At 70.9% G+C, this 56,591-nt stretch carries 53 protein-coding genes and 2 pseudogenes (1 of these 55 running past the window's edge); 33 read left to right on the top strand and 22 right to left on the bottom strand.

Annotated features, from left to right (window positions below; all coding sequences use genetic code 11):
* The 3 genes in view from ACFVYS_RS30515 to ACFVYS_RS30505 are tightly spaced (at most 37 nt apart) and all read right to left on the bottom strand, a layout consistent with a single transcriptional unit that may run on beyond the window.
* Window positions 1-557 carry the 5' portion of a hypothetical protein gene (locus ACFVYS_RS30515; RefSeq protein ID WP_389507226.1) on the bottom strand. The gene continues 925 nt to the left of window position 1, outside the view, so only the first 557 of its 1,482 coding nucleotides appear in the window; it begins with the start codon at window positions 555-557; the stop codon falls past the left edge of the window.
* 1 nt (window position 558) lies between these two features.
* Complete coding sequence (locus tag ACFVYS_RS30510) at window positions 559-813, bottom strand: MoaD/ThiS family protein (protein ID WP_020130366.1); 255 nt, start codon at window positions 811-813, stop codon at window positions 559-561.
* 37 nt (window positions 814-850) lie between these two features.
* Window positions 851-1,690: an alpha/beta hydrolase family protein gene (locus ACFVYS_RS30505; RefSeq protein ID WP_389507224.1), complete on the bottom strand. Its 840-nt coding sequence runs from the start codon at window positions 1,688-1,690 to the stop codon at window positions 851-853.
* 203 nt (window positions 1,691-1,893) lie between these two features.
* On the opposite strand from ACFVYS_RS30505, the gene ACFVYS_RS30500 reads away from it, so the two are divergent.
* The 8 genes and pseudogenes from ACFVYS_RS30500 to ACFVYS_RS30465 all read left to right on the top strand — a co-directional run bounded on the left by ACFVYS_RS30500 (window position 1,894) and on the right by ACFVYS_RS30465 (window position 10,551).
* Entirely contained in the window at window positions 1,894-2,682 is a 789-nt protein-coding gene (locus ACFVYS_RS30500) for a winged-helix domain-containing protein (RefSeq protein WP_389507222.1), read from the top strand.
* A gap of 105 nt (window positions 2,683-2,787) precedes the next feature.
* On the top strand, window positions 2,788-3,810 hold the full coding sequence (locus ACFVYS_RS30495; protein WP_389507220.1) for a LacI family DNA-binding transcriptional regulator: 1,023 nt from the start codon (window positions 2,788-2,790) through the stop codon (window positions 3,808-3,810).
* A 165-nt stretch (window positions 3,811-3,975) separates the two neighbouring features.
* Complete coding sequence (locus ACFVYS_RS30490; protein ID WP_389507218.1) at window positions 3,976-5,211, top strand: S1C family serine protease; 1,236 nt, start codon at window positions 3,976-3,978, stop codon at window positions 5,209-5,211.
* A 29-nt stretch (window positions 5,212-5,240) separates the two neighbouring features.
* Window positions 5,241-5,450 (top strand): hypothetical protein, encoded by a 210-nt coding sequence (locus ACFVYS_RS30485; RefSeq protein ID WP_351766760.1) that lies wholly within the window; start codon window positions 5,241-5,243, stop codon window positions 5,448-5,450.
* Window positions 5,451-5,567: 117 nt separating this feature from the next.
* Window positions 5,568-6,305, top strand: a complete 738-nt coding sequence (locus ACFVYS_RS30480; RefSeq protein WP_054243830.1) for a response regulator transcription factor — start codon at window positions 5,568-5,570, stop codon at window positions 6,303-6,305.
* On the top strand, window positions 6,302-7,765 hold the full coding sequence (locus ACFVYS_RS30475) for an ATP-binding protein (protein ID WP_389507215.1): 1,464 nt from the start codon (window positions 6,302-6,304) through the stop codon (window positions 7,763-7,765). Before ACFVYS_RS30480 ends, ACFVYS_RS30475 begins: the two co-directional genes overlap by 4 nt.
* A 113-nt stretch (window positions 7,766-7,878) precedes the next feature.
* Complete coding sequence (locus ACFVYS_RS30470) at window positions 7,879-9,978, top strand: pectinesterase family protein (protein WP_389507214.1); 2,100 nt, start codon at window positions 7,879-7,881, stop codon at window positions 9,976-9,978.
* A gap of 107 nt (window positions 9,979-10,085) precedes the next feature.
* Window positions 10,086-10,551, top strand: a pseudogene (locus ACFVYS_RS30465) (winged-helix domain-containing protein).
* 69 nt (window positions 10,552-10,620) lie between these two features.
* Here the strand turns inward: ACFVYS_RS30465 and ACFVYS_RS30460 are convergent.
* The 4 genes from ACFVYS_RS30460 to ACFVYS_RS30445 all read right to left on the bottom strand — a co-directional run bounded on the left by ACFVYS_RS30460 (window position 10,621) and on the right by ACFVYS_RS30445 (window position 14,918).
* Window positions 10,621-12,414: an ABC transporter ATP-binding protein gene (locus tag ACFVYS_RS30460; protein WP_389507212.1), complete on the bottom strand. Its 1,794-nt coding sequence runs from the start codon at window positions 12,412-12,414 to the stop codon at window positions 10,621-10,623.
* Window positions 12,415-12,506: 92 nt separating this feature from the next.
* Entirely contained in the window at window positions 12,507-12,641 is a 135-nt protein-coding gene (locus ACFVYS_RS30455; protein ID WP_389507210.1) for a hypothetical protein, read from the bottom strand.
* Between the two features lie 90 nt (window positions 12,642-12,731).
* Window positions 12,732-12,866, bottom strand: a complete 135-nt coding sequence (locus ACFVYS_RS30450; RefSeq protein WP_389507208.1) for a hypothetical protein — start codon at window positions 12,864-12,866, stop codon at window positions 12,732-12,734.
* Between the two features lie 249 nt (window positions 12,867-13,115).
* The gene (locus tag ACFVYS_RS30445; protein ID WP_389507206.1) at window positions 13,116-14,918 is read right to left on the bottom strand and encodes a bifunctional metallophosphatase/5'-nucleotidase; all 1,803 of its coding nucleotides are present in this window, start codon (window positions 14,916-14,918) and stop codon (window positions 13,116-13,118) included.
* 249 nt (window positions 14,919-15,167) lie between these two features.
* Between ACFVYS_RS30445 and mshD the strand changes: the two genes are divergently transcribed.
* On the top strand, window positions 15,168-16,094 hold the full coding sequence (mshD, locus tag ACFVYS_RS30440) for a mycothiol synthase (protein ID WP_389507205.1): 927 nt from the start codon (window positions 15,168-15,170) through the stop codon (window positions 16,092-16,094).
* Window positions 16,095-16,153: 59 nt separating this feature from the next.
* Here mshD and ACFVYS_RS30435 read toward each other — a convergent pair whose 3' ends face one another.
* From ACFVYS_RS30435 to ACFVYS_RS30415, 5 genes are all read right to left on the bottom strand, one after another.
* Window positions 16,154-16,867: an ABC transporter gene (locus tag ACFVYS_RS30435; protein WP_389507203.1), complete on the bottom strand. Its 714-nt coding sequence runs from the start codon at window positions 16,865-16,867 to the stop codon at window positions 16,154-16,156.
* Window positions 16,855-18,408, bottom strand: a complete 1,554-nt coding sequence (locus ACFVYS_RS30430; RefSeq protein ID WP_389507202.1) for an ABC transporter permease — start codon at window positions 18,406-18,408, stop codon at window positions 16,855-16,857. The genes ACFVYS_RS30435 and ACFVYS_RS30430 overlap by 13 nt, the downstream gene beginning before the upstream one ends.
* Window positions 18,405-19,283 carry an ABC transporter ATP-binding protein gene (locus ACFVYS_RS30425; protein ID WP_389507200.1) on the bottom strand — a complete coding sequence of 293 codons (879 nt, stop codon included), beginning with the start codon at window positions 19,281-19,283 and terminating at the stop codon, window positions 18,405-18,407. Before ACFVYS_RS30425 ends, ACFVYS_RS30430 begins: the two co-directional genes overlap by 4 nt.
* A gap of 67 nt (window positions 19,284-19,350) precedes the next feature.
* The gene (locus ACFVYS_RS30420) at window positions 19,351-20,193 is read right to left on the bottom strand and encodes a zf-HC2 domain-containing protein (protein WP_389507198.1); all 843 of its coding nucleotides are present in this window, start codon (window positions 20,191-20,193) and stop codon (window positions 19,351-19,353) included.
* 67 nt (window positions 20,194-20,260) lie between these two features.
* Window positions 20,261-20,812 carry an RNA polymerase sigma factor gene (locus ACFVYS_RS30415; protein ID WP_389507196.1) on the bottom strand — a complete coding sequence of 184 codons (552 nt, stop codon included), beginning with the start codon at window positions 20,810-20,812 and terminating at the stop codon, window positions 20,261-20,263.
* A 121-nt stretch (window positions 20,813-20,933) separates the two neighbouring features.
* Here ACFVYS_RS30415 and ACFVYS_RS30410 point away from each other — a divergent pair.
* The 11 genes and pseudogenes from ACFVYS_RS30410 to pstB all read left to right on the top strand — a co-directional run.
* Window positions 20,934-21,302, top strand: a pseudogene (locus ACFVYS_RS30410) (GntR family transcriptional regulator); the annotation flags it as partial.
* Window positions 21,303-21,442: 140 nt separating this feature from the next.
* Window positions 21,443-22,384 (top strand): ABC transporter ATP-binding protein, encoded by a 942-nt coding sequence (locus ACFVYS_RS30405; RefSeq protein WP_389507194.1) that lies wholly within the window; start codon window positions 21,443-21,445, stop codon window positions 22,382-22,384.
* Window positions 22,381-23,409: an ABC transporter permease gene (locus ACFVYS_RS30400; protein ID WP_389507192.1), complete on the top strand. Its 1,029-nt coding sequence runs from the start codon at window positions 22,381-22,383 to the stop codon at window positions 23,407-23,409. Before ACFVYS_RS30405 ends, ACFVYS_RS30400 begins: the two co-directional genes overlap by 4 nt.
* Window positions 23,406-24,434: a hypothetical protein gene (locus ACFVYS_RS30395; protein ID WP_389507190.1), complete on the top strand. Its 1,029-nt coding sequence runs from the start codon at window positions 23,406-23,408 to the stop codon at window positions 24,432-24,434. Before ACFVYS_RS30400 ends, ACFVYS_RS30395 begins: the two co-directional genes overlap by 4 nt.
* Before the next feature lie 291 nt (window positions 24,435-24,725).
* The gene (locus tag ACFVYS_RS30390; protein WP_389507189.1) at window positions 24,726-27,083 is read left to right on the top strand and encodes an RNA degradosome polyphosphate kinase; all 2,358 of its coding nucleotides are present in this window, start codon (window positions 24,726-24,728) and stop codon (window positions 27,081-27,083) included.
* Window positions 27,064-28,176, top strand: coding sequence for a CHAD domain-containing protein (locus tag ACFVYS_RS30385; protein WP_389507187.1), 1,113 nt, complete (start codon window positions 27,064-27,066; stop codon window positions 28,174-28,176). Before ACFVYS_RS30390 ends, ACFVYS_RS30385 begins: the two co-directional genes overlap by 20 nt.
* Before the next feature lie 22 nt (window positions 28,177-28,198).
* On the top strand, window positions 28,199-28,630 hold the full coding sequence (locus ACFVYS_RS30380) for an NUDIX hydrolase (protein ID WP_389507186.1): 432 nt from the start codon (window positions 28,199-28,201) through the stop codon (window positions 28,628-28,630).
* Window positions 28,631-28,886: 256 nt separating this feature from the next.
* Entirely contained in the window at window positions 28,887-30,014 is a 1,128-nt protein-coding gene (gene pstS, locus ACFVYS_RS30375) for a phosphate ABC transporter substrate-binding protein PstS (protein WP_389507184.1), read from the top strand.
* Between the two features lie 142 nt (window positions 30,015-30,156).
* A complete protein-coding gene (gene pstC / locus ACFVYS_RS30370; protein WP_389507182.1) occupies window positions 30,157-31,176 on the top strand; it encodes a phosphate ABC transporter permease subunit PstC in 1,020 nt (339 codons plus the stop codon).
* Window positions 31,173-32,237, top strand: a complete 1,065-nt coding sequence (gene pstA, locus ACFVYS_RS30365) for a phosphate ABC transporter permease PstA (RefSeq protein ID WP_389507180.1) — start codon at window positions 31,173-31,175, stop codon at window positions 32,235-32,237. The genes pstC and pstA overlap by 4 nt, the downstream gene beginning before the upstream one ends.
* Before the next feature lie 67 nt (window positions 32,238-32,304).
* Complete coding sequence (pstB, locus tag ACFVYS_RS30360; protein WP_389507178.1) at window positions 32,305-33,081, top strand: phosphate ABC transporter ATP-binding protein PstB; 777 nt, start codon at window positions 32,305-32,307, stop codon at window positions 33,079-33,081.
* 717 nt (window positions 33,082-33,798) lie between these two features.
* Here pstB and ACFVYS_RS30355 read toward each other — a convergent pair.
* Both ACFVYS_RS30355 and ACFVYS_RS30350 read right to left on the bottom strand, forming a co-directional pair.
* Window positions 33,799-34,797, bottom strand: a complete 999-nt coding sequence (locus ACFVYS_RS30355) for an anion permease (protein ID WP_389507176.1) — start codon at window positions 34,795-34,797, stop codon at window positions 33,799-33,801.
* A gap of 7 nt (window positions 34,798-34,804) precedes the next feature.
* Window positions 34,805-35,425, bottom strand: a complete 621-nt coding sequence (locus ACFVYS_RS30350) for a DUF47 domain-containing protein (RefSeq protein WP_057579445.1) — start codon at window positions 35,423-35,425, stop codon at window positions 34,805-34,807.
* Window positions 35,426-35,656: 231 nt separating this feature from the next.
* Here ACFVYS_RS30350 and ACFVYS_RS30345 point away from each other — a divergent pair, with 231 nt between their 5' ends.
* Entirely contained in the window at window positions 35,657-36,007 is a 351-nt protein-coding gene (locus tag ACFVYS_RS30345; protein WP_389507174.1) for a metal-sensitive transcriptional regulator, read from the top strand.
* Here ACFVYS_RS30345 and ACFVYS_RS30340 read toward each other — a convergent pair whose 3' ends face one another.
* Both ACFVYS_RS30340 and ACFVYS_RS30335 read right to left on the bottom strand, forming a co-directional pair.
* Window positions 36,008-36,220: a hypothetical protein gene (locus tag ACFVYS_RS30340; RefSeq protein ID WP_389507172.1), complete on the bottom strand. Its 213-nt coding sequence runs from the start codon at window positions 36,218-36,220 to the stop codon at window positions 36,008-36,010. It lies immediately after the preceding gene.
* Between the two features lie 151 nt (window positions 36,221-36,371).
* On the bottom strand, window positions 36,372-37,208 hold the full coding sequence (locus ACFVYS_RS30335; protein WP_389507170.1) for a hypothetical protein: 837 nt from the start codon (window positions 37,206-37,208) through the stop codon (window positions 36,372-36,374).
* A 142-nt stretch (window positions 37,209-37,350) separates the two neighbouring features.
* On the opposite strand from ACFVYS_RS30335, the gene ACFVYS_RS30330 reads away from it, so the two are divergent.
* Window positions 37,351-37,521: a hypothetical protein gene (locus ACFVYS_RS30330; RefSeq protein WP_389507168.1), complete on the top strand. Its 171-nt coding sequence runs from the start codon at window positions 37,351-37,353 to the stop codon at window positions 37,519-37,521.
* A 211-nt stretch (window positions 37,522-37,732) separates the two neighbouring features.
* Complete coding sequence (locus ACFVYS_RS30325) at window positions 37,733-39,289, top strand: FAD-binding oxidoreductase (protein ID WP_389507167.1); 1,557 nt, start codon at window positions 37,733-37,735, stop codon at window positions 39,287-39,289.
* A 9-nt stretch (window positions 39,290-39,298) separates the two neighbouring features.
* Here the strand turns inward: ACFVYS_RS30325 and ACFVYS_RS30320 are convergent, their stop codons facing one another.
* Window positions 39,299-40,009, bottom strand: a complete 711-nt coding sequence (locus ACFVYS_RS30320) for a phosphatase PAP2 family protein (protein ID WP_389507165.1) — start codon at window positions 40,007-40,009, stop codon at window positions 39,299-39,301.
* Window positions 40,010-40,176: 167 nt separating this feature from the next.
* A complete protein-coding gene (locus ACFVYS_RS30315; protein WP_389507163.1) occupies window positions 40,177-41,184 on the bottom strand; it encodes an NlpC/P60 family protein in 1,008 nt (335 codons plus the stop codon).
* Window positions 41,185-41,596: 412 nt separating this feature from the next.
* On the opposite strand from ACFVYS_RS30315, the gene ACFVYS_RS30310 reads away from it, so the two are divergent.
* Window positions 41,597-42,280 (top strand): carbonic anhydrase, encoded by a 684-nt coding sequence (locus tag ACFVYS_RS30310; RefSeq protein WP_389507287.1) that lies wholly within the window; start codon window positions 41,597-41,599, stop codon window positions 42,278-42,280.
* A 4-nt stretch (window positions 42,281-42,284) separates the two neighbouring features.
* Here ACFVYS_RS30310 and ACFVYS_RS30305 read toward each other — a convergent pair whose 3' ends face one another.
* Window positions 42,285-43,031: a trypsin-like serine peptidase gene (locus ACFVYS_RS30305; RefSeq protein WP_389507161.1), complete on the bottom strand. Its 747-nt coding sequence runs from the start codon at window positions 43,029-43,031 to the stop codon at window positions 42,285-42,287.
* A gap of 115 nt (window positions 43,032-43,146) precedes the next feature.
* Here ACFVYS_RS30305 and ACFVYS_RS30300 point away from each other — a divergent pair, with 115 nt between their 5' ends.
* Window positions 43,147-43,401, top strand: a complete 255-nt coding sequence (locus ACFVYS_RS30300; protein ID WP_389507159.1) for a DUF397 domain-containing protein — start codon at window positions 43,147-43,149, stop codon at window positions 43,399-43,401.
* Between the two features lie 63 nt (window positions 43,402-43,464).
* Here the strand turns inward: ACFVYS_RS30300 and ACFVYS_RS30295 are convergent, their stop codons facing one another.
* Window positions 43,465-43,635, bottom strand: a complete 171-nt coding sequence (locus ACFVYS_RS30295; protein WP_028807375.1) for a hypothetical protein — start codon at window positions 43,633-43,635, stop codon at window positions 43,465-43,467.
* 120 nt (window positions 43,636-43,755) lie between these two features.
* Window positions 43,756-44,979, bottom strand: a complete 1,224-nt coding sequence (locus ACFVYS_RS30290; protein WP_389507157.1) for a phosphatidylserine/phosphatidylglycerophosphate/cardiolipin synthase family protein — start codon at window positions 44,977-44,979, stop codon at window positions 43,756-43,758.
* A 357-nt stretch (window positions 44,980-45,336) separates the two neighbouring features.
* Between ACFVYS_RS30290 and ACFVYS_RS30285 the strand changes: the two genes are divergently transcribed.
* From ACFVYS_RS30285 to ACFVYS_RS30250, 8 genes are all read left to right on the top strand, one after another.
* Window positions 45,337-46,590 (top strand): PP2C family protein-serine/threonine phosphatase, encoded by a 1,254-nt coding sequence (locus tag ACFVYS_RS30285; RefSeq protein WP_389507155.1) that lies wholly within the window; start codon window positions 45,337-45,339, stop codon window positions 46,588-46,590.
* Between the two features lie 295 nt (window positions 46,591-46,885).
* Entirely contained in the window at window positions 46,886-48,226 is a 1,341-nt protein-coding gene (locus ACFVYS_RS30280) for a peptidase S8 (RefSeq protein WP_389507153.1), read from the top strand.
* A gap of 410 nt (window positions 48,227-48,636) precedes the next feature.
* Window positions 48,637-48,945 (top strand): hypothetical protein, encoded by a 309-nt coding sequence (locus ACFVYS_RS30275; RefSeq protein WP_003991275.1) that lies wholly within the window; start codon window positions 48,637-48,639, stop codon window positions 48,943-48,945.
* Between the two features lie 201 nt (window positions 48,946-49,146).
* A complete protein-coding gene (locus ACFVYS_RS30270; RefSeq protein ID WP_389507151.1) occupies window positions 49,147-50,001 on the top strand; it encodes a hypothetical protein in 855 nt (284 codons plus the stop codon).
* Complete coding sequence (locus ACFVYS_RS30265; RefSeq protein ID WP_389507149.1) at window positions 49,991-51,331, top strand: hypothetical protein; 1,341 nt, start codon at window positions 49,991-49,993, stop codon at window positions 51,329-51,331. Before ACFVYS_RS30270 ends, ACFVYS_RS30265 begins: the two co-directional genes overlap by 11 nt.
* Window positions 51,328-52,887 (top strand): SCO6880 family protein, encoded by a 1,560-nt coding sequence (locus ACFVYS_RS30260; protein ID WP_389507147.1) that lies wholly within the window; start codon window positions 51,328-51,330, stop codon window positions 52,885-52,887. Before ACFVYS_RS30265 ends, ACFVYS_RS30260 begins: the two co-directional genes overlap by 4 nt.
* Before the next feature lie 14 nt (window positions 52,888-52,901).
* Window positions 52,902-54,332, top strand: a complete 1,431-nt coding sequence (locus ACFVYS_RS30255; RefSeq protein WP_062645566.1) for an ATP-binding protein — start codon at window positions 52,902-52,904, stop codon at window positions 54,330-54,332.
* Between the two features lie 19 nt (window positions 54,333-54,351).
* Window positions 54,352-55,932 (top strand): type VI secretion protein, encoded by a 1,581-nt coding sequence (locus tag ACFVYS_RS30250; RefSeq protein ID WP_389507145.1) that lies wholly within the window; start codon window positions 54,352-54,354, stop codon window positions 55,930-55,932.
* Here the strand turns inward: ACFVYS_RS30250 and ACFVYS_RS30245 are convergent.
* Complete coding sequence (locus ACFVYS_RS30245) at window positions 55,921-56,484, bottom strand: GNAT family N-acetyltransferase (protein ID WP_389507143.1); 564 nt, start codon at window positions 56,482-56,484, stop codon at window positions 55,921-55,923. The two genes, ACFVYS_RS30250 and ACFVYS_RS30245, sit on opposite strands and share 12 nt — an antisense overlap.
* Window positions 56,485-56,591: the final 107 nt, after the last annotated feature.

Below are 56,591 nucleotides of genomic sequence, written 5' to 3'. Positions count from 1 at the left end.
GGGGAGTGGCCGTGCGGCTGCGCGTGATGCTGCGGCTGGGCGTGGCTCTGCGGCTGGGCGTGGCTCTGCGGCTGTCCGTGGTTCTGCGGCTGTCCGTGGTTCTCCGGCGGCAGGGGCGTGCCCGCCGCGGGGCCGCCGCCGTACGCCGGGCCGTTGCCGTACCCGGAGGCCTCGTCGTACCCGGAGGCCTCGTCGTACCCGGAGGTGTTTCCGTACCCGGAGGCCTCGTCGTACCCGGGAGCGTTGCCGTAGGCGGGCTGCGGGCTGCCGTGGATCGGCGCCTCGCCGGTCTGCGGGGGCAGATAGGCGGTCGGGGCCGGGTCGGCCGGGGTGACCGGCGCCTGGACGCTCGTCTCCCAGGTCTGGCCCTGCCACTGCTGCGTGTGCTGGAGGTGGGCCTGCGGGTCCTCGTACCCCTGCTGCTGCCCCGGCCAGGCCTGCTGCTGAGCGTGCTGGGGCTGATGAGCCTGCTGGGGCTGCTGCTGGGCGTACGGGTCGTAACCCTCGTAGCCCTCGTACCCCTCATAGCCCTGATGGTCGTACGGCTGGTCGGTCATCTCACCCTCCTGCGAACGGCGGGAGCACCTCGACCGTGCCGCCGTCGGCCAGCCGTACCGTCTCATGTTCGCGGGTGCCCACGGGGTCACCGTCGACGAGGAACGAGCATCGCTGCAGGACACGCACGAGTTCACCGGGGTGTCGCGCACGTGCGGCGTCGAGTGCCTCGGCGAGTGTGGCCGCGTCGTGCGGCTCCTCGGCGACCCCGGCCGCGGCCTTGGCGGCCGCCCAGTAGCGCACCGTGACCTTGGGCATCAGGTTCCTCAATCAATCGGCTGTGTACACGGTCAGGCTAGCCCGCCCGCGCGACCGCCCAGTCCCCGATACGGGCCAGCAGGCCGTCGTCGGCCGCGTGCTCGGCGTGGCCCATGCCGTGCTCCAGCCAGAGTTCGCCGTGCCCGTCGGCCGCCTCGGCCAGCATCCGGGGGTGGTCCAGGGGGAAATAGCCGTCCTGATCGCCGTGCACGATGAGCAAGGGGGTCGGCGCGATCTTCGGGACCGCCTCGACCGGGGACAGCGGGACGGGGTTCCACTCCCGGCGATGGATACGGGTGCGGAAGCCGTAGCGGCCGACCAGGCGGCCCTCGGGGCGGGTGACCATCCAGTGCAGCCGGCGCATCGGGGCCGTGCCGCGGTAGTACCAGCGGGCGGGGGCGCTCACGGAGACGACGGCGTCCACCGTCCCCTCGTACAGCGCCGCGTGCCGCAGCACCACCGAGCCGCCCATCGAGAAGCCGACGGTCACCACGCGCGCGTGCCCGAGCGAACGGGCCCACTCCACGACGGCGGCCAGGTCGAGGACCTCGCGGTCGCCGACCGTCGAGTGTCCGCCGGAGCGGCCGTGGCCCCGGAAGGAGAAGGTGACGACGGCTCCGCACCGGGCGAGGGCGGACGCCACGCGCCGCACGTGCGGGCGGTCCACGTCCCCGGTGAATCCGTGGGCGACGACGAACACCGGGTGACGGGTGGATGGCGCGGAGGCGTCGTATACGGCCGCACCCGGTTCGTATACGGAATCGACGGCAATCCCGTCGGCGGTGGGCAGAAACGTCCGCAATGGTGCGTGCGTGCCCGTCTCGGAATACGGACGAACGGTGGAACGTGCCACATGACCTGCCGGACCGCTGCTCATGTGGGCTATTCTGCTGGACAGAGGACTCGGGCAGCGTAGCCCCCGGGTCCTTTTGTGCTTTCGGAAGCGTTGTATACGAAATGGGAACCGGGCGGGAAACGCCAGGTGACCGCAGGTGTACGGCCCCTTCGGGATCGCAGAGCAGTGCCGCAAGACCCGCAGTGCCGCAATGTCCTCGCAGGGACCGAGGAGGAACCGGACGTATGAGTTCTCTGCTGCTCCTGACCAACGCTCTCCAGCCGTCGACGGAGGTGCTTCCGGCTCTCGGACTGCTGCTGCACAACGTGCGGGTGGCCCCGGCCGAGGGCCCCGCGCTCGTCGACACCCCAGGTGCCGACGTCATCCTCATCGACGGCCGCCGCGACCTGCCCCAGGTCCGCAGCCTCTGCCAGCTGCTGCGCTCCACCGGACCCGGCTGTCCGCTCATCCTGGTCGTGACCGAGGGCGGCCTCGCCGCCGTCACCGCCGACTGGGGCATCGACGACGTACTGCTGGACACCGCAGGACCGGCCGAGGTCGAGGCCCGGCTGCGGCTGGCCATGGGCCGCCAGCAGATCGTCAACGACGACTCCCCGATGGAGATCCGCAACGGCGACCTGTCGGTCGACGAGGCGACCTACAGCGCGAAGCTGAAGGGGCGGGTCCTGGACCTCACCTTCAAGGAGTTCGAGCTCCTGAAGTACCTGGCCCAGCACCCGGGCCGGGTGTTCACCCGCGCCCAGCTGCTCCAGGAGGTCTGGGGCTACGACTACTTCGGCGGCACCCGGACCGTCGACGTCCACGTACGACGCCTGCGGGCCAAGCTCGGCCCCGAGCACGAGTCGCTGATCGGAACCGTCCGGAACGTCGGTTATCGATTCGTTACCCCTGAGAAGGGGGAGCGCGCGAGTGACGAAGCCAAGGCCAAGGCGGACCGGTCGGAGCAGTCAAAAGCGGACGATCCGGACAACGTGGCCGCCCTGGACGCCGCAGAGGTCACAGCGGAGGCGTAGTACCCGCCGGTAAGCCCGGCACCCGCTCGGGAAGGGCGCTGCCCGCGCACAGGGAAGCTCCTGTACGCCCTGCCCAGAGCGGGTCCATCCGCGTAGACTCCGCGGGTGGCCAAGGTGACTCGGGATGATGTGGCGCGACTGGCGGGGACTTCGACCGCTGTCGTCAGCTATGTCATCAACAACGGACCCCGGCCGGTCGCCCCGGCCACGCGCGAGCGTGTCCTCGCCGCCATCAAGGAGCTGGGGTACCGGCCCGACCGGGTCGCCCAGGCGATGGCGTCACGGCGCACCGACCTCATAGGCCTGATCATCCCGGACGCCCGTCAGCCCTTCTTCGGCGAGATGGCGCACGCGGTCGAGCAGGCTGCCTCCGAGCGCGGAAAGATGGTGCTGGTCGGCAACACCGACTACGTCGCCGAGCGCGAGGTCCACTATCTGCGGGCGTTCCTCGGGATGCGCGTCTCGGGCCTCATCCTCGTCAGCCACGCGCTGAACGACCTGGCGGCCGCGGAGATCGACGCCTGGGACGCTCGCGTGGTGCTGCTGCACGAACGCCCCGAGGCCATCGACGACGTCGCCGTCGTCACCGACGACCTGGGTGGCGCCCAGCTCGCCGTACGCCACCTCCTGGAGCACGGCTACGAGTACGTCGCCTGTGTCGGCGGCACCGCGGACACGCCCTCCGTCGGCGACCCGGTCTCCGACCACGTCGAGGGCTGGCGGCGCGCGATGGACGAGGCCGGCGTCAGCACCGAGGGCCGGCTCTTCGAGGCGCCGTACAACCGCTACGACGCCTACCGCGTCTCCCTGGAACTGCTGGCGGGCCCGGACCGGCCGCCGGCCGTGTTCTGTTCCACCGACGACCAGGCGATCGGCCTGCTGCGTGCGGCGCGCGAGCTGCGCATCGACGTGCCCGGCGAGCTGGCGGTCATCGGCTTCGACGACATCAAGGAAGCGGCCCTCGCCGACCCGCCCATGACAACGATCGCATCGGACCGCTCGGCGATGGCCCGGGCGGCGGTCGACCTCGTCCTGGACGACGGTCTGCGGGTCGCGGGCTCGCGGCGCGAGCGGCTGAAGGTGTTCCCGTCGCAACTGGTGGTGCGGCGGTCCTGCGGCTGCGAGTAGCCCTCCCGGCTACGCCCTCCACGAGTCGTACGAGCCCTGTATGAGACGCGTCTGAGAGGCTCCGCCCTACTGCGGGATCGCTCTTTATATCGGGCATACGAGGTTCTGGCGGGCTTCTCAGGGAGCACTCAGGGAGCTCTCATGGTCGGGCGAGAAGCTTCGTTCATGACCGAGAGCATCCGCCGCAGCGGCGAGTACGAGAACTTCGAGAACCCGTACCAGGCCCCGTACGAGGGCGCCCAGCAGCACGCCTCCGCCCCCATGGCCTCCTCCCCGGTGGACCCGGAATGGCCGCCCCCGCCGGCCTACGAGCCGGTCGCGCAGCCCGTGCAGCAGCAGTCGGTGCAGCAGCAGCCCGTGCAGCCGGTGCAGCAGTCCGCGCACCAGCCGCAGCCGGCCGTCGAGCCCACCGCGGTGTGGCAGACCCAGGCAGCGGCCGGCGGCGCCGACAACGGCGGCTACGGCGGCGGAACCGCTCTCCTCACCCCCGTGGCCTCCGAGCCCGCGCCCGACCGGAAGAAGCGGGCCCGCGGTCCTTTCGCGCTGCTCGCCGCCGTGGCGATCGTCGCGGCCGCCATAGGCGGCGGCACGGCCTACGGCATCCAGGAGCTGACCGGCAAGGACGAGGTGGTCTCCTCGTCCACCACCACCAGCGTGGTGCCCTCCAGCAAGACGGGTGACGTGGCCACCATCGCGGCGGCGGTCAGCCCGAGCGTCGTCGAGGTCAGCGCCACGCTCAGCAACGGGACTTCCACCGGCTCCGGTGTGATCATCACCAGCGGCGGCGAGATCATCACCAACAACCACGTCATCTCCGGCGCCACCTCGATCAAGGTGTCGACGAGCGACGGGAAGTCGTACACCGCCAAGGTCGTCGGCACGGACAGCAAGAAGGACCTCGCGCTCATCAAGCTGGAGAACGCGTCCGGTCTGAAGGCGGCGACCCTCGGCAACTCCGACGGCGTCAAGGTCGGCGACACGGTCGTGGCGATCGGCTCCCCCGAGGGCCTGACCGGCACCGTCACCAGCGGCATCGTCTCCGCGCTGAGCCGGGACGTGACCGTCTCGACCGACGAGAGCCAGGGCCAGAGCCAGCAGGGCCAGGGCGGCGACGGCAACTGGCCGTTCCAGTTCGGCGGCCAGCAGTTCAACGGCGACACGGGTACGTCCACGACGACGTACAAGGCGCTCCAGACGGACGCCTCACTGAACCCCGGCAACTCCGGCGGCGCGCTCATCGACGCCAGCGGCAACATCATCGGCATCAACTCCGCGATGTACTCCGCCGCGACCGACTCCTCCTCCGCCGACGCCGGCAGCGTCGGCCTCGGCTTCGCCATCCCGATCAACACCGTCAAGGCCGACCTCGCCACGCTGCGGGCCGGCGGCTCCGACAGCTGACAACCCACCACCGAGTCAGGGAGTACGTCATGATCAAGCAGGTTTCGCACACGGTGACCGGTTTCGGTGCGGCCGACCTCGGCCTGGCCCTCGACGTGGCGTACGAGCTGCACCCGCCGGTCGCGCCCACCCGCGCGCCGGAGGTGGCGGCCCCCCAGCTGATGGGTCTGCGCACCACCGCGGCCCGCCCGCACCAGCGCAAGGTGCCGCTGAACCGGCTCGCGGCCCTGCGCGGCTGATCTCACCGCAACCCGCTCTTCACGCGCACACCGGGAACCGTGCGAGGCTGAGGACACTCAGCAAGTTCAGCAGGTCCGGCCTCCCGTCGTCCCACCGCACCCGAGGAAACCACGCCCATGAGCCCCGCCGAAGGCGACCGTGACACCCAGCGCATCCTGATCGTCGACGACGAGCCGGCGGTGCGTGAAGCACTCCAGCGCAGCCTCGCCTTCGAGGGCTACGACACGCAGGTCGCCGTGGACGGCGCGGACGCGCTGGAGAAGGCGACGGCCTACCAGCCCGACCTGGTGGTGCTGGACATCCAGATGCCGCGCATGGACGGCCTCACCGCCGCGCGCCGCATCCGCGGGGCCGGCGACACCACGCCCATCCTGATGCTGACGGCCCGCGACACGGTCGGCGACCGGGTCACGGGACTCGACGCCGGGGCGGACGACTACCTGGTCAAGCCCTTCGAACTGGACGAACTGTTCGCCCGCGTACGGGCCCTGCTGCGGCGCAGCTCCTACGCGGCGGCGGCCGGAGCGGGCGCCGTGGAGGAGGACGAGGCCCTCACCTTCGCCGACCTGCGCATGGACCTCGCGACCCGCGAGGTCACCCGCGGCGGACGCCCCGTGGAACTGACCCGCACGGAGTTCACCCTCCTGGAGATGTTCATGGCACACCCGCGCCAGGTCCTCACCCGTGAGCAGATCCTGAAGGCGGTCTGGGGCTTCGACTTCGAGCCGTCGTCCAACTCGCTGGACGTGTACGTGATGTACCTGCGCCGCAAGACGGAGGCGGGCGGAGAGCCGCGCCTGGTGCACACCGTGCGGGGCGTGGGGTATGTGCTGCGACAGGGCGGGGCGGAGTGAACAGGGTCGTCCGACGGTTCCGCACCCTGCCCATCCGGGCCCGGCTGTCGATGCTCGTCGCCGCCGCCGTGGCCTTCGCGGTGGCGGCGGTCTCGGTGACCTGCTGGTTCATCGTGCAGGGGAAGTTGTACGACCAGGTCGACGAGGATCTGACGAAGTCGCGGATGAAGGGGCCGGGGCAGGCCGTCCAGATGCAGAGTGCGCTGGACAACTGCACCCAGACCCCGCAGTCGAACAACAACCCGTTCCGCAACGACCTCTACACGCAGGTACTGAAAACCGACGGGACGCCCTGCGTCATCGACGAGTCAGAGGGCTCGATCAAGGTCACCCAGGCCGACAAGGACGTGATCAAGAACGCGAGCAGCGGCAAGTCCCTCATCCGCAACGGCACCGACGAGAGCGGCGACTCGGTGCGCGTGATGACGACGCCGATCACCCTCCAGAACGCCGCGACCGGCGAGCAGTCGTACGGGGCCGTCATGGTCGCCGTTCCTCTGAAGGGCACCGAGTCCACCCTCAACGACCTCGCACTCATCCTGCTCCTCGTCTCCGGCATCGGAGTCGTGGGCGCCGGCGCCGCCGGTCTGGCTGTGGCGCGTGCGGGGCTGCGGCCGGTCGACAAGCTCACCGAAGCCGTCGAACACGTGGCCCGGACGGAGGACCTGAGCATCCGGATCCCCGTCGAGGACGAGACCGACGACGAGATCGCCCGCCTCTCCCGTTCCTTCAACTCGATGACCGCGTCCCTCGCCAACTCCCGTGAGCTCCAGCAGCAGCTGATCGCGGACGCCGGGCACGAGTTGCGCACCCCGCTCACCTCATTGCGCACCAACATCGAGCTCCTCACCCGCAGCGAGGAGACGGGCCGTCCGATCCCCCCGGCGGACCGCAAGGCGCTCCTCGCCTCGGTGAAGGCGCAGATGACCGAGCTGGCGTCACTCATCGGCGACCTCCAGGAACTGTCCCGTTCCGAGGGGCAGCGCGGCGAACGCGTGCAGGTGGTCTCGCTGGAGGACGCGGTGGAGTCAGCGCTGCGCCGGGCCCGGCTGCGCGGCCCGGAGCTGACCATCACGGCCTCGCTGGAGCCCTGGTACACCCGGGCGGAACCGGCCGCGCTGGAGCGTGCGGTGGTCAACATCCTGGACAACGCGGTGAAGTTCAGCCCCGAGGGCGGCACGATCGACGTCCGGCTGAGCCACGGGACGCTGACGGTCCGCGACCACGGCCCCGGTATCCCCACCGAGGAACTCCCGCACGTCTTCGACCGCTTCTGGCGCTCCCCCAGCGCGCGGGCCCTTCCGGGCTCGGGCCTCGGTCTCTCGATCGTCGCCCGTACCGTGGAACAGGCCGGCGGCCAGGTCGGTCTGGCCCGCGCGGACGGCGGCGGCACGGTGGCGACGGTCCGGCTGCCGGGGGCTCCGACCCCTCCGCCGGAGGACCCCGCCGTCGTCTCGTAGGAGGCGGACGGCTCTCTCCCCACGCATTTCCGTGAGTGCGGCAACCTTTCCGATCCGGGCGGCGACCCAGGAGCGCATCAACTCCCCCCGCCCCGCACGGAACGGACTGTCGTATGAGCGCGCACCGCAGCAGAGGCACCAGCAAGCCCCGGCACCGCAGGCGCGGCACCGCCCTCGCGTTCGGTGTACCCCTCGCCCTCACCGCCGCCGGCACCCTCGCCTACGGCACGGACCTCGGGCTCTTCGGCGTGGAGGCGCAGGCGAGGGCAGCGGCCGCGACCGCGGCCGCACCCGCCTGGGCGACCGCCACCGCCGACGGCTTCGCCTCCGTCAATGCCCTCGGCCAGAACGGCACTTACGGCGGCCGGGACGGCAAGACCGTCACCGTGAAGACGCTCGCCGACCTGGAGAAGTACGCGACGGCCGCCGAGCCGTACGTCATCGTCGTCGCCGCGACGATCACCATGGACCCGGTCGGGAAAGAGATCAAGGTCCAGTCGGACAAGACGATCGTGGGGTCCGGGACCGCCGGGCACATCGTCGGCGGCGGCTTCTTCCTCGGCCAGGGCGTCCACAACGTGATCATCCGGAACCTGACGATCCGGGACGCCTACCAGGGCGTCTGGAACGACAAGGAGCACGACTACGACGGCATCCAGATGGACGGCGCGCACCACGTCTGGATCGACCACAACGACATCCGGCACATGGCCGACGGGCTCATCGACAGCCGCAAGGACACCACCTACCTGACGGTCTCCTGGAACAAGCTGAGCCAGGAGAACAAGGCGTTCGGCATCGGGTGGACCGACAACGTCACCGCCGACATCACCATCCACCACAACTGGATCCGCGAGACCGAGCAGCGCAACCCGTCCACGGACAACGTCGCCCACGCGCACCTGTACAACAACTTCCTGGAGGACGTGGCGGGGACGGACATCAAGTCCTCGTACGGCAACTACTCGCGCGGCGGGACGAACATGGTCCTGGAGAACTCCTACTTCCAGGGCCTGACCAACCCCGTCGTCCGGGACGCCGGCGCCACCCTCGTCCAGCGCGGCAACGTGTTCTCCGGCACCACCGGCAAGAACGAGAGCGGCGGCACGGGCGCGGCCTGGGATCCGAGGACGTACTACGCGTACACCCTCGACAAGGCCGCGGACGTGCCCGCGCTCCTCAAGTCGGGCGCGGGACCGCGCACCTCCATCGGGACGACGGTGACCACGGCGACGGGCACCACGAAGGCGGCCGCCGCCACCACGCTCATCGTCGCCAAGGACGGCAGCGGGCAGTACACGACCGTGCAGGCCGCCGTGAACGCCGTGCCGGCCAACAACCCCGCGCGCGTCGTGATCGCCGTCAAGCCGGGCACGTACCGCGAGCTGGTCAAGGTCCCGTCCAACAAGCCGCATGTCACCATCCAGGGCACCGGCGGCAGCCGCAAGGACGCCACGATCGTCTACGACAACGCGTCCGGTACGCCGAAGCCCGACGGTTCCGGCACGTACGGCACCGGCGGCAGCGCGACCGTCGCCGTCGACGGCGACGACTTCCAGGCCCGCAACCTGACCATCTCCAACGACTTCGACGAGGCCGCGCACCAGGACATAGCCAACCAGGCGGTCGCCCTGCGCACCTCGGCCGACAAGGTGTTCCTCGACGGTGTCATCGTCAGCGGCGACCAGGACACGCTGCTGGTGGACACCGCGGCCAAGGACAAGCTGGGCCGCGTCTACATGACCAACTCCTATGTCATCGGCAACACCGACTTCATCTTCGGCCGGGCCACCGCGGTGATCGACAAGTCCGTCATCACTCTGAAGAAGCGCTGGAACGGCACCTCGGCCGGCTATGTCACGGCCCCCAGCACGGCCGCCGGCCGCAAGGGCATCCTGATCGCCAACTCGACGGTGAACGGTGACGTGTCCGACCGGAGCTTCTTCCTCGGCCGCAACTGGCACGCGGGCGGCGATGCGACCCTCGACCCGCAGACCACCGTCCGCAACACCTCCCTCAGCGCCGCGATCAAGACCACCCCCTGGTCCGACATGGGCGGCTTCTCCTGGAAGGACGACCGGTTCGCGGAGTACAAGAACACCGGTGCGGGCTCGGGCGCGGCGAGCGCCGACCGCCCCCTGCTGACCGACGCCCAGGCCGCCGCCCAGGAGGTCGCGGACTGGCTGGGCGACTGGACCCCCACGGCCTCCTGACATCCCTCTGCCGGCTCCACCACAGCCCCTCGCTCCACCGTGAGGGAATGGTGAGACGAACGGTGAAGGGGACGGCGGCGGGCGGGGGAACGGCAGAGGGAACGGGTATGGCGGGGAGGATCCTGCTGGCCGACGACGACGCGGACATCCGCGAGGGACTCGGCCGGCTGCTCCGCTTCGAGGGCTACGAGACCGTCCTCGCCGGCGACGGACGGCTCGCCCTCGACCTCGCGCTCGATCTCGTCGGAGCCCCCGGCCACGCCCCCGACCTGGTCCTGATGGACGTCACCATGCCCGGCCTGGACGGGCCGGCCGCGACCCGGCGGCGGCTCCGGGCCTCCGGCCTCCACCGTCCCGATCCTGATGATCACCGGCCGGGACGCGGTGGGCGACCGTATCGTCGCCCTCGACAACGGCGCGGACGACTGTCTGATGAAGCCGTTCGACTTCGAGCCGACGTCCAACACGCTCGACGTGTACGTCATGTACCTGCGGCGCAAGCTGGAGCGGTACGGCGAGCCCCGGCTGATCCAGACGGCCCGGGGGCTGGGGTACATGCTGCGGGTGGGGTGACGCCGGTGCGGGTGCCGCCTGTTCAGGTGTCGCCGCGCGGGCCGCGGCGCCCGTATCGCCGGTGCCGCCTCAGAGGCGCAGCACCAGCGTGTCGTCGGTGAGCCGCTTGCGTGCCGTGCTCTCCCGGGCCGGCTCCGACCACGGTTCGACCAGCCTGGTGTAGGCCGCGCAACGGGTCATCAGCTCGTCGTGCGTTCCCGCGTCCAGCAGCCGCCCCTCGTCCACGACCAGGATGCGGTCGGCGTCGCGGGCCAGGCTCAGATCGTGGGTGATCATGATCGTGGTGCGGCCCGACATGAGGCGGCGCAGGGGCTGGACGATCTGCCGGGCGGCCACCGAGTCGAGGCCGGCGGTGGGTTCGTCGAGGACGAGGACCGGGGCCGCGCGGAGCATCGCGCGGGCGATGGCGACGCGCTGGAGCTGGCCGCCGGAGAGGGCCGCGGTGCCGGGGGCGATGGGGGTGTCGTAGCCGTCGGGGAGGGCGGCGATGAACTCGTGGGCGGCGGCCGACCTGGCCGCCTGCTCGATCTCCGGGTCCGTGGCGCCCGGGCGGCCGCACGCGATGTTCTCCCGGATCGTGCCGTTGAGGACGAGGGTCTGCTGGGGGAGCAGCGCCGTGTTCTCGCGGACGAACTCCAGCGGGACGTCCGTGAGCGGGACCCCGTCCAGGCGGACGACGCCCGCGTCGGGGTCGTAGAAGCGGGTGAGGAGTTTGGAGAGGGTGGACTTGCCGGCCCCGCTCGCGCCCGTGACCAGGACCAGTTCGCCGGGGCTCACGGTGAAGGTGACGTCCCGCAGCGACTCGCGGGCCGCGTCGGGATAGCGGAACGAGACGCCGTGCAGGCTGACCCGGCCCCGGACCGGCCAGGCGGGGACGGGGACCTCCGGGTCCCGCACCGACGGCTGTGCGTCGAGGAGTTCCGCGATGCGTTCCGCGCCCGCCGTGGCCGCGGTGACCGTCAGGCCGAGCCGGCCGAGGTTGCGGACCGGCGGGTAGAGGTAGCCGATGAACGCGGCGAAGGCGAGCAGGGCGCCGAGGGTCATCCGGCCGGCCGAGATCTCCCAGACGCCCAGGCCGATCACCGACAGGACGCAGAGGGTCTCGACCACCTCGACGAACTGTTCGTACATCTCGCTCAGCCGCGCCCCGCGCACACTGGCCCGCATCCACGCGCGGGCCTCCTTGTCGAGGCGCCGTTCCTCGTCGCGGCGACGGTTGTACGCCTGGGTCAGCACGATGTTGCCCAGCGACTCCTCCACCACCGAGGTGATCGCGCCGTCGGCGACGCGTTCGTCCTGTGAGGCCTCCTTGATCCGGCCGGAGAAGCGGCGGGCGGCGAGCAGGAAGAGGGGGGCGAGGACGAAGGTGACGAGGGCCAGGTCCCAGCGGAGCCAGAGGGCCGCCGCGGCGTAGAAGACCGCGGAGAAGGCGGCGGAGATCGTGCCGACCACACCCGACACGACCAGTTGTTCGATGGCCTCGACGTCTCCCGTGAGGCGTTCCACCAGGTCGCCGCGGCGGTGCCGCTGGAAGAAGTGGGGTGGGAGGTCCTGGACGTGACCGAAGACGTTCGCGCGCAGCCGGAGGACGAAACGTTCCGCCGTCCAGGTCGCGAGCGAGTTGCCCAGATAGGCGACGAGCGCGCCGAGGGCGGCGACGCCCAGCCAGGCTCCGGCCGGACCCCAGAAGGCGGAGAGCGAGCCGGCCGCGAGGGCGTTGTCGGTGAGTTCGGCGAACAGCAGGATGGAGGCCGTCTCGGCGAGCGCGGACACCACCACGCACCCCACGATCACCAGCATCCACCCGCGGTCACCGCGGGTCAGCGGCCAGAAGCGGCGGAAGGCCTCACGGGCTTCCCTCATGTCAGCAACTCCCTCGACTCCTACGTGTACGAACGGAACGGCCGAGGCGGGGTCACCGGCTCTCACCGGTGACCCCGCCTCGTGGCGTGCCGTCAGCCCTTGTGCGCGACCGGGCGGCGCTTCGGGGTGACCTTCTTCGCGGCCCTCTTCTTGGCGACGGGCTTCGGGGCCGGGGCAGCAGCAGTCTTGCGGGCCTTCTTGACGGGGGTGATCTTGTGGAAGCTCATGGGAATTACCTCTCCATTTATCAGGTGCTGATTATGTTGGTTTTAGGCGTGGCTTATCTGTCGCAGATTTGCAACAGTTCCTACTGCACATCAGCCCTTATGGGATACCGGGCGACGCTTCGGGGTGACCTTCTTCGCGGCCCTCTTCTTGGCGACGGGCTTCGGGGCCGGGACAGCAGCGGTCTTGCGGGCCTTCTTGACCGGGGTGATCTTGTGGAAGCTCATGGCGTTCTCCGTTCGCTCTGTTCGCTTACTTCGCTTTCGCGTCGTTCGCTTTCGACATGGAAAACACTACGGGACGACGGAAGAAGAAAAAGCCAATTCCGCTTAGACCTCGATGAATTGCGGCTGAGACGAGTTTTCAGGCGGCATCGGGAACCAACCGAGAACTCACACAGGTTTTAATACGAAGAGGCGGCCCCGTCGGTGACGGGGCCACCTCGTGAACCGCTGTGCTCGCGGGTCGCTCGTGGGTTACTGCACGATCGCGATCCGGTTCGCCGTCGGCGGGGCGATCGGGCCCGTGGCCGAGGAGTTGGCGAGCAGGTACTGCTCCAGGGCGGTCAGGTCGTCGACGCCGACGAGGTCGTTCGTACCCTGGCCCAGCGTCGTGAAGCCGTCGCCGCCGCCCGCGAGGAAGCTGTTGGTGGAGACGCGGTAGGTGGCGGCCGGGTCGATCGCCGCGCCGTTCAGCTTGATGGAGTCCGTGACGACACGGTCGGCGCCGCTCTTCGTCAGGTCCAGCGTGTACGTCAGGTTGGCGGACGGCTGAAGGATCTTCGGCGCGCTCGCGTTCGTCCCGCTCACCTGCTCCTTGAGGACCTGGATCAGCTGGGCGCCGGTGAAGTCCTGGAGGTTCACGGTGTTGGAGAACGGCTGGACGGTGAAGCCCTCGGCGTAGGTCACCACGCCGTCGCCCTCACTGCCCTTGGCCGCGTAGGTGAGGCCCGCGCGGACGCCGCCCGGGTTCATCAGCGCGAGGTCCGTCTCCGGGTCGAGCTCCTTGCCGTACCGGAGCTGGGCGTCCGCGATCAGGTCGCCCATCGGGGACTCGGTGCCCGTGCTGGGCACGTCTGCGGAGATGTAGCCGATCGCCCGGTTGCCGACGGGCGCCGCCAGGGTGTTCCACTTGGTGATCAGCTCGGTCATGTCGGGCGCCTTGGCGACGGTCCGGGTGACCACGTGGTTCGCCGACTTGACCGCCGTACGCGCGATGTCACCGGTGAACCGGTCGTACGTCAGCGTGGTGTCCGTGTACAGGCGGCCGAAGGACGCGGCCGAGGTGACCGTGCGCGGCTTGCCCGACGGGTCCGGGACGGTGCACGCGTACGCGGCGTGCGTGTGGCCCGTCACCAGCGCGTCCACCGCGGGCGTGACGTTCTTCGCGATGTCGACGATCGGGCCGGAGATGCCGGCGCCCGCGCCCGGGGCGTCACAGTTGTAGTTGTAGGAGCCCGAGGCCGGCAGGCCGCCCTCGTGGATCAGCGCCACGATCGACTTCACGCCCTGCTTCTGCAGCACCTTGGCGTACTTGTTGATCGTCTCGACCTCGTCCTTGAACTTCAGGCCCTTGACGCCCTCGGCGGACACCACACCGGGGGTGTCCTCCAGCGTCACGCCGATGAAGCCGATCTTGACGTCCTTCTTCTTCCAGACGAAGTACGGCTTGAGGATCGGCTTGCCGGACTTCTCGTTCAGGACGTTGGCCGCCAGGTACGGGAAGTCGGCCCCCTTGAACCTCTTGTCCGTGTAGCAGCCGGCCGTCGGGTGGCAGCCGCCGTTCTGGAGCCGGGCCAGCTCCTTGGCGCCCTCGTCGAACTCGTGGTTGCCGACCGAGGTGACATCCAGGTCGAGCTTGTTCAGCGCCTCGATGGTGGGCTCGTCGTGGAACAGACCCGAGATCAGCGGGGAGGCACCGACCATGTCGCCGCCGGCCGCGGTGACCGAGTACGTGTTGCCCTTGCGGGCCTCGCGCAGATGCGTGGCGAGGTACTCCACACCGCCCGCGTCGATCGTCTTCGTCGTGCCGTCCGCCTGGAGTTCCGTGACCCGGCCGGAGGAGCCGGACGGGGGCTCGAGGTTGCCGTGCAGGTCGTTGAAGGACAGCAGCTGCACGTCCTGGTAACGGCTCGGCAGCGGCTTGGAGTGCTTGGTGTCATGGGCGTCCGCCGGGAGCGCGGCGGCCATGGCACCGGCGGTGGCGAGACCCGCGGCGGCCGCGAGAAGACGGTACGTACGACGTCTGCCGTTCGGATGCGGCTGGGAAGTGGCTGGCATGCGCCCCCCTGAGGTGTCTGCCTGTGGTGTCTGCGTCCCCCGGGCCCGACCGGCCCTGAGAGACGTATGAGGAAGTGGCCCCGTCCGGCGCAGCCTAGGGTCAACGCGCGTAGCGCGACAGGGGGTTCTTGGTTACATCCTGGTTTCCCTTTGTCCTGCGCTTACCCTCTGCTTTGCCTTTCCGGACCGCAGCCTTCCGCCTCTCCCCTTGCCGCCACTTTGTGCGTCCCGACCCTTACCCTCGTACGCATGACCAGCGACGACATCGCACGGATCCCCGGCTCCCGATCCATCGAGACCCACTCCGAGCTCTCCCCCGAACAGACCGAGGCCGTCCTCGAACTGCTCGCGGAGGCCGCCCGGACGGACGGCCAGCAGGCGGTGTCCGAACAGGGCCGCCTCCAGCTGCGCGGAGGCGCCCGCGAAGATGTCTCCCACCTGGTCCTCACCCTCGGCGACGAACTCGTCGGCTACGCCCAGCTGGAGGACACCGATCCGGTCGAGGCACCCGCCGCCGAACTGGTCGTCCACCCCTCGCACCGCGGCCACGGACACGGCCGCGCACTCGGCTCCGCCCTGCTCGCCGCCTCCGGCAAGCGGCTTCGGGTGTGGGCCCACGGCGGTCACTCCGCGGCCCGGCACCTCGCCCAGGTCCTGGGTCTCTCCCTGTTCCGCGAACTGCGCCAGATGCGGCGGCCGTTGACGGACCTCGAACTGCCCGACCCGGTGCTGCCCGAGGGCGTGACCGTCCGTGCCTTCGTCCCCGGGAAGGACGACTCCGCCTGGCTCGCCGTCAACGCCGCCTCCTTCGCGCACCATCCCGAGCAGGGCTCCCTCACCCAGCGCGACCTCGACGCCCGCAGGTCCGAGCCCTGGTTCGACCCCGCCGGCTTCTTCCTCGCCTTCCACGGCGAGCGGCTGGTCGGCTTCCACTGGACGAAGGTGCACGCCGAGGAGCAGCTCGGTGAGGTGTACGTCCTCGGGGTCGCCCCCGGCGCGCAGGGGGGCGGCCTCGGCAAGTCCCTCACCACGATCGGCTTGCGGCATCTCGCGGCGCAGGGCCTGCCGACGGCGATGCTGTACGTCGACGCCGACAACAAGGCCGCGGTGTCGGTGTACGAGCGGCTGGGGTTCCTCACCCATGAGACGGACCTGATGTACCGGACGGAGACCTGAGCGGGCCGAGGAGATCCAGGAGCTCACCCGAGAGCCTGGACCGCGACCGCGCCTGAACCTCATCCGGAGTGGCCGCCGCCGGACGGACCGAGCCGGCCCGGCCCGTGTCTGCGGGGTCGTCCCCGCAGCGGTTCCGGTGTCCACAGCACGCTCAGCGTGACCGTCGCCCCCAGCACCACCGCCCATCTCACCTGCGTCGCCGCCCAGTAGGGGTCCTGGGACGTGCCCAGCAGGCCCCACCGGTTCGGGACCAGTACCGCCACCGCGGCCGCCGTCCCCAGCCAGATCGCCGCGCTCCTGCCCACTTCCGCCGTCTGTGTGAAGCGGACGGCGATCGTCGCGAGGGCGAGGGCGGCGCAGGCCGTCCCCGCGGCCTCGAGCGTGGCCGGGCCGAGCGCGGGGCGGGTCGGGGCAGGGGTCAGGAGCAGAACCGCCACCCACCACAGGGCCGCCAGGGGGGCGACGACGGCCAGTCGCAGCACGGTTCGCCGCGGACGGCCCACCGGTGTCGTCGCCGTGGTGTTGCGGGCCGGGTCGTCCAGCAGGAAGGCCAGGCCCAGTGCGCCGGTGAGGGCGGTGAGGCGCAGGACCAGCCGCCCCAGTTCGGCGTCCGGAGCGTGGTCCGGCAGCCGGGTGCTGCCGGCGAGCAGCAGGCCCAGCCCGCCGGCCGTGGTCAGCGCCCGCCGGGGCAGGCCGCGCCACACCGGCGGCACCAGGGGCCGCAGCAGGTCCGCCGGAAGCCCTCTCGTCGCTGTTCGCGCTACTCCCCGCACTGGTCCGCCTCCTTCGGCACCTCGACGCCCAGCAGCTTCGCGGCCTGGGCGGTCGTCGTCCGCGCGGACGTCAGCTCCGTCCAGTGGGCCTTGACCCGGGCCGTCATCTCGGCACGCGGCCGGTCCAGCAGTTCCCCGATCACCGTCGTCTGCGGGCCCGACAGGCTCAGTCCGCTCGTCGGGGACAGGACCACGCCCGAGCCGGCGGTGCTGTCGTCCAGCCGCACGTTCTGGAAGGTGGCCGTCGGGGTGGGGTCCTGGCCCAGGACCAGCCACATGATGGTCACGGCGCGGGCGCCGCACATCGGCTCAGTCGTCACGTCCTCCGAGCCGCCCACCAGGACCGTGGCGACTCCGACCGCGAACTCGGGGACGCGGTTGCCGCCCCAGCGCGTACCGACCGTCACCTCACCGGGAGTGGTGGAGGGGTCCAGGGCGCCGTCCGTCTCCACTCCGCCGTCCGTGTAGATGCGCTGACGGATCGTCAGCGAGGACTCCGCCGCAGTGCCGCCGGCCCCGGACCTGACGCGGTCGACGACCTCGGCCCAGTCCTCCCGCACACCGCTCCATTCGGGGAACGAGCAGTACGCGGAGCCGTCGTACGTCGTGCACGACTGGACCTTCTCCGGGGAGTCGGACGCCGTCCTGCGCGCCGCGTCCAGAGCCGACGCGTCACCGGGGAGCTGGCCGATCACACCGGCCGCGGTGGCCGCGAGGGCGAGCGCGGTCGCCGCCTTGACGGCCCGGGTGCGGCCGCCGGCGACCAGCAGGGCCACACAGGTCAGCACGGCGCACAGCCCCGTCACGTACAGGGCGTGCCAGCCGGCCGGGCGGCCCAGCAGGTCGGAGGGGACCGGGTCGCCGCCGTTGGACGAGAAGAACTGGATCGGGTCGAGCCACGCCACCCACTCCTGGCGGACGTCGATGAGTCCGGAGACCAGGATGCCGAGCACGTACACGGCGATGACGAACAGTATGGGCACGAAGGAGGAGGGCAGCAGACGGGCCAGCAGCACGCCCGTGATGCCTGCCAGCAGGACGCTGAGGGGGCCGACGGCCAGCTCCCCGAAGGAGCCGTGGCCGATCGCGCCGGGCTTGAGCGCCTCCCGGGTGTACTCGGCCGCGACGGCGAGCGCGGTGAGTCCCGCGTAGGGGATCACGGAGAGCACATGGGCGAGGGTGCGCCGCCAGGGCTCCATGGCCAGAACCCCGAACTGCTGCACCGTGCCGTGCTTCCGCGAGCGCAGCGCTGCCGCGTTGGCGCAGATGAACAGGGCGAGGGCGAACAGCAGCGGCGTCGCCTGGGTGCGGCGGTCGACCGTGTTGAGGACGGGGAAGTCGTCCATGCCGTCGTTGCTCATCAGCCGCAGGGCGATGATGACGACGTACAGGGCGAAGAAGAACAGCACCGGGATCTGCTGGAGCAGTTCGCGGGTCTCGAAGCGGGTGAGGGCGAGGACGGCCTTGGTGCGGTGGCCCTCGCGCGGCGGCTCGGTGAGCGTGGCGGCGGGTTCCGTGATCGTCGGGGTCGTGGTGCTCACGCCGTCACCTCCGCGCTCTCGCCGTCGAGGGTGAGCAGGTAGCCGTCCTCCAGGGTGGGTTCGAGGAGTTCGGCGCCGGTCGGCGGATCGCCGATGTTGCGGAAGCTTCCGGTGCCGGTGCGCCAGCCCGCCAGGGCGTTCGGATCGCGTTCCGTGCTGCTCCAGACCCGGCCGGCCGCGCGGGCGGTCAGGTCGGCCGGGGTGCCCTCGAAGTGGACGCGGCCCCGGGCCAGCACCACGACTCGGTGGCAGAGCATCGCCACGTCCTCCGTCTGGTGGGTGGACAGCAGTACCGTGCGGCCCTCGCCGGCCTGGGCGATCAACTCGCGGAAGCGCATGCGCTGTTCGGGGTCGAGACCGACCGTCGGCTCGTCCAGCACCAGGAAGCCGGGCTCGCCGACGAGCGCGGCGGCCAGGGCGACGCGCTGCCGCATGCCACCGGACAGCCGCTTGATGCGTGTCCCGCGCACCTCCGAGAGGTCGACGGCCTCCAGCACCCGCCGCACCTCGCGGTGCCGGGCACCGCGGTCGGTCAGCTCCTTCAGGATGGCCACGTAGTCGACGAACTCGAAGGCCGTGAACTCCGGGTGGAAACCGGGGGTCTGGGGCAGGTAGCCGATCGTGCGGCGCAGGGCGAGCCGGCCGGACGCGGTGCCGGGGTCGTGCCCGAGGGCCGTGAACGCGCCCCCGTCGGGGGGCACGGCCGTGGCCAGCACCCGCAACAGGGTGGTCTTGCCGGCGCCGTTGGGGCCGAGCAGCCCGGTGACACCGCGCGTCAGCCGCAGCGAGACCCCGTCGAGGGCACGGGTACCGCCGAAGCGCAGCGAGAGGTCGGTGGCCGTCAGGGTGGCGGGGCCGGTGGAAGCGGTGGTCATGTGAAGCTCCTGGAAGTCCGGTGGGCGGGCGGGGCCGGGGCGGGGGCCGTGGGGGCGGGTGGCCCCGTCACTTGGTGCCGCCGTCCGGGAAGCCGCCCAGCGGGCGGGCGTCGAAGCGGTCACGGGCCTGGTAGAGCAGGAGAGCGGCGAGGGCCGCCACGGCCGCCGCGGCCGACTGGCCGGCCACCGTGAACGGGGCGAGCGTGTCGTGGGCGTGCACCTGGCTCTTCGCCACCACCAGCAGCGTCACCCACGCGCCGCCGACCAGGGCGGGCGCGACGACCGGACCCAGCCTGGCGGTCAGCGCGAGTCCCGTCGCGATGAGGGCGAGCGCGGGCAGCAGCCAGGCCAGGGCCAGCAGCCCGTACCCCGGCAGCGCCAGCGTCGCCAGGCCGTTGAACGCCAGGCCCGCGGTGAGCACCGCGACCGTGCGGATCATCAACAGCCGGAAGCCGTGCAGCGGGGCGACGACGGCCATCTCGTACGTCGGGTCCAGGGACGGGCCGTACGACAGGGCGACCCCGGCGAGCGGGAGCAGCGGGGCGAGCGCGAGGAACAGCGCGGGCCGGTCCGCCACCCGCACCGCCAGCACCGTCATGACCAGCAGGAACAGCACCGACAGAAGCCAGGAGCGGCGCAGTACCGGGGTCGCCGTGAGCAGCCGCGCGGTGTGGTCGGCCACCCCGAGGCGCACCAGCAGCCGCTCGAGCAGGCCCTGCCGCGGTGCGTCCAGCTCGGCGTCCAGCCGCTCCCAGCCGGCGTCCAGCGCGACGGGGTCGGTGGTCTGCGCGAGCCGGGCCCTGCACTGCGCACACCCGGTGAGGTGGGTGTCGGCGGACCACAGCAGCGGCGGCGCCAACTCGCCGTGCGCGTACGCCCGCAGGTCTTCTTCAGCCACATGCCACGTCATGCCACGACCTCCCTCGACTGTCCGTCACCCGCGCGTCCGCGCGGGTCCGTTCCGCACACGTGCCGCCTCATGCCAGCGCCTCCCGCAGTTGCTTGCGGGCACGCAGGGCCCGCGTCTTGACGGTGCCGGGCGGGATGCCGAGCAGAACGGCCGCCTCCCGGGTGGTGAGCCCGTCGATGACGGTCGCCTGGAGGACGGCCCGCAGCTCCGGCGAGAGGCGGGTGAGGGCCCCGGCGAGGTCCCCGTGCTCCACCCCCGCGAGCACGCGTTCCTCCGCCGAGGCCTCGTCGCGGTGGCGCAGCCGGTAGAGCGCCTGGCGCAGCCGGCCGCGCGCCCCGTCCCCGCGCACGACGTCGACGAGCCGCCGCGAGCCGATGCGCCACAGCCAGCCGGCGGCGTCGTCGGAGAAGCCCTCCTGGCGGTGGCGGGCGGTGCCGCGCCACACCGCGAGGAAGGTCTCCTGCACGACGTCGTCGACTGTTCCGGCGTCCGCGCAGCGGCCGCGCAGGCGCGCGGTCAGCCAGGGTGCGTACCGCCGGTACAGCTCCTCGAAGGCGTGACGGTCCCGGTCCGCCGCGATGGCCCGCAGCAGCTCCCCGTCGCTTCTCGTTTCGCTCACATCCCCTCATCGGACGGGCCCCGCCCATCGGTTCACGGTTCGGCGCACGATTTTTTCTTGACTTCGAGCCCCACCTTCCATCACCCTTTCACTACTCAATTAGTGAAAGGGTGGTTGTCCAGTGGTCGAATACCGCATCGACCGGCACAGCGGCGTGGCCACCTACGTCCAGATCGTCCAGCAGACGAAGCAGGCCCTGCGCCTGGGCGTGCTTCAGCCCGGCGACAAGCTGCCCACCGCCCGCGAGGTCGTCGAGGCGACCGCCATCAACCCGAACACCGTGCTGAAGGCGTACCGCGAGCTGGAGCGCGACGGGCTGGTGGAGGCCCGGCGCGGAGTGGGCACCTTCGTCCGGCGCGGGCTGAACACCACCCCCGTCGATTCGCCCCTGCGCACGGAACTGGACGCCTGGGCCGTACGGGCCCGGGAGGCCGCACTGGACCGCGACGACGTGGCCGCACTCTTCACCGCCGTACTCGACGAGCACTTCGCCGTGCCGGACCCGAACGACCCGACCGACGGGCACAGCCGAACCGACCGGCCCGACGGACCGAACCGGCACAGCCGAACCGACATGCACGACCGGCACGACCGGCACGACCGGCACGACCTGAATTCTGGAGACCCTTCATGACCGACACCGCCATGGCGGCAACCGCGCTCGGCAAGCGCTTCGGCCGGCGCGGGGGCTGGGCGCTGCGCGACTGCACGTTCCGCCTCCCCGCCGGGCGCGTCTGTGCCGTCGTCGGACCCAACGGCGCGGGCAAGTCCACGCTCCTCGCCCTCGCCGCCGGCCTGCTGGCCCCCACCGAGGGCAGCGTCACCGTCCTCGGCACGGACCCCGCGTCCGCCCGCGCGCGTGTCGGTTACGTCGCCCAGGACAAGCCGCTGTACCCCCAGCTCTCCGTCGCCGAGACCCTGCGCGTGGGCGCCGATCTCAACCCGGGTCGCTGGGACGCCGAGACCGCCGAGCGGATCGTCTCCGCGGGCGATCTCGACCCCGGGAAGAAGATCCGCTCCCTCTCCGGCGGCCAGCGCACCCGGGTCGCGCTCGCCCTGGCCCTCGGCAAGCGGCCCGAGCTGCTCCTCCTGGACGAGCCGATGGCCGACCTCGACCCACTGGCCCGGCACGAGCTGATGGGCACCCTGATGGCGCGGGCGGCGCAGTACGGCACGACGATCGTGATGTCGTCGCACGTGGTCGCCGAGCTGGAGGACTCCTGCGACCACCTGCTGCTGGTCGGCGGCGGCCGAGTACGCCTCGCCGGTGAGATCGACGGCCTGCTCGCCGCCCACACGCGCGTGAGCACCGCCACGGGCTCCACCCGGCCCACCCCTGCGGACGGCGCCCCGGACAGCGGCCCGCACGGCCTGCCGGAACTCGCCCCGCACACGGTCGTCGAGTCCCGGGTCACCGGCCGTCAGCTCACCGCCCTGGTGCGCCCCGCGGGCCCGCTCGCCGACGACTGGCGCACCTCGACGCCCTCCCTGGAGGAGCTCGTCCTCGCCTATCTGCGCAACCCGCAGGCTGCCCCGCTCACCCCGGCCGAGCCCGAGGAGGCCGCCGTATGACCGACCTCGCCCCGTCCCCGACCCTCTCGGTGGCCACCACGACCGCCCCCGGACCGGGCTGGCTGCTCCGTCTGCACCGGCCCGCCCTGTACCTCTGGATCGGTGCCGTCGCCGTCCTCGCCGTCGGCCTTCTGTGGCTGGGGGGTCCGCTGACCGACGCGTCGGCCGCGGCCTGGCGGGAGTACGACAAGGCCTGCAACAACGGCGGTTCCTGCCGCTACGACCAGGATTCGATCGTCCGCTACAAGGACGTGTACGCGTACACGACCGGCGCGCTGACCACGCTCCCCTTCGTCGTCGCCGCCTGGGCGGGCGCCGCGCTGTTCGGCCGCGAACTGGAGCACGGCACCGCGCAGCTCGCCTGGACGCAGAGCCTGTCCCCGACCCGCTGGCTCGCCACCAAGCTGATCGTGCCCACGGCCCTGGTCACCGCGGGCACCGGCCTGCTGGTCGCGCTGCACCGCGTGATGTGGACGGCAGGCGACGGCAGCATCGACACCGCCGACTCCTGGTACGCCAACCTCACCCTGCACACCAACGGCCCCACCACCGTCGCCTTCGCCCTGACCGGCCTGGCCGGCGGCGCCCTCGCTGGCGTGCTGCTGCGCCGTACGCTGCCCGCGCTCGTCTTCGCCCTCGTCTGCGTCGGCGCCACGCGGTTTCTGGCCGACCTGGTCATGCCGCACCTGTGGCCGGCCGTCACCAGCGTCACCGGCCTCGCCGACGGCTACCGGGTCTCGGGGCTCGGCGTCGACTCGGGCCTGGTCACCGCCGGCGGCGCGCACATCGCCGATCCCGGCTGCGGGCCGACCGCCGTCCTCGGCGGCTGCGCGAAGGTCTACGCCGAGCTCGACGCCACCGGCTTCTACATGACCTACCACCCGGAGTCCCACTTCTGGCCGCTCCAGCTGACCACGACCGCCCTCGTGCTGGCCGTGGCCGCCGCCCTCGCCGTGGCCGCGTTCGTCCTGCTCAGGCGCTCGACCGCCACCCCCACGCGCGTCGGCGCGAAGGCCGCCGGATGACCGCCGGCGCCGTCGCCGTCGAGGAGGCGCCCGCCGGACCGGCCCGCCGCGGCGGCCCGGACGGCCGTACCGCCTGGGGCACCGTCCGCACCGTGCTGCGCCTGCACCGCACCGCCCTCCTCGTCTGGGCCGCCGTCGTACTGGCCCTGAGCGGCTGGCTGGTGTGGCTCACCGAGATCGCCGCCCAGGAGGAGCTCGCGGAGTGGGAGGCCTGTGAGCGTGCGGGCCAGGACCTGTGCGACATGACGATCGGCTGGGTCGGTTACGGCGAGTCGCTTCGCTGGGTCGGCCTGCTGATCTCGTTCTGCTTCCTCGGCGTGGCCGCCTTCGCGGGCGGCGCGCTGATCGGCCGCGAGCTGGAGAACGGCACCGCGCGCCTCGCCTGGGCCCAGGGCATCACCCCCGCCCGCTGGCTCACCGCCAAGCTCGCCGTCCCCGCGCTCGCCCTGACCGCCGGCGTCACCGTGCTGGTCCTGGTGTACCGCTGGGCATGGGGCGCCAACCGGGTCCTGACGTACAACGGCTGGATGGGCGACGACGCGTACCTCTCACGCGGCCCGGCCGGCCTCGCGTACGTCCTCTGCGCGCTCGCCTTCGGCGTGCTCACCGCGCTCCTGCTGCGCCGCGCACTGCCCGCACTGGCGGTCTCCGTCGCCGCGAGCGGGCTGCTCGCCTTCGTCGTGGCGCGGTACCGCGACTCCTTCTGGCCCGCCGTCACCCGCACCTCCCCGGCGGACGGGGTCGGCCTTCCGGACAACGCCTGGGAGCTGGAGAACGGGGTGCTGATCCACGGACGGCGCACCCCGGACATCGGCTACTGGACCTGCGACGGCACGGCCGCCGAAGCGCGGCGCTGCCTCGACGACCTGGGCATCACCGGCTCCTACACGACCTACCACCCCGAGTCCCACTACTGGCCGATCCAGCTCGTGGAGACCGGTGTCGTCCTGGCCGTCGCCGCCCTCGCCACCGCCGCCGCGTTCCTCCTCCTGCGCCGCCGCACGGCCACCGCCTCCGCGGCCTGATCCGGTCCCTTCCGGCCACCGGTCCCGGGGGTGTGTGGGTCCCTCCACGGAGGGGGAGGAACCCACACACCCCCGGATCACCCCCGGATCACCCCCGGATCACCCCCGGATCACGGCCGGGATCACCCCCAGGCCATCCACAGTCCGTCCCCGGCCCAGCCCGCCGCACCGCACGCCGCCCGGCCCGCACACCGTCGTTCCACGACATCGACCCCCGCGAGCCGCTCCCCGATATCCCGCACGCCATGTCGCCGTAACCATCGGTTCAGACGACCTTGCGACCCTCGGCGAATGAAGCCCGCCGTGCCCGAGCCTTCGCCGCCTCCCGAGGGAAATCAGCCCCACGGAGGCCCCCACGCGATCCCGCCCGCACGTTCCGACGCGCCTGTCACGCTCCTGGCGCGGAAGAATGGGTCCATGAGCCAGTCAGACGCCCAGGCCGAGGTCCAGCACGCGCAGCCCTCCGTGGGCTCCATAGCCGCGCACCGCCCGCACACCGTCTCCGCCGTGGTCTCCGATCTCGAGCCCGACATCGACGCCGACCTCGACACGTACGAGGAGGCGCCGTACGACGGCCCCCAGCTGCCCCAGGGCCGCTTCCTCGACCGGGAGCGCAGCTGGCTCGCGTTCAACGAACGCGTTCTGGAACTCGCCGAGGACCCGAACACGCCCCTCCTCGAGCGGGCCAACTTCCTCGCCATCTTCGCCAGCAACCTGGACGAGTTCTTCATGGTCCGGGTGGCCGGTCTCAAGCGCCGTATCGCCACCGGGGTCGCCACCCGTTCGGCCTCCGGTCTCCAGCCGCGCGAGGTGCTGGAGATGATCTGGGCCCGCTCGCGCGAGCTCATGGCCCGGCACGCCGCGACCTATCACGAGGACATCGCCCCCGCCCTCGCGGAGGAGGGCATCCACCTGGTCCGCTGGGGCGAGCTGACGGAGAAGGAGCAGGCGCGCCTGTTCACGCTCTTCCGGCACCAGATCTTCCCGGTGCTGACCCCGCTCGCCGTCGACCCCGCGCACCCCTTCCCGTACATCTCGGGTCTCTCGCTCAACCTCGCGGTCGTCGTACGCAACCCGGTCAGCGGCCACAAGCACTTCGCGCGCGTCAAGGTGCCGCCGCTGCTGTCCCGCTTCCTGGAGAGCTCCCCCGGCCGGTACGTCCCCATCGAGGACATCATCGGCGCCCACCTGGAGGAACTCTTCCCGGGCATGGAGGTCCTGGAGCACCACGCCTTCCGGCTCACCCGCAACGAGGACCTCGAGGTCGAGGAGGACGACGCCGAGAACCTCCTCCAGGCCCTGGAGAAGGAGCTCATGCGGCGCCGCTTCGGGCCGCCGGTGCGCCTGGAGGTCGAGGAGTCCATCGACCGCGAGGTGCTCGACCTGCTGGTGCGCGAGCTGAAGATCAGCGAGGCCGAGGTCTACCCGCTGCCGGGCCCGCTCGACCTCACCGGCCTCTTCCGCATCAGCGGCCTCGACCGGCCCGAGCTGAAGTACAAGAAGTTCATCGCCGGCACCCACCGCGACCTCGCCGAGGTCGAGTCGGCGTCCCCGCCGGACATCTTCGCGGCCCTGCGCAGCCGGGACGTCCTGCTGCACCACCCGTACGACTCCTTCTCGACGTCCGTGCAGGCGTTCCTGGAGCAGGCGGCGCTGGACCCGGACGTCCTCGCCATCAAGCAGACCCTGTACCGGACCTCGGGCGACTCCCCGATAGTCGACGCGCTGATCGAGGCCGCCGAGTCCGGCAAGCAGGTCCTCGTCCTGGTCGAGATCAAGGCCCGCTTCGACGAGCACGCCAACATCAAGTGGGCGCGCAAGCTGGAGGAGGCCGGCTGCCACGTCGTCTACGGCCTCGTCGGCCTGAAGACGCACTGCAAGCTGTCGCTGGTGGTTCGTCAGGAAGGCGACACGCTACGGCGCTACTGCCACGTCGGCACCGGCAACTACCACCCGAAGACGGCCCGGCTCTACGAGGACCTCGGCCTGCTCACCGCCGACCCGCAGGTCGGCGCGGACCTCTCCGACCTCTTCAACCGGCTCTCCGGCTACTCCCGCCGCGAGACCTACCGCCGTCTCCTCGTCGCCCCCAAGTCCCTGCGGGACGGTCTGATCGCCCGCATCGACAAGGAGATCCAGCACCACCGCGCGGGACGGCCCGCGCACGTCCGCATCAAGGTCAACTCGATCGTCGACGAGGCCCTCATCGACTCCCTCTACCGCGCGTCCCAGGCGGGCGTGCAGGTCGACGTGTGGGTGCGCGGCATCTGCGCGGTGCGTCCGGGCGTGCCGGGCCTGTCGGACAACATCCGGGTCCGCTCCATCCTGGGCCGGTTCCTGGAGCACTCGCGGGTCTTCGGCTTCGGCAACGGCGGGGAGCCCGAGGTGTGGATCGGCAGCGCCGACATGATGCACCGCAACCTCGACCGCCGTATCGAGGCCCTGGTCAGGGTGACCGACCCGGCCCACCGGGCGTCCCTGAACCGGTTCCTGGAAACGGGTATGTCCGACTCCACCGCCTCCTGGCACCTCGGCCCCGACGGTGAGTGGATCCGGCACTCGCACGACGCGGACGGCGCGCCCCTGCGCAACGTCCAGGAGATGCTCATAGACGCCCGGAGGCGCCGGCGTGGCACAGCGACACCATGACCTGACGGACCCCACGGCCGGGCCCGTGTCCACCGGGGACGCCCTCGCGGGCTATCTCCGGGGCCAGGCCACGGAGTTCCTCCGCGCGCTGCGCCTGCACCGGGAGACGGGCGGCGCCGCGTCGAACGGCTCGTCGAGCGCCTCGGCGGGCGGTCCGGCGAGCGCGGAGGTGCGCGTCGACGCGGTGCGCGCCCTGCGCCGCTCGGCCCGTCGGATCAGCGGCAGCCTGCACACCTTCCGTCCACTCCTCGAGCCCGAGTGGTCGGAGGGGATCCGCCCCGAACTGGCTTGGCTGTCCGGCACGTTGGCCCTGGAGCACGCGTACGGGGCCCGTCTGGAGCGGCTGCTGCTGGCGCTCAACCGGCTGTCGGGCGCGGCGCCCGTACCCAGCCAACTGGCCGGCGCGGCGGGCTCCGCGGGCCCGGGTCCGGCCGACCGGGCCGCCCTCCACCCGGCGACCCCGGACCGCGGAAACCTCACCGTGGGCGCCGCGAAGGCGGGCGCCCTCCTGGACCGCCAGCTCACCCTCGCCCGCACCCGGGCCCACTCCACCGCCCTCCAGGCCCTCGGCTCCTCCCGCTTCCACGCCGTCGCGGACAAGGTCGCCGTCCTCGCCAGCGAGGTCCCGCTCACCGCCACCGCCCCCGGCGCCGACCTGCGCCCCCTGGCCGGCGCGGCCGAGGAACGCCTCGCCGACGCGGTCACCGCGCTGCCGCTCGTCACCGCGGGCAGCCCGTACAACGCGGAGGCCCTGATCCACGGCCTCTCCCCGGACCCGGCCCCGCACCCGCAGGACGCGCCCTGGCATCAGGTCCGCCTGCTGCTGCGACTGCACCGCTACGCCTGCGAGGTCGTGCACGGCCGGAGCACCCCTCTGGACGTCCGGCTGCTCGCTGCGGGCGAGGCGCTCGACCGGCACCGCGACGCCTCGGAGGCGTCCTCCGCCGCGGCCCAGGCGGCCCGCACCCCCCGGATCGCGCCGGCGACGGCGTACGCGCTCGGCGTGCTGCACGCGGACCAGCGGCATGAGGTGGAGGCCGCGCGGTACGCGTTCCAGCGGTCGTGGCAGAAACAGACCATCGGAGCACCCTGACCGGACAGGTGGTGAGGACCAGGTGAGCACCGCGGACGACCCCGACGACTTCCCCGTCCAGGCGGCGGGCTGTGTGCTGTGGCGCCGCTCACCGGCGGACGGCGGGCTGGAACTCTGTCTGGTCCACCGCCCCAAGTACGACGACTGGTCGCACCCCAAGGGCAAGCTGAAACGTGACGAGGACCCGCTCGCGGCGGCCCTGCGGGAGGTCCACGAGGAGACGGGCTACCGGGCGGCGCCCGGAACCCGGCTGCCGACCGTGGACTACGAGGCGAACGGCCGCCCCAAGCAGGTCCGCTACTGGGCGGCCGAGGCCGTGTCGGGCGCCTTCGCCCCGAACGACGAGGTGGACCGCCTCCTCTGGCTCCCTCCGCCGGCCGCCCGCGACCGGCTCACCCAGCCGAGGGACCGCACCCTCGTGGACGCGCTGCTCCACGTCCTGCACCTGGCATAACGGGTGGGCGGTGCCGACCGGCCGCCGGAACCGCCTCGTGTCCTCGACGTAAGCGTTCCGTGACCTAACCGCACCGCCGCCAGGGGTTCACCCCCCGTTCACCCGCGCCCGTAGGCGCCTTCACCTGTTCTGCCTAATTTCGGCCTTACGCGGTGCGGTGCGCGACCCGGGTGGTCGTGTCCGTGCCGAGCAGACTTCTGCATACTCCGCACGCCGCCGGATTCAGGACGGCGGCTCCTGGAAGGATCTTCCTCAAGTGAAGCTTCAGCGCATGAACCGGCGGGCTCTCTCCCTCGGTGCTCTCGCCGTCTCCGGCGCCCTGGCCCTCACGGCGTGCGGCTCCGACGACACCGGCTCCAGCAGCGACAACAGCTCCTCCGCCACCGCGGCCGCCGGTTCCATCAAGTGTGACGACGCCAAGGGCCAGCTGCTGGCCGACGGCTCCTCCGCGCAGAAGAACGCGATCGACGCCTGGGTCAAGAACTTCACCCAGGCCTGCTCGGGCGTCCAGGTGAACTACAAGGGCTCCGGCTCGGGCGCCGGTGTCACCGCGTTCACGCAGGGCCAGGTCGCCTTCGCCGGCTCGGACTCCGCGCTCAAGCCCGAGGACGTCACCGCGTCCAAGACCGTCTGCTCCGGCGGCCAGGGCATCGACCTGCCGATGGTGGCCGGTCCGATCGCCGTCGCCTTCAACGTCTCGGGCGTGGACAACCTGACGCTGGACGCCGCGACGATCGCCAAGATCTTCGACGGCAAGATCACCAACTGGAACGACGCCGCGATCGCGAAGCTCAACCCCGACGCGAAGCTGCCCGACCTGAAGATCCAGCCGTACCACCGCTCGGACGAGTCCGGCACCACGGACAACTTCACCAAGTACCTGATCGCCGCCACCCCGGACAACTGGAAGTACGAGGGCGGCAAGGCCTGGCAGGCCAAGGGCGGCCAGGCCGCGGCCGGCTCCTCCGGTGTCGCCCAGGGCGTCAAGCAGACCAACGGCGCCATCGGCTACATGGAGCTGTCGTACGCCAAGGACGGTCTGGGCACCGTCGCCGTCGACACGGGCGCCTCGGCCCCGGTCAAGGCCTCCTCCGACGGCGCCACCAAGGCCGTCGCCGCCGCGCAGGTCGTCGGCACCGGCAGCGACCTGTCGCTGAAGCTGGACTACAACACCAAGGCCGAGGGCGCCTACCCGCTCACCCTGGTCACCTACGAGATCGCCTGCGACAAGGGCAACAAGGCCGCCACCCTGCCGGCCACCAAGGCGTTCCTGCGCTACATCGCCAGCGAGGACGGCCAGGGCATCCTGTCGGGCATCGACTACGCGCCGATCCCCGACGCCATCATCACCAAGGTCCGCACCACCATCGAGGGCCTGAGCTGATCCCAGCGGTGCGGTCCGGCACCGGGGGAAACCCGGTCCGGACCGCACCCGTCCGGTGCACCGCCGCCAGGGGCCGCCCGTAACCCGGCCCCACCCGAGCCGCCCCCACACCCGCAGGCGGTTCCGCAGACCGGAGACCTCCATGGACATATCGACACAGAACACAGACACGGACGACACCCCGCCTCCTGTCGCCCCGCCGGCCGTGACCGCCGAGCAGAAGCGTGCGGCGCGCGGTGCCACCCGACCCGGTGACCGGATCTTCCTCGCCCTCTCCCGCGGTTCGGGCATCTTCCTGTTGGTGATCATGGCCGCGATCGCGGTCTTCCTCACCTACCGGGCGTACCTCGCCATCAGCGAGGACGACGCCAACTTCCTGACCACCTTCGAGTGGAACACCAGCCTCGTCCCGCCGAAGTTCGGCATCGCGGTCCTGGCCTTCGGCACGGTGGTCTCGTCGATCATCGCGATGGTCATCGCCGTCCCGATCGCCGTCGCGATCGCCCTCTTCATCACGCACTACGCCCCGCGCCGCATGAGCGGCCCCGTCGCGTACGTGATCGACCTGCTCGCCGCCGTCCCGTCCATCGTGTACGGCCTCTGGGGCGCCCTGGTCCTCGTACCGCACATGGACGGCCTGTTCGGCTGGCTGAACGACTACCTGGGCTGGACCGGCGTCTTCTCCTGGGACGACGGCGCCCCGCGCTCGATGCTCACGGTGGGCATCCTGCTGGCCGTGATGATCCTTCCGGTCATCACCAACGTCAGCCGCGAGGTCTTCCGCCAGGTCCCGCAGATGCACGAGGAGGCGGCCCTGGCGCTGGGCGCCACCCGCTGGGAGGTCATCCGCATGTCGGTGATCCCCTTCGGCCGCTCCGGAGTCATCTCGGCCTCGATGCTCGGCCTCGGCCGCGCGCTGGGCGAGACGATGGCGGTGGCCACCGTCCTCTCCCCCGACTTCGACATCCACGCCAGCCTCCTCAACCCCGGCGGCGGCACCTTCGCCCAGAACATCGCCAGCAAGTTCAACGAGGCGACCGAGTTCGGCCGGGACGCGCTCATCGCCTCCGGTCTGGTCCTGTTCGTCATCACCCTGCTGGTCAACGGCGCGGCACGCATGATCATCGCCCGCCGCAGTGAGTACTCGGGGGCCAACGCATGAGCCACGCAGCAGCAGTAGCCGACAAGTCCCCGAGCACGCTCCAAGGCGCCAGCCTCCCGCGCTGGTCCCCCTGGGCCATCGCAGCCGGCTCGCTCGCCCTCGCGGTCGTCATCGGCCTCGCCGGCGGCCTGGACAGCAAGGTCCAGTGGGGCCTGATCGCCGGCATCCTCTTCATCCTCGGCACCTTCGGCATCGCCGCGAAGGTGGAGGGCCGCCGCCAGGCGAAGGACCGGATCGCGACAACCCTGGTCTGGGTGGCGTTCCTCCTGGCCGTGGTCCCGCTGGTCTCCCTCCTCTGGACGACGATCCAGCGCGGCGTGAAGGTCCTGGACGTCTACTTCCTCACCCACTCGATGGGCGTGGTGGCGGACAGCGAGGCCGGCGGCGGTATCTACCACGCGATCCTCGGCAGCCTGGAGCAGGTGGGCCTGGCGACCGCGATCGGTGCCCCGATCGGCATCCTGACGGCGATCTACCTGGTCGAGTACGGCCGGGGCGGCCTGGCCAAGTCGGTCACGTTCTTCGTGGACGTCATGACCGGCATCCCGTCGATCGTCGCGGGCCTGTTCATCCTCAGCCTGATGCTGATGCTCGACATGCAGCCCTTCGGCTTCGCGGGCTCCCTCGCCCTGGCGATCCTGATGATGCCGGTCGTCGTACGCTCAACAGAGGAAATGCTGAAGCTGGTCCCGAACGAGCTGCGCGAGGCGTCCCTCGCCCTGGGCGTCCCGAAGTGGCGCACGATCCTGAAGGTGGTAGTCCCGACCTCGATCGGCGGCATCATCACGGGCGTGATGCTGGCGATCGCCCGTATCGCGGGCGAAACGGCGCCGGTTCTCCTCCTCGTCTTCGGAAACCCGTTCATCAACGCCAACCCCTTCGAGGGTGCGCAGGCGTCGCTCCCGCTGTACATCTACCAGCAGTACTCACAGAGCGCGGGTTCGACAGCGGCCTACGACCGCGCCTGGGCGGCGTCGCTCACCCTGATCGCCTTCGTGATGATCCTCAACATGGTGGCCCGCGGCATCGCCCGCTGGAAGGCCCCGAAGACCGGTCGCTGACTCAGCGATCAGCGGCTTCTGCCGCACGGGGCCCCCTCAGCGACTGACTGGAAGTGAAGTAGAAAAAATGGCGAAGCGAATCGACGTAAGCGGACTGACCGCCTACTACGGATCCCACAAGGCGATCGAGGACATCTCGATGACGGTCGAACCGCGCTCGGTGACGGCCTTCATCGGCCCCTCCGGCTGCGGCAAGTCGACGTTCCTGCGCACGCTGAACCGGATGCACGAGGTGACGTCGGGCGGCCGGGTCGAGGGCAAGGTGCTCCTGGACGACGAGGACCTGTACGCCTCGGGCGTGGACCCCGTCTCGGTCCGCCGCGAGATCGGCATGGTCTTCCAGCGCCCGAACCCGTTCCCCACCATGTCGATCTTCGACAACGTGGCCGCGGGCCTGCGGCTGAACGGCAGCTACAAGAAGTCGGAACTGGCGGACGTCGTCGAGAAGTCCCTCAAGGGCGCGAACCTCTGGAACGAGGTCAAGGACCGCCTCAACAAGCCCGGCTCGGGCCTGTCCGGCGGCCAGCAGCAGCGGCTGTGCATCGCCCGCGCCATCGCGGTGGAACCGAAGGTCCTCCTGATGGACGAGCCCTGCTCGGCCCTGGACCCCATCTCCACCCTGGCGATCGAGGACCTGATCGGCGAACTCAAGGAACGCTTCACGATCGTCATCGTGACGCACAACATGCAGCAGGCGGCGCGCGTCTCGGACCGCACGGCCTTCTTCAACCTGTCCGCCGTAGGCCAGCCCGGCAGGCTGATCGAGATCGACGACACGGAGCGCATCTTCTCCAACCCGTCGGTCCAGGCGACAGAGGACTACATCTCGGGCCGCTTCGGCTGAGCCCCACCCCACCAAGACCCCTCGCGGTGCTGCATGGCGGTGCCACCGCGAGGACGCAAAGGGCCCGCCCCCCGGACGGGGGGCGGGCCCACGCGTGTGCCTCCAGCGGCTGAGCGGGGGTGGGGCGAAGCCCCGTGGGGGACGGGGCGAACCCGTGGGGGGGTGGGGCGAAGCCCCGTGGGGGGCTGGGGACGGGGTCCCGCGCGGGGGACCTGGGACGGAGTCCCCGGAGGGGGTGCGGGGGACGGAATGACCGCCGGGGTGGAGGGGACGGAACCCCCGCGGGGGGGACCCGGGGACGGAGTCCCAGAGAGGTGCGGGGGACGCAGTCCCCGCAGGGGGTCCGGGGCGTCGCGCGGGGGACGGAATGACCGCCGGGGTGGAGGGGACGGAACCCCCGCGGGGGGGGACCCGGGGACGGAGTCCCAGAGAGGTGCGGGGGACGTAGTCCCCGCCGGGGGTCCGGGGCGCAGCCTAAGCCCTCTCCCCACCGAGCCGGACGGGTGAGGAACACCCGGCGTGTCGGGGGACGCAGTCCCCGCGAGGGGTCCGGGGCGCAGCCCCGTGGCGGGGGCACTCACCCCACCGAGTCGGGCGGGTGGGTGGGCGGACACCCGGGATGCAGGGGACGCAGTCCCCGCGAGGGGTCCGGGGCGCAGCCCCGTGGCGGGGGCACTCACCCCACCGAGTCGGGCGGGTGGGTGGGCCAAGCACCCCCTACAGGAACGCCACGTTCACCACCCAGAACGCGCACGCAGCGACAAACCCCGCCGCCGGCATCGTGATGAACCACCCCAGAACAATGTTCTTGGCGACACCCCACCGCACGGCATTGATCCGCTTCGTCGCCCCGACACCCATGATCGCCGAAGTGATCACATGCGTGGTCGAGATCGGCGCCTTGAACAGAAACGCCGTGGTGAACATGATCGACGCCCCGGTCGTCTCCGCGGCGAACCCCTGCGGCGGATCAAGCTCGATGATCTTCCGTCCAAGAGTCCGCATGATGCGCCACCCACCCGCATACGTCCCCAGCGAAAGCATCACCGCACAAGCGATCTTCACCCACACCGGAATCGGATCGTCGGCCCCCTGCACATCGCCGATGACGAGCGCCATCACCACGATGCCCATCGTCTTCTGCGCGTCCTGGAGACCATGCCCCAGCGCCATACCCGCGGCGGAAACCGTCTGAGCGATCCGAAAGCCCCGCTTGGCCTTGTGCGGGTTGGACCGGCGGAACATCCACAGAATGGCCGTCATCACCAGATAACCGACAATGAGCCCCACCACCGGTGAGACGAACATCGGGATGACGACCTTGTCGAGGACGCCGGACCAGATGACGTCCGTACCACCGGCGAGCGCCGCGCCCACCATGCCGCCGAACAACGCGTGCGAGGACGACGAAGGCAGCCCGAAGTACCAGGTGACCAGGTTCCAGACGATCGCCCCGACCAGCGCGGCGAAGAGGATCCCCATCCCCTTCGCCCCGTCGGGCGTCTCGATCAGCCCCTTGCTGACGGTGTGCGCGACACCACTCCCGAGGAACGCGCCGGCGAGGTTCATCACCGCCGCCATGGCCAGCGCCGCCCGAGGCGTCAGCGCCCGGGTCGAAACGGACGTGGCGATCGCGTTCGCGGAGTCGTGAAAACCGTTCGTGTAAGTGAATCCGAGCGCGACGCCGATGGTCACGATCAGAGCAAAGGTGTCCATTAAGGGCTCAGGACTCCTTGACCGCGATGGTCTCCACCGTGTTGGCCACGTGCTCGAAGGCGTCGGCGGCCTCCTCCAGCACATCCACGATCTGCTTCAGCTTGAGCACCTCGATGGCCTCGTACTTGCCGTTGAAGAGATGCGCGAGCAGCTTGCGGTGGATCTGGTCGGCCTGGTTCTCGAGCCGGTTGACCTCGATCCAGTACTCGGTGAGGTTCTCCATGGTCCGCAGGTTGGGCATGGCCTCGGCCGTCAGCTCGGCCGCCCGTGCCAGCACCTCGATCTGCTGCTCGACGCCCTTGGGCAGTTCCTCGACGTTGTAGAGGACGACCAGGTCGACGGCCTCCTCCATGAAGTCCATGATGTCGTCGAGGGAGGACGCGAGGTTGTAGATGTCCTCGCGGTCGAAGGGCGTGATGAACGAGGAGTTCAGCTGGTGGAAGATCGCATGGGTGGCGTCGTCACCTGCGTGTTCCGCGGCCCGCATACGCTCTGCGATCTCGGCCCGGCCGGCGGGGTCCGCCCCGAGCAGTTCCATCAGGAGTTTCGAGCCCGTGACGATGTTGTCCGCGGATGCGGCGAACATGTCGTAGAAGCTCGTCTCCCTGGGGGTCAGACGAAAGCGCACGTTGGGGTCCTCAGGATGCATCGGTTTCGGTCAGGCTGATGCTAGGCGCATCATCCGGCCACGGCTAATGGGCCGTCCACCAGTGTCGCCCATCGGACAGAGCGACCGGGAGGGGGGCGACCGACCGGTGAGCGGCCGGCGAAGTCCCTGCTCGGGCCGTATACCCAAGGAAGTTCGGTACGATATACCCAGTAGGGGTATAGGTGCGGAGCCGGAGCGCTGGAGGACACGATGACGACCACACAGGCCGGCGAACCCACCGCCGAACCCGGCGTCGAAGCGGACCACGCCCCCGGGACGGTCCACGGCTACCACAAGCAGAAGGACGAGCACCTCAAACGCCTGCGCCGCATCGAGGGCCAGATCCGCGGCCTGCAGCGCATGGTCGACGAGGACACCTACTGCATCGACATACTCACCCAGGTCTCCGCCTCCACCAAGGCCCTGCAGTCGTTCGCGCTCCAGCTCCTGGAGGAACACCTGCGCCACTGTGTCGCCGACGCGGCGCTCCGGGGCGGCGACGAGATCGACGCAAAGGTGGAAGAGGCGACCAAGGCCATCGGCCGTCTGCTGCGCACCTGATCAGCGCCCCGCACGGGCCCCCATGCCGGCCCCCGTCCCGGGGTCGCCACCCGCCCGTTCCTCCCCCACCCGCAGCACCTGGTCGATGCTCTCGAGACTGAGCCGTTCCTCCCCGGCCGCCGAGGCGGCGATGATCAGCTCCCCGCACAGCTCGATCTCGGCGAGGGCCTCGTGGTCCTGAACTGCCGTACCGCCGCCCGGAGCCACGCGCATCACCTCGTCCCTGCCGTCACCGACTTCCTAGAGTAGGGAGCGCTATACACCGCGCGCATGGCACGGACGGGCTAGTCCTTGTGTCCACCCGGTGGCCGAAAACGCTCGCCCAGGGCCACCCGGCACAGGCGCGTTCCGCACCGGTACCGGCTCATTCCTCCGCGATCCGCCCCGCGTAGATGTCGCCGGGGGCCGGCAGCCGCACCTCGACGGGCGCCCCGAAGTCGTACAGCAACGTCGTGGAGGCCACCGCGACGGCCTCCTTCTGCTGCCCGTTCACAAAGCTGAACCGGTGCCGGACCTTGCGGATGCGCCCCTCGTCGTCGAGGTAGACGTCGAACGGCACCCGCGCCGTGGCGAACCCTTTCGCCGCCGCGCGCAGCGCATCCCGTCCCCCCGCCGAAGCCTCGTCGGCGGCCACCGCGAGATCGGCGGTCCCGCGGTAGTGCCGCACCGCCGTCCCGGCCACCTCGGTCCTCCCCACGTACGTCGCCGTACGCGTCCCCCGCAGCACCTCGGCGGCGGCGAACGGATCGGTGGCCCCGCCGGTCACGAGGTTCCCGTCGGACAGGGTCGCCGTCTCCACCCGCACCCACTTGTCGTCCGGCACCCCGGCCCCCCGGTTCTTCATGAACAGGGCTCCGGGCGCGAGGAGTTCGGTGATGGGACGGTGCTCACTGGTCCCGGCCGGATCCTGCGGGAGCAGCACCTTCAGCTCACCGCGCTGCTTGCGGTAGTCGTACACCCCCTGGCCCCGGATGGTCACCCGGGTCCCGCCGGTGGCCATCTCCATCGACGTACGGGCCTTCGACGTGCCCGCGGCGACGAGGGTGTCGGCGGCCCGGTGCAAGGTCTCGACGGGGTCGGCCGCCCGGCCGTCCTCCGCGGCGGCCCCGCCGGCGGAACACCCGGCGGCTCCCGCACAGACCCCCGCCACGAGTCCCGAAAGGACCATCGCGCCCATCAGCCCGCGCCGCCGCTCCGCCATGGCCTGTGCACCCCCAACCGGTACGTCCGTCACGGACTTCCTGTCGTTCCGCTTAACGACGGGTAAGTGCCGCCGTCACGCCGGTCCGAAGGCCTGCGACCGCCATGCGGGTTCACCACCGATCCTGGGTAACGTTGTCCTTGTGACGCAGCAGGACGGATCGACCCACCCCCGCACCAACGGGGAACACAGCACCACGACCGTCGAACAGGGCAGGTTCTGCCTCGCCCGCTGCACCTGCGGCTGGCGCGGCCCGGCCCGCAGGGCCAGAAGCATGGCGAGAGCGGACGGGGAGCTGCACACGGGCGGCTGACCGACCCACACGTACCGGCCCCCACGTGCCGGCCGACACGCACCGACCCACACCTGCCGGCCGGTGCCTACCGGCCGACACCGACCGTCCGACCGGCTGACGTCACTGTTGCGTCACCGCCGGACCCCGCTGGAACCTGTGGTCCCATGACCCCGTCTCGCTCCGTGAAGGCGCATGAAGCCGACAGGCGGCCGAGGGAAGGCGCAAGAACATGGAACGGCGTACGTTCATCGCGGGCGGCACGGCCGCCGTCGCGGCGGCAGCGACCGCGTGCAAGGCGAACGGCGGCAGTGCGGACGGCTCCGCCCCGGCCACCGGGGACACCACCACGACCCCCCTGACCACGACCAGCGTCGCCGCCCCCGCCAACTGGCCCGCGCTCGCCCGCGACCTGGACGGCACCCTGGTCCGCCCCGGCGAAGCCTCCTGGGCCGCGGCCCGCCAGCTCTACAACACCCGCTTCGACAACCTCAAGCCGGCGGCGGTGGCCTACGTCGCCCACGCCGACGACATCCGCACGGTTCTGGCCTACGCCCGCGCCCACAAGATCAAGGCCGCGATCCGCAACGGCGGCCACTCCTACGGCGGCTGGTCCTCGGGCGACGGCCGGCTGATCGTCGACGTCTCCAAGCTGAACCGGGTCCGGGCGAGCGGCACTTCGGCCGTGGTCGGCGCGGGTTCGAAGCTGATCGACGTCTACCGGGCGCTCGCCGCGAAGGGCGTGACGATCCCGGCGGGCTCCTGTCCGACGGTCGGCGTCTCCGGCCTGGTGCTGGGCGGCGGCCACGGCGTCGTGTCCCGCGCCTACGGCCTGACCTGCGACAGCCTCACCCGGGCCACGATCATCACCGCGGACGGCAAGCAGCTCACCGCCGACGCGACGACGAACAAGGACCTCTTCTGGGCCCTGCGCGGAGCCGGCAACGGCAACTTCGGCATCGTCACGGAGCTGGAGTTCAAGACCCACCCCGCGCCCCAGGCGGTGACGGGCTACCTCACCTGGCCCTGGTCGAAGGCGGCCGCGGTGGTGAAGGCCTGGCAGGAGTGGGGCCCGTCCCAGCCCGACGAGATCTGGTCCTCCCTGCACCTGGCGAACGCGACCGGCGGCACCCCCACCATCTCCGTCGCCGCGTTCTGCATCGGCACGTACGGCCAGCTCCAGAACGCGGTCGACCGGCTCGCGGACCGGGTGGGCGCCCCCGCGACGAACGTCTCGCTCCGCCGCCGTACGTACGAGGCGGCGATGGAGATCTACGCCGGCTGCTCGTCGTTCTCCTCCGACGCCCAGTGCCATCTGCCGGGCTCGACACCGGGCCGCTCCCCGCAGGGCGCGCTGGGCCGGGAGACATACGCGGCCCGCTCCGACTTCTTCGACGCCTCGCTCTCGGCGGCGGGCATCCAGACCCTCCTGAAGCAGCTGAAGTCCGTCCAGGGCGGCTCGGGCAGCATCGCCCTCACCGCGCTGGGCGGCGCGGTGAACCGGGTCTCGCCGACGGCCACCGCGTTCGTCCACCGCCGCTCACGCATGCTGGCGCAGTACATCGGCGCGTGGCGGGCCGGGACGGCGGGGACGGCGGCCCAGTCCTGGCTGAACACGGCGCACCAGGCGATGGCCCCGTACGCCTCGGGCGCGGCCTACCAGAACTACGCGGACCCGACGCTCACGAACTGGCGCAAGGCCTACTACGGCGACGCGCTGCCGCGCCTGACCCGGCTGAAGAAGCAGTACGACCCGAACGGCTTCTTCAGCTACCCCCAGGCCCTCTGACGTACTGCCCTAGGCCGCGAGATCCCGCTCCTCGGCGGCGACCTCGGGCCGCGCGCCGGGGATGAATCCGTCCCGCTCGCCGACCCGGGCGGCCCGGCCGCGCACGACCCAGCCGACCCGGGGCGACCGGTCGACGGCCTTCAGCACCGGGGTGAGCAGCATGGAGGCGACGGGCGACAGCAGCAGGGCCACCGCGGTCCCGAGCGCGAACCCGCCGACGACGTCCGTCGGATAGTGCACGCCCATGAAGATCCGGCAGAACCCTTCGAGCAGGGCGACCCCTATCCCGACGAGCCCGAACTTCCGGTGGGCGACGAACAGTCCGACGGCCATGGCCATCGTGAGGGTGGCGTGGTCGCTCACGAAGGAGTAGTCGGTCTTGCCGGAGACGAGCACCTCCAGCCCCTCGTGGTCGAGGAAGGGCCGGGGCCGTTCCACGAATCCCCGTATCGGCACGTTCACCAGCACGGCGACGCCGGCGGCGAGCGGCGCCCAGATCAGGGCGGCGACGGAGGACGCGGCCTCCTCGGCCCCGCCGGGCCGCCGTCTGACCCCCCACCAGCACCACACGATCAGCAGCACCATGGCGAGCAGCAGCCCGTACTCGCCCACGAACTCGACGGTCCGGTCGAGCCAGTGCGGAGCGTCCTTCGCGAGCCCGTTGATGTCATAGAGCAGGTCGACGTCCGGGTTCGACCCGGATTCGGCGAGTCCAGCCATGGTGCTGCGGCCCCTTCGTCGTGTTCTGCTCGGCACACCTCACATGCGCCCGTCCAACAGGAACGCACGGCCCCGGTTGATACGTTCCACTCTCCACTGAATGATCACGCAGACGTTATCGAAGAGAGATAGATCCCCGCAGCTCAGGGGCCGGGTGCGGGCATCCTTCAGACGGTCGTGGGGAGCGCTTTCGCGCCATCTTCGGTGACGCGGGTGGCCCCGAAGTACTCGGCCGTGTCGATGGGGTCGAACCGGATGACGGCCCCGGTGTACGGCGCGTTGATCATGTACCCGCCCCCCACGTAGATCCCCACGTGGTGGATGGCCCGCGAGTTGTTCGGGTCGGTGGAGAAGAACACCAGGTCCCCGGGCAGCAGCTCGCTGCGCTGCGGATGCGGCCCCGCGTTGTACTGGTCGTTGGCGACCCGCGGCAGCGTGATCCCGACGCTCTCGTAGGCGGCCTTGGACAGCCCGGAGCAGTCGAAGCGTCCTCCCTGGTCAGCGGTGCCGTTGCCGCCCCAGAGGTAGGGCGTGCCGAGCTTCTTCTGGGCGTAGTAGATGGCCCCCGCCGCCTGCTCGGACGGATCCACCCGGCTGACCGGCGCGGCGAAGGACTCCGCCAGAGTCGTGATCGTCTTCACATAGTTCTGGGTCTCCTTGTACGGCGGCACGCCCCCGTACCTGATGACCGCGTAGGCCCCCGCGTTGTACGAGGCCAGCATGTTGTGCGTGGCGTCCCCGGGGACGTCCTTCACGTACGACGCGAGCTGGCAGTCGTAGGACGCGGCCGACGGGATCGCGTCATTCGGGTCCCAGACGTCGCGGTCGCCGTCGCCGTCGCCGTCGATGCCGTGCGTGGCCCAGGTGCCCGGGATGAACTGCGCTATCCCCTGCGCGGCGGCGGCGCTCTGCGCCCTCGGGTTGAACCCGCTCTCCTGGTAGAGCTGGGCGGCGAGCAGCGCGGGGCTGATGGCGGAGCACAGATTGCCCCACTTCTGCACAAGCGTCTGGTAGGCGGCGGGCACGGCGCCCTTGGCCAGTGCTCTGCCCGCACCGCCCACCCCGCTCGTGGCGCTCCCGCCGACGAGGTAGACCCCGATGACGAGCGCCATCATGAAGGCGGCACCGGAACTGACGGCAGCGGTCGCCACGATCCATGTCCTACGCACCGTCAACCGCCCCTCGCCGCCCAGGAGTCCGCCCCGGACAGTGTAGAGGCGGCTCCCCTGCCGCGGGGTGATCACGAACAAGGAGAAACCGCACGTGGCGGCCACCGCGCCCCACGCGACACGTGCCTCATCCCGACTCACCCGTTCCGCAAGGGGGTTACGCGTCGAACGGGGCACCTCATCCGGTCAGGAGGGGGCGTCGGAGCCGACTTCCCCGCGCGTCCGTCACCGCCGGGTCGCGTAAAGGGCGGGCCCGGGACGGCTCAAGCGTCCACCATCGAACGGCCTCGGATTCCCCATCCTTCGCCATGATCGGGCAACGCGGGCACCGGACTTCGGGCTCGGACATACGTTCCACCCCGTGATCACCGAAGACACCTTCCCCACCACCGCCCGCCGCGCCCTGCTGCGCGGTGGCATGGCCGGGGCCGTGGCCCTGGGCGGCGCGGCCCTCGGCACCGCCCCGGCGTCAGCCGCCACGGCCGCGCCCGGCGCCGGTCCCCGCACCGCGTCCCGCCCCACCACGGCCGAAGCGGCCCTGCGGGAACTGGCGGACGGCAACCGCCGCTGGCGCACCTTCCGCGAGCGGCACCCGGACGAGACTCCGGCCGTCCGGCGGAGCCTGACGGGCGGTCAGCAGCCCTTCGCCCTCGTCCTCGGCTGCATCGACTCCCGGGTGCCGCCGGAGCTGGTCTTCGACCAGGGGCTGGGCGATCTGATGACCGTCCGGAGCGCGGGCGAGGTCCTGGACGAGGCCGTGCTCGGCAGCGTCGCGTACGGCGTGCTCGAACTCGACATACCCCTGGTCGTGGTCCTCGGCCACCAGTCGTGCGGCGCCGTGAAGGCGGCCGTCCAGGCGGACCTCACCGGCACGAGCCTGCCCCGGCACATCCAGTACCTGGCCGACCAGATCAACCCGTACATCGACCGCGCGAAGGAGGGCGATGCCCGCGTGGACTCGACCATCGACGCCCACATACGAGCCGTCCGTTCCCGCCTCGCCGCCGAGCCCGACCTCGCGGCGAAGATCTCCGCCGGCGAGCTGGCCGTCGTCGGCGCGCGCTACGAGCTGACCACCCAGCTCGTCCACCGCGTCGCGTGACGCCTCAGGGGCCGGAGGCCGCGTCCTCGTAGAGTTCCGCGGCCTCCGGCCCCAGGACCACGCTGTACGAGATGTCGGCCGTCGCCCCGCCCTGTTCGTGCCCGCCGAGGACGCCGACCACCTCGCCGTCGCCGTTCACCCAGGGGCTGCCGCTGGTCCCGCCGGTGAGGTCGGGGCAGTCGATGCGCTGCTGGGTGGAGTTGTGGGCGGTGGGCCGGTTCGTGCAGCGGACCGGCACCTCGAGCGAGTCGGGGTACCCGGTGACGGTCACGGCGGTCGCCCCGGTGCTGGTACGCGTCGCGAACCGGTTGCCGCCGACCACGTCCTCGACGTCCTCGCCACCCCGGCCGTGGAGGACCGCGAAGGCCACATCGCTGTCCTCGTCCTGCCCCTGCGCCCATCCGTCGGGCAGGAAGACCCGCTCCACCCGCCAGATCCCGTAGGGGGCCCTGCCGTCCCGGTACCCGGGGACGAAGGCCAGCTCGCCCGCCCCACCGAGGCAGTGCGCGGCGGTGACGATGAGGTCGCGGTGCGGACTGTGCACCACGGAGGCGGTGCAGAAGTGCTCACCGGCGAGTCTGCCGGCGTCGGCGTCGCCGGCGGCGAACAGCGCGCCGACCCGCTCCGACTGCGCCGTGGCCGCCGCGACGGCCGTCACCCCCAGGGGCCCGGGTCCACCGTCGGCGGCCGCTTCCGAGGCGGAGGTGACGGCCAGCAGGACGACCGCACCGAGCAGGGCGTTTCGCTTCATCGGGTTCACTGTGTCCCACGAAGGTGAGAGAAACGTCAGACGCATCCTTCTCCTACGACGCTACCCGCACTCCACCCACGGCACCTTTCCACCAGCGCGGGGATACGGTGGGCGGGTGGCTGACATCCCCTGCGACCTCATCTGGACCCGCGCGGCCCCTCCGGACGCGACCGGGCCCAGCCCCTGGATCGAGATCGCCTTCGGCGAGGGAGACGACGGCGAGGCACCCGTCTACCTCCGAGTGACCAGTGACCCGGAGAACGTCGTCACGACGAACCGCAGAAAGTGGGACGCGTTCGTGCTGGGAGTTCAGGCAGGGGAATTCGACCACTTCGTCGAGGGTGTACTGGAAAACGACCGGACCGAATAGCGTGGGCATACCGAAGGGCCCCGTAAGCAATGGCCGACGGGGCCCTTCGTACCGGTGATGTGACTACCAGCGGTACCAGCGGCCCTTTCGGCCACCATGTCCGGCGGGTCGGACCACGAAGCCCACCAGCCAGACCGCCAGTACGATGACGGCGATCCACCACAGGGCCTTGAGGGCGAACCCGGCACCGAAAAGGATGAGCGCGAGAAGCAGAACAACAAGCAGGGGAACCATGATTATCAACCTCCGCTGATTCAAGTGCCCCACGAAATTCCCTTCACGCCCTCAAATCTTGAATGCATATGTGCGGGATTCCCGGGAATACGGATCGCCCGAAAACACGGCGTGCGGGCGTCACAGAAAACGGCGGATGGGCATGACGGCGACCTCTCGCGCCCGCTGGAGCGCGGAACGCCGCTTCCAGCGGCCCTCCCGGATCAGCGCGGCGGCCTTCAGGTCGTCGTCGAAGTGGCCGTCGAGCGTGGCCGTGAACTGCTGGTCCAGCACGGCGAGCATGATCTCCTCGTCGTGGTCGAGGGACCGCCGGTTGAAGTTGGTCGAGCCCACCAGCGCGGCGACGCCGTCGACGGTGATGACCTTGGCGTGCATCATCGTCGGCTGGTACTGGTAGATCTTCACGCCACAGGCGGTGAGGTCCTCGTAGTAGTGCTGGCCGGCCAGCTGGCAGACCCGCTTGTCGGTGTACGGACCGGGCAGCAGGATCTCCACCTCCACCCCCCGCCGCGCGGTGGCGCACAGGAGTTCGATGAAGAAGACGTCCGGCGAGAAGTAGGCGGTGGCCAGCCGGAAGCGGTCCTCGGCGGACTCCAGCATCACCCGGATCAGGGTCTGCATGTCCTGCCAGCCGAAGCTGGCCGAGCCGCGGACCACCTGCACCACCGCGTCGCCCTGCGGGCGGTGCGCGACGAACCGGTCGCGGCCGTCGAAGAGCTCGTCGTGGCATTCGGCCCAGTTCTGCGCGAAGGCGGCGGCGATGCCGTCCACGGCCGGCCCGCGGACCTCGACGTGGGTGTCGCGCCACTCGCGCTCGTTGCGGGCGTTGCCGCACCACTCCTCGGCGATACCGACACCGCCGGTGAACGCCGCCTGCTCGTCCACGACGAGGACCTTGCGATGGCAGCGGTGGTTCTGCTTGAACGGCGAAAGGGTCAGGGGTCTGCGGAACCAGGCCACCTGCACCCCGGCCCGCTCCATCTCCTCCAGCAGTTCCTTCTCGATCAGCCGGCTGCCAAACCCGTCCAGCAGCAGCCGCACCCGCACACCCGCCTGGGCCCGGTCGGCCAGCGCCCGCGCGAACTCGCGGGCGATGTCCCCCCGCCAGTACACGAACGTCATCATGTCCACGGTGTGCTCGGCGGACCGGATGGCCGCCAGCATCGCCGGAAAGATCTCGTCTCCGTTGCGCAGGGCGGTGAGCGCGTTGCCCTCGGTCGCCGCGATGCCGATCAGCCGCTCCAGGCGACGGCGTATCCGCACGGCGCGCTCCTGGACCCGCTCCGCCGCCGGCCCGTCGGCAACGGGGTCGGTCAGCTCGGGCCGGTCCTGCGTACTCGTCATGACGTCACCTGGCCGGCACCCGCAGAGGAAAAGGAAGCCGCGCTGCCCGGTCCGGCACGGGGCGCGGCGAGCAGACTGTACTCCCGCCCCCCGGCCCGCCCGGCGCGGGTGACACTCACCCCGCCACCCCTTCACCGTCTGTGACGACCGGTCCGCCCGACGTGAACACGTGTGCGGTTGCCGTTCCCGACCGCGAAGGCGACGCTCTGCGAGAATATGACGTATGACTGCACGTCGCATGACTGTGCGGAGCGGAAGGCGGCCGGTCACCCCGGACGCGGCCGACCGCCGCCTCCAGGCCGCCGCACCGGAGGAAACGGCCCCCGCGATCACCCCCTGCGTCACCGCCCCACGACGATGAGCGGGACCGGCAACGGCGCGAGCGGCGAACACCCGCCGCCCGAGGCGCAGCCCGGCGACGACCGGGCGGCGCTCTCCGCGCTGCTGGAGGACAGCGTCGAGGACCTGTACGAGCACGCGCCGTGCGGCTTCGTCTCCACCACGCCGGACGGCACGATCGCAAAGATCAACACGACCCTGCTGGACTGGCTCGGCCACTCCCGCGGCGACCTGGTGGGCCGCAGGACGTTCTCCGACCTGCTGACCGTGGGTGGCCGTATCTACCACGAGACCCACTTCGGCCCGCTGCTGCGCATGCAGGGCGAGATCAGCGGGATCGCCCTGGAACTCCAGGCGACCGACGGCAGCCGTCTGCCCGTGCTGGTCACCTCCACGGTCAAGACCGGCAGCGACGGGCAGCCGATGCTGATCCACACCACCGTCTTCGACGCCCGCGACCGACGCGCCTACGAGACCGAACTGCTGCGCGCCCGGCAGGAGGCGGAGGACGAACGCGAAGAGCTCCTGCGCCTCAACGCCACCCTCCAGCAAACGCTGCTGCCTCCGGCGCTGGTGAGCGTGCCCGGACTGGACGTGGCCGCGCACTACCACATCGCCTCCCCCGACAAGGTCGGCGGCGACTTCTACGATCTCTTCCCGCTCGCCGCGGGGACCTGGGGCCTGTTCCTGGGCGACGTCTGCGGCAAGGGCGCCGCGGCCGCGGCCGTCACCTCCCTGGCCCGCTACACCCTGCGTGCCGCCGCGGTCTACGACCCGGACCCGGCCGCCGTCCTGAGCAACCTCAACACCGTCCTCAACCACGAGTACAACGGCGACGACCCCCGGTTCTGCACCGTCGTCTTCGGCCTGCTCACCCCCGACACCGACCACGGCGGCTTCCGCATCACCCTGGCCGGCGGCGGCCACCCCCCGGCCCTGCTCCTGCGGGCGGACGGAAGCGTCGGCCACCTGGACACCCCCGGCGGACAGCTCATCGGCGTCCTGCCCGACGCCTACATCGCCACCACCACCGTCCACCTGGAGGCGGGCGACACCCTGCTGCTCCACACCGACGGCCTCACCGAGGCCCACACGGCCGCGAACAGCGACGACGACCGCTACGGGGACGAGGCGCTCCTCGACTTCGCCCGAACTCTCGCGCCCACCACCGCGACCGACGCCGTCGCCGCGATCCGTGAGCTGCTCGACACCTTCGGCACCGGCGTCGACGACGACACGGCCGTCCTCGCCATCAGCGTGCCCCGGCCCTGAGACGACGACGCCACAGTCCCCGCACATCCCCACGGGCCGGCCGCCACGACGGCGCCGGCCCGCCCGAGGTCAAGCGCCGGCCATCGCCGCACCATCCGCCCGCCATTGATCAGCAATCCCCGAACCCCCTTCAGTATTGCGGAAGTCAGGATTCCGCCACCCGTCTTGTTGTCGCGTACTCAACAAGGGAACAGTCGTCCGCGGGCCGCCGCCCGCCACCGGGGACCACGTACCGGTGGCACGCATCACCCCCCACCCGCACCGCCCCTGTCACCCCATCTTCAGGAGCTGTCCGTTGCGTACGACGACTTCCCCCAACTCCTCCGCCATATCCGGCAGATGGCGCCGCATCGGCGCCTCGGCCCTCGGCACCGCCGCTCTCGTGCTCGCCGGACTCGGCACCGCGGCCCACGCGAGCGCGGCACCCCCGACCCCCACCAAGACCACGCCCGCCAAGGTCACTTGGGCAGCCACCCCCTGCGCCACCCCCAAGCACCAGGGCGACCTGGCCTGTCACTCCTTCCGCGTGACCGGCGGCACCACGGCCTTCCAGAAGGAACGCGCCGCCGAGACCGGCAAGACCGCCAAGGTCACCCCGAAGGCCGCCGCCGCGAGCCCCACCGGCTACGGCCCGTCCGACCTCCAGGACGCCTACGGCCTGACCGACGCGGCCGCGGACAACGGCTCCGGCGAGACCATCGCCATCGTCGACGCCTACGACGACCCCAACGCCGCCGCCGACCTCGCCAAGTACCGCACGTACTACGGCCTCCCCGCCTGCACGGTCGCCAACGGCTGCTTCAAGAAGGTGAGCCAGAGCGGCTCCACCACCTCCCTCCCCAGCGCAGACAGCGGCTGGGCCGAGGAGGAGTCACTCGACCTCGACATGGCCAGTGCGGTCTGCCCGAACTGCCACATCCTGCTCGTCGAGGCCACCTCCGCCTCCATGGCCAACCTCGGCAAGGCCGTCAACGAGGCCGTGACCCTGGGCGCCAAGTTCGTCTCCAACAGCTACGGCGGCTCGGAGTCCTCCTCGGACACGTCGTACGACACCTCGTACTTCAAGCACGCGGGCGTCGCCATCACCGTCAGCGCGGGTGACGAGGGCTACGGCGCCGAATACCCGGCCGCCTCCCCGTACGTGACGTCCGTCGGCGGCACCGCCCTGTCCACCTCCTCCACGACCCGCGGCTGGACCGAGAAGGTCTGGAACACCAGCTCCACCGAGGGCACCGGCTCCGGCTGCTCCGCCTACGACACCAAGCCGACCTGGCAGACCGACACCGGCTGCGCCAAGCGCACCGTCTCCGACGTCTCGGCCGTGGCCGACCCCGCGACCGGCGTCTCGGTCTACGACTCCTACGGCGTCACCGCCGGCTGGTACACCTTCGGCGGCACCAGCGCCTCCGCGCCCGTCATCGCCGCGGTCTACGCCCTCGCCGGCACCCCGGGCAGCGGCGACTACCCGGCCTCCTACCCCTACGCGGCCGCCGGCACCTCCGCCCTGAACGACGTCACCAGCGGCAGCAACGGCACCTGCTCCTCGAGCGCCGCCTACCTCTGCACCGCCAAGTCGGGCTACGACGGCCCCACCGGCCTCGGCACCCCGGAAGGGACGGACGCCTTCACCGGCTGACCTCGCGTCAGGCGAAAGCCGCAACAGAACCGCCACCGTGGGCCGTGGGGGCCACACGTGGTGAAAGGGCGAACGGGCCTCGGCATCCAGCCGTGGCCCGTTCGCCATGCCCGGTGTGCGCTACGTCATGAGAACATCGAAACGTACGCTCACCCGACCAGCCGTCAGAAACGGCGCAGGGCCGTGAAGTGGGCTAACGACGGAACCACACCACAGGTTCCGCTCCGGCCTCATTGCCCGGCGTGACCTGTCGTGATACACAGAGTGACCATACGAGCTATTCGTACGACTCCCGTCCGCCAATGACGCCAAGTCGACTTACGACGGCGACTTTGTCGGCGAGAATGAGGCGTGACCTCTGCACACCCGCAGAGGAACTGCGGAACTACCCATCAGGGGCGGTGACTTACATGCTGTTTGCGGCCGACAAAGGCGACATCAACACCATCATCGGTGGGATCGCTCCGGACTGGGGGCCCTTCGGCAGCCTGGGCAACGAGGCCAAGGTGATGATCGAGGTCGTGATGGCGGTCGCCATCCTCCTCTGCCTCGGCATCGCCATCTGGGGCGCGGCCAAGCAGCGCATCGGCGCGACCGCCCTGCGGGACACCTTCAGCGCGGAACAGGGCAAGGGCCTCATCATCGCCGGGCTGACGGGGGTCTTCATCATCGGCTCCCTCGGGACGCTGTTCACCATCGTGTACGGCATGGCCGTGTAGCCGCGGCCTCCGCACCACCCCCAGTACCGTCCGGGCACGCCCGGCCCGCCACCCCCACCCACCTGTCGTGCCCACCGGCTGAGGTTGCGTTTCCCTGATGTCCCTGATGTCGAGTCACCACACCGCGCCCGCGCGGGAACCAGCACGGCTACCGTCGTACTTGTACGCGTCCCGGTACGGCAGCGAGGGGGCCTACGCGGCATGACTCCCGGCGACGAACACGACTACGGCGAATCCGCGCGCTCCGACGAGGGGCACGGGTACGGCAGGACCCGCCTCCGGCTGCCCGAGAACGACCCCTACGGCGGTGCCCGCAGAGGCGGCGGCCGTTCGTCCTCACGGAGCCTGGTCACGGTGGTCGGCGTCGTCGTCCTCCTCATCGCGGCGATCGCCTTCGCGAACCGCGGAGGAGACGATTCCCCCTCCACCTCGGCCAGCGGCGCGACCGGCGACAAACCCGACGCGACCAGCACGGCGGCCACCGGCACGAAGCCGGTGGAATCGAAGAGCGGCACCATTCCCACCGGGTACGCGCACGACGCGCAAGGTGCGCAGAGCGCAGCCGCCAACTACGGCATCGCGCTGGGTTCGGCGGACATGTTCAACACGGACCTGCGACACGAGATCGTCAACACCGTGTACGCACCGGACGTCGCCGCGAACAAGCAGTCGGCCCTGGACACCGCTTACTCGAGCGAGACGTTCCTGAGCAACATCGGGCTCGACAAGGACGGCTCCGCGCCGAACGGTCAGGCCTTCGTCTCCCGTGTCATTCCTGTAGGCACCAAGGTCACCGCCTCCACCGCCGGCAAGGCAACGGTCGAGCTCTGGTACACGTCGCTCTTCGGTCTCTCGGGCGAAGCCTCCACCAATCCGGTGTCCGAGAGCTGGTTCACCACCACCTACCAGCTCGACTGGGTCAACGGCGACTGGAAGATCACCGACTTCCAGCAGAAGGACGGACCCGTCCCGGTCGGGCGGGACCAGCAGGCCTCCACCGCCGACGACATGACGAAGGCCGTCGAGGAGTACGGAGGGTTCACGTATGCGCGCTAAGCACCTCGTCCTCAAGGCGACGGCCGCCCTGGCGGCCGTTCAGACGGTCGCGGTACTGACGGCCACCCGTGCCCTCGCCGCGCCGACGCCCAGCCCGTCGCCGTCCCCCTCCACGTCCCCGAGCAACAGCGCGTGCAGCGAACTCATCCGGGGCCCCGCCAGGGACTACTGCGAGAGGGGCGAGAACCCCTCGTCCACCACCAACCCCGGCGTCTCCGACACCCTCGACCCCCTCTCCTCCCTCGCCAAGGGCTGTGCCGACGCCGCGTCCTGGACCGTCGACAAGCTCAGCGAGGCGGTGAAGGAGACCGCGACCGTCGACTTCACCAACGAACGGTTCCTCCAGCAGTACGCCGTCGTCTTCGCCGCCTCGACCGTCCTGACCCTCCTGCTGTGGCTGCTGGCCGTCGCCAAGAGGGCGGTGCGCGGAGTCCCCCTCACCACCGCCATCGGTGAAGCCGTCGGCTTCCTCTGGCTGACCGTCCTGGCCTCCGCCTTCACCCCGCTCATCCTCTACACGGTCGTCTCCGCCACGGACGGCATCACCGACGTCCTCGCGAAGACCACCGGCAACCAGACCGACACGTTCTTCGGCACCTTCTCCGCGGCCCTCGCCAAGGGCGAGGACATCGGCGGCGGCCCGATCATGCTGATCGTGGTGTCCCTGGTGTCGATCCTCGCGGCCGGAGTGCTGTGGCTGGAGCTCGTCATCCGGGCCGCCCTCCTCTATGTGGGGGCCCTGCTCGGCACCGTCGTCTACGCGGGCCTGGTCGACAAGAACCTGTGGAGCCACGTCCGCCGCTGGGCCGGCATCATGATCGCCGTCATCCTGGTCAAACCGGTCATCGTGATCGTGCTCGGCCTCGCCGGGGCACTGTCCTCCGCCGACGGCCCGAACGCCTTCTCCGCCGTCGTCTCCGGCCTCTCCATCATCCTGCTGGCCATCTTCGCCAGCGCGATGATCTACCGCTTCGTCCCCGGCTTCGGCGACGAGATCGCGGGCTCCCGCAACAACCGCATCATGCAGGGCGCCGAAGGCAAGGCGGCGGCCGTCATCAGCTCCCCGGCGACCCTCGTCGCCCAGGGCATCAAGACGCACAGCACCCGTGCGGACAACAACGGCGGCGGCCAGTCCGGGTCCTCCGGCGCCCGCCCCTCCAATCCCGCCTCAGGCGGAGTCGCCGCGCACAGTTCGCGCACCCCGAACGGGGGCGGCGGATCTGTCCCCTCCGCCGCACCCGCACCCCGCGCGAGCAGCCCGGTCAACACCCCGCACGCAAGCAACACCCGCAACAGCAGCAACAACCGCACGGGAGGTGAAGGGCGTTGACGGCTGATTCCCACGTGTCCCACGCGATCACGCCCCGCCGTACATATCTGATCGGCCGCGCCCGGCCGAACGCGATCGTCGGCCGCAACCGCGAGACCGGTGAGATCGCGCTCATCGTCGTCGGCGCGTTCCTCGGCATGATGTGCGGCCTCCTCGTCCCCGTCCTCGCCCTGCGGATCGTGCTGCTCAGCGGCTTCCCGATGATCGCGCTGGCCGCCGTCTACGTGCCGTACAAGCACCGCACGTTCTACAAGTGGTTCGAGATCAACCGCAGCTACAAGCGCACCCTGCGCCAGGGCACGGCCTACCGCTCGACCGTCATGGAGGCGGGCACCCGGCTCGACGGCCAGGAGATCGAGATCGGCCCGCCCCCGGGCATCGGCCGCATCAACTGGCTGGCCGCCCCCTTCGGCCCCGACGAGATCGCCGTACTCCTGCACGCCGACCGCCGAACGGTGACGGCCGCCATCGAGATCGAGGGCCCGGGCGTCGGCCTGCGCGACAGCGAGGACCAGGAGGCCCTGGTCGACCGCTTCGGCACCCTTCTCAAGCACGTGGCGAACGGCGACGGCTTCGTCACCCGCATCCAGATGCTCGCCCGCACCCTCCCCGCCGACCCCGACGCCCACGCCAAGGACGTCGCCGTGCGCGGGGACGAGAAGTCCCCCGACTGGCTGGCCCGCTCCTACGACCAGCTCCAGTCCATGGTGTCCACGAGCAGCGAGCAGCACCGCGCCTACCTCGTCGCCTGTATGCACTACACCCGCGAGCTGTCCGCCGAGGCCCACGCCATGGCCCGCGCCGCCCGCCCCCGGTCGGGCCGCAAACTGGACCGTGACGCGGGCCTGGCGGTGGTCATGGCCCGCGAGCTGACGGACATCTGCTCCCGCCTCCAGGAGGCGGACATCCGCGTCCGCCAGCCCCTGGGCCAGGGCCGGCTGTCCTCCCTCGTCCACTCCATGTACGACCCGGACCACCCCATCGACCACATCCAGGCGATGACCAAGCGCAACGCCTGGCCGGCCGAGCTCGACGCCATGGAGCCGACGTACCTCCAGGCCAAGACCCGCGAGTCGTCGACCCGTGCCCCGTGGTGCCATGCCACGGCCTGGGTGAAGGAGTGGCCGATGACCCCGGTGGGCGTCAACTTCCTGGCACCGCTCCTCGTCCACACCCCGGACGTCATCCGCACCGTCGCCGTGACCATGGACCTCGAACCCACCGAGGTCGCCATCGAACGCATGCTGACGGAGAAGACGAACGACGACGCCGAGGCGAGCCGGGCCGCCAAGATGAACCGCACCGTCGACCCCCGCGACGTGGCCGCCCACTCCCGACTGGACCAGCGCGGCGAGGACCTGGCGTCCGGCGCGGCGGGCGTGAACCTGGTCGGCTACATCACCGTCTCCTCCCGCAATCCCGAGGCCCTGGCCCGCGACAAACGGACGATAAGGGCGTCGGCCGGCAAGTCGTACCTGAAGCTGGAGTGGTGCGACCGAGAGCACCACCGGGCGTTCGTGAACACCCTCCCGTTCGCCACCGGAATCCGAAGGTAGGGGCTGATGAGCTGATGCGGGATCCGCTGTCCGTCCTCACGGACGCCTTCACCTCCTTCCTCTTCGGCAAGGTCGAGACGACCCGGCTGCCGGTGCGCACCTCCACGGGCCAGGCCCAGGCGGTGTACCTGCCGACGGCCGCCCCCGGCCTAGGCGACTCCGGCGTCATCATCGGCCGCGAGGTCTACTCCGGGAAGGGCTACATCTACGACCCCTTCCAGCTGTACGGCCAGCAGCTCCCCGCCCCGCACTGGCTCGTCCTCGGCGAGTCCGGGAACGGCAAGTCGGCGCTGGAGAAGACCTACGTCCTGCGCCAGCTGCGCTTCCGCGACCGCCAGGTCGTCGTCCTGGACGCACAGGGCGAGGACGGCGTGGGCGAATGGAACCTCATCGCGCAGGCGCTGGGAATAACTCCTATCCGCCTGGACCCGGCGGCCGCCCTGGACCACGGGATCCGCCTCAACCCACTGGACCCGTCGATCACCACGACCGGCCAGCTCGCGCTGCTGCGCACCATCATCGAGGTGGCGATGGGCCACGGCCTGGACGAGCGCTCGGGCTTCGCGCTCAAGGTCGCCCACGCCTACGTCAACGAGACGATCGTGGAGCGCCAGCCCGTCCTGACCGACATCGTCGAACAGCTGCGCCACCCCGAGCCGGAGTCGGCGGAGGCGATGAACGTGGCCATAGACGATGTACGCGCCTGGGGCCTGGACGTGGCACTGGTCCTGGACCGCCTGGTCGACGGTGACCTCAGGGGCATGTTCGACGGCCCCACGACGGTGGGCATCGACCTGGACGCTCCGCTGATCGTGTTCGATCTGTCACACATCGACCGCAACTCGATCGCCATGCCGATCCTGATGGCGATCGTCGGGGTCTGGCTGGAGCACACCTGGATCCGCCCCGACCGGAAGAAGCGCATCTTCCTGGTGGAGGAGGCCTGGCACATCATCAACAGCCCGTTCGTGGCCCAGCTGTTCCAGCGACTGCTGAAGTTCGGCCGTCGCCTCGGCCTGTCGTTCGTGGCGGTCGTCCACCACCTGTCCGACGTGGTGGACGGAGCGGCGGCGAAGGAGGCCGCGGCCATCCTGAAGATGGCGTCGACCCGGACCATCTACGCCCAGAAGGCGGACGAGGCGAGGGCGACGGGCCGGGTCATCGGCCTGCCCAGATGGGCGGTGGAGATCATCCCCACCCTCACCCCGGGCATCGCGGTCTGGGACGTCAACGGCAATGTGCAGGTGGTGAAACACCTGATCACCGAGACGGAACGGCCCCTCGTCTTCACCGACCGGGCGATGACGGAATCCTCCACCGACCGCACCATGTCCGACGACGACGCACTGCTCGCCGCCGAACTGGAACAGGAACGACGAGCGGCGGCCTTCATGGAACAGCACCTGGCCGACTTGGACGGCTCGTCCGAGTCGACGGTGGCGTAGCGCGGGAGAGGGGGTCGCCATGAGACCGGGAGACGAGCGCCGCGACCCCGGCCACGGCCAGGGAGGCGTCCCCGACGGCCTGCTGGTCGGGATACTCGCGTTCCTGCTCGGCATGACCCTGCTGGTCTGGACGGCGACCGGCCTGGCGGCCCTCTTCGCCCACGGCTCCTGGCCCGCGGGCGTCACCTTCACCCGCACCCCGCTGGCCATGCGCCACCTCATCGCCCGGCCCCACGACATCCCCGGCGCCTGGCCCGAAGCGGAAGCGGCGGACTTCTCGGGCTACGGGCTGTTCTGGGGCATGTTCATCGGCCAGGTGATGATCCTGCTCGTCCTCACCGTGTTCGTGATGGGGACACTCGCCCGATGGCGGGCGGTACGAGCGAGGAAGCGCGCGGACCTGACACCGGCTCCGATGCCCGTTCAGGAGACCGTGACGCCACCGACGCACCACGAGGTGCCGACCCAACGCGTCGAGACCGCCACCAGGACGGACACCGAGCCGCCGGCACCGACGCAGTCTCTCCAGCCGACGCCGGCCGCGCCACCCGCCTCGCTCTCACCGTCCCTCCAACCGCAGCCGCAGCCGCAACAGCCCTCGACATCCGCTGCCGCCGCCGCTCTCTTCCCGGCTGTGCCAGGTGAACGGGCGGCCGGATGGGAAGCCAACCGCTTCGAGGGCGCGGCGCACTACGCCCCGCCGGAGATCCGCCACGCGACCGCGATCCAGGCCATCCGGGACGCCGAGGGCCCCGCCGTCATCCTCACCTCCAGCCCCGCCCTCTGGCAGGAGACCAAGGACGCCCGAGCCAAACTGGGCCCGGTCCACCTGTACGACCCCGGCCACCTCTGCGACACCCCGGCCCGCCTCCACTGGTCCCCCACCACGGGCTGCGAGGACAGACAGACCGCGACCGCACGCGCGACGGCACTCCTCGCCCCCGTGCGCCCCAGCTCGCGGCTCGACCAGGCGGTCAGCGACACCGCCGAAACCCTCCTGCGCAGCTACCTGCACGCCGCGGCCATCGACGGCCGCACCATCCGCCACGTCCACCGCTGGTCCCAGGGCACCGGCATCCAGGAAGCCGTCCGCACCCTCCGGACCAGCCCCAAGGCCGCCCCGGGCGCGGCGGGCGAACTCGAAGCCGCCCTCACCGCCCACCCCGAACGCCGGGACATCGCCCAGGAACTGACCTCCCGTGCCCTCTCCGCCCTGTCCACGGTGAACATCCGCGAGGCGTGCACTCCCAACCGAACTGACGCCCTCGCCTTGGATTCCTTCGTGGACGAAGGGGGAACTCTCTATGTGCTCGGTGAATCAATCGAGGACCCCAGGGCCAGTCCCGGCGCGATGCCGCTCCTGACGGCCCTCGTCTCCAGCGTGGTCGAGCGCGGGCGGCGCATGGCCGAACGGTCATCCTCCGGTCGCCTCGACCCACCAATGTCCCTGGTCCTGGACGATGTGGCGGCCGTGGCCCCCATCCCCCAGCTCCCCGACCTGCTGGCCACCGGCACCGATCGCGGCCTGCCCACCCTGGCCCTGCTCCGTTCCCGCGAACAGGCCAAGGCCCGCTGGCCGCATCACGACCTACCGGTCTGACGCCTCGGGACGCTCGAGGACGAACTCGTACTCGGCCTCCCCGGCCCCCTGCCCCAACTGCACGGTCCGCCCGCTCGGTATGAACCCCGCCTTGCGGTAGGCCCCCTGCGCCCGCGCGTTCTTCTCGTGGACGATGAGCCGCACCCGCTCGACCCCCGACTCCCAGGCCCAGTCGACGGCGGCGTCGATCAGCGCCCGCGTCGTTCCGCCGCCCCGCCACTCGTCCCGCACATAGACCCCGACGAGGTGCCCCTGACGCCGTTCCACGGGGAAACCGGCCCAGTCGACGCTCCCAGCCTCCTCCACGAGCATGGTGACCGAGCCCGCCCACTGCCCGTCCTCCGCCTCGGCGACGAACTGCCGTACGCCGGCAGCCCCCTCGGCCGCCCCGGCCGCCCGCTCCTGCCAGAAGGAGTCGGGCCGCGCCACAGCAGCCTCATATGTCTCCAGAAAGGCCAGCGGTGCCACCGGATCCCTGAGCGCAAGCAACCGCAGGTCCTTCACCAGGGCCCACTCTTCAGCCCGTACGACCCTCACCGCATACGTGTACATAGAATGCACCGTAACGCAGAAAACCCCCGCACCGTGAGGTGCGGGGGTTTCCCGTAATATTTGTTCGGCGGTGTCCTACTCTCCCACAGGGTCCCCCCTGCAGTACC

The organism is Streptomyces sp. NPDC058295, assembly GCF_042880655.1.
Classification (GTDB): Bacteria; Actinomycetota; Actinomycetes; order Streptomycetales; family Streptomycetaceae; genus Streptomyces; species Streptomyces coriariae.
The sequence above is the reverse complement of the archived record's forward strand: the minus strand, read 5'-3'. Positions and strand labels throughout refer to the sequence as shown.

Excerpts from the sequence above, each read along its gene's own strand:
- ACFVYS_RS30250 (WP_389507145.1), top strand. The coding sequence starts at position 54,352 with ATGAGACCGGGAGACGAGCGCCGCGACCCCGGCCACGGCCAGGGAGGC.
- ACFVYS_RS30335 (WP_389507170.1), bottom strand. The coding sequence starts at position 37,208 with ATGGCGGAGCGGCGGCGCGGGCTGATGGGCGCGATGGTCCTTTCGGGA.
- ACFVYS_RS30460 (WP_389507212.1), bottom strand. The coding sequence starts at position 12,414 with ATGAGGGAAGCCCGTGAGGCCTTCCGCCGCTTCTGGCCGCTGACCCGC.
- ACFVYS_RS30510 (WP_020130366.1), bottom strand. The coding sequence starts at position 813 with ATGCCCAAGGTCACGGTGCGCTACTGGGCGGCCGCCAAGGCCGCGGCC.
- ACFVYS_RS30310 (WP_389507287.1), top strand. The coding sequence starts at position 41,597 with ATGGCCGGGGCCGTGGCCCTGGGCGGCGCGGCCCTCGGCACCGCCCCG.
- ACFVYS_RS30455 (WP_389507210.1), bottom strand. The coding sequence starts at position 12,641 with ATGAGCTTCCACAAGATCACCCCCGTCAAGAAGGCCCGCAAGACTGCT.
- ACFVYS_RS30505 (WP_389507224.1), bottom strand. The coding sequence starts at position 1,690 with ATGAGCAGCGGTCCGGCAGGTCATGTGGCACGTTCCACCGTTCGTCCG.
- ACFVYS_RS30320 (WP_389507165.1), bottom strand. The coding sequence starts at position 40,009 with ATGGCTGGACTCGCCGAATCCGGGTCGAACCCGGACGTCGACCTGCTC.
- ACFVYS_RS30390 (WP_389507189.1), top strand. The coding sequence starts at position 24,726 with ATGAAGCCCGCCGTGCCCGAGCCTTCGCCGCCTCCCGAGGGAAATCAG.
- ACFVYS_RS30470 (WP_389507214.1), top strand. The coding sequence starts at position 7,879 with ATGAGCGCGCACCGCAGCAGAGGCACCAGCAAGCCCCGGCACCGCAGG.
- ACFVYS_RS30275 (WP_003991275.1), top strand. The coding sequence starts at position 48,637 with ATGCTGTTTGCGGCCGACAAAGGCGACATCAACACCATCATCGGTGGG.
- ACFVYS_RS30480 (WP_054243830.1), top strand. The coding sequence starts at position 5,568 with ATGAGCCCCGCCGAAGGCGACCGTGACACCCAGCGCATCCTGATCGTC.
- ACFVYS_RS30305 (WP_389507161.1), bottom strand. The coding sequence starts at position 43,031 with ATGAAGCGAAACGCCCTGCTCGGTGCGGTCGTCCTGCTGGCCGTCACC.
- ACFVYS_RS30355 (WP_389507176.1), bottom strand. The coding sequence starts at position 34,797 with ATGGACACCTTTGCTCTGATCGTGACCATCGGCGTCGCGCTCGGATTC.
- ACFVYS_RS30340 (WP_389507172.1), bottom strand. The coding sequence starts at position 36,220 with ATGCGCGTGGCTCCGGGCGGCGGTACGGCAGTTCAGGACCACGAGGCC.
- ACFVYS_RS30490 (WP_389507218.1), top strand. The coding sequence starts at position 3,976 with ATGACCGAGAGCATCCGCCGCAGCGGCGAGTACGAGAACTTCGAGAAC.
- pstB (WP_389507178.1), top strand. The coding sequence starts at position 32,305 with ATGGCGAAGCGAATCGACGTAAGCGGACTGACCGCCTACTACGGATCC.
- ACFVYS_RS30290 (WP_389507157.1), bottom strand. The coding sequence starts at position 44,979 with ATGACGAGTACGCAGGACCGGCCCGAGCTGACCGACCCCGTTGCCGAC.
- ACFVYS_RS30345 (WP_389507174.1), top strand. The coding sequence starts at position 35,657 with ATGACGACCACACAGGCCGGCGAACCCACCGCCGAACCCGGCGTCGAA.
- mshD (WP_389507205.1), top strand. The coding sequence starts at position 15,168 with ATGACCAGCGACGACATCGCACGGATCCCCGGCTCCCGATCCATCGAG.
- ACFVYS_RS30405 (WP_389507194.1), top strand. The coding sequence starts at position 21,443 with ATGACCGACACCGCCATGGCGGCAACCGCGCTCGGCAAGCGCTTCGGC.
- ACFVYS_RS30270 (WP_389507151.1), top strand. The coding sequence starts at position 49,147 with ATGACTCCCGGCGACGAACACGACTACGGCGAATCCGCGCGCTCCGAC.
- ACFVYS_RS30450 (WP_389507208.1), bottom strand. The coding sequence starts at position 12,866 with ATGAGCTTCCACAAGATCACCCCGGTCAAGAAGGCCCGCAAGACCGCT.
- ACFVYS_RS30400 (WP_389507192.1), top strand. The coding sequence starts at position 22,381 with ATGACCGACCTCGCCCCGTCCCCGACCCTCTCGGTGGCCACCACGACC.
- ACFVYS_RS30425 (WP_389507200.1), bottom strand. The coding sequence starts at position 19,283 with ATGACCACCGCTTCCACCGGCCCCGCCACCCTGACGGCCACCGACCTC.
- ACFVYS_RS30395 (WP_389507190.1), top strand. The coding sequence starts at position 23,406 with ATGACCGCCGGCGCCGTCGCCGTCGAGGAGGCGCCCGCCGGACCGGCC.
- ACFVYS_RS30485 (WP_351766760.1), top strand. The coding sequence starts at position 5,241 with ATGATCAAGCAGGTTTCGCACACGGTGACCGGTTTCGGTGCGGCCGAC.
- ACFVYS_RS30255 (WP_062645566.1), top strand. The coding sequence starts at position 52,902 with ATGCGGGATCCGCTGTCCGTCCTCACGGACGCCTTCACCTCCTTCCTC.
- pstA (WP_389507180.1), top strand. The coding sequence starts at position 31,173 with ATGAGCCACGCAGCAGCAGTAGCCGACAAGTCCCCGAGCACGCTCCAA.
- ACFVYS_RS30285 (WP_389507155.1), top strand. The coding sequence starts at position 45,337 with ATGAGCGGGACCGGCAACGGCGCGAGCGGCGAACACCCGCCGCCCGAG.
- ACFVYS_RS30245 (WP_389507143.1), bottom strand. The coding sequence starts at position 56,484 with ATGTACACGTATGCGGTGAGGGTCGTACGGGCTGAAGAGTGGGCCCTG.
- ACFVYS_RS30420 (WP_389507198.1), bottom strand. The coding sequence starts at position 20,193 with ATGACGTGGCATGTGGCTGAAGAAGACCTGCGGGCGTACGCGCACGGC.
- ACFVYS_RS30295 (WP_028807375.1), bottom strand. The coding sequence starts at position 43,635 with ATGGTTCCCCTGCTTGTTGTTCTGCTTCTCGCGCTCATCCTTTTCGGT.
- ACFVYS_RS30265 (WP_389507149.1), top strand. The coding sequence starts at position 49,991 with ATGCGCGCTAAGCACCTCGTCCTCAAGGCGACGGCCGCCCTGGCGGCC.
- ACFVYS_RS30445 (WP_389507206.1), bottom strand. The coding sequence starts at position 14,918 with ATGCCAGCCACTTCCCAGCCGCATCCGAACGGCAGACGTCGTACGTAC.
- ACFVYS_RS30325 (WP_389507167.1), top strand. The coding sequence starts at position 37,733 with ATGGAACGGCGTACGTTCATCGCGGGCGGCACGGCCGCCGTCGCGGCG.
- ACFVYS_RS30500 (WP_389507222.1), top strand. The coding sequence starts at position 1,894 with ATGAGTTCTCTGCTGCTCCTGACCAACGCTCTCCAGCCGTCGACGGAG.
- pstC (WP_389507182.1), top strand. The coding sequence starts at position 30,157 with ATGGACATATCGACACAGAACACAGACACGGACGACACCCCGCCTCCT.